Annotated in this window: 45 protein-coding genes and 1 pseudogene (2 of these 46 cut by a window edge); 11 read left to right on the forward strand and 35 right to left on the reverse strand. The window is 71.1% G+C overall.

Features of this window, described 5'->3' with window-relative positions:
* Positions 1-271 carry the 5' end (the start) of a condensation domain-containing protein gene (locus tag ACTWPT_RS45255; RefSeq protein WP_443183727.1) on the reverse strand. Its footprint begins 1,274 nt before the window's first position, so the window shows 271 of its 1,545 coding nt (coding positions 1-271); the start codon lies at positions 269-271; its stop codon lies beyond the left edge, outside the window.
* 331 nt (positions 272-602) lie between these two features.
* Between ACTWPT_RS45255 and ACTWPT_RS45260 the strand changes: the two genes are divergently transcribed.
* The 3 genes from ACTWPT_RS45260 to ACTWPT_RS45270 are packed head-to-tail and all read left to right on the forward strand — an operon-like array spanning position 603 to position 3,630.
* On the forward strand, positions 603-1,520 hold the full coding sequence (locus tag ACTWPT_RS45260) for a thiamine pyrophosphate-dependent dehydrogenase E1 component subunit alpha (RefSeq protein ID WP_443183728.1): 918 nt from the start codon (positions 603-605) through the stop codon (positions 1,518-1,520).
* A gap of 5 nt (positions 1,521-1,525) precedes the next feature.
* Entirely contained in the window at positions 1,526-2,527 is a 1,002-nt protein-coding gene (locus ACTWPT_RS45265) for an alpha-ketoacid dehydrogenase subunit beta (protein WP_443183729.1), read from the forward strand.
* On the forward strand, positions 2,524-3,630 hold the full coding sequence (locus ACTWPT_RS45270) for a 2-oxo acid dehydrogenase subunit E2 (protein WP_443183730.1): 1,107 nt from the start codon (positions 2,524-2,526) through the stop codon (positions 3,628-3,630). Before ACTWPT_RS45265 ends, ACTWPT_RS45270 begins: the two co-directional genes overlap by 4 nt.
* An 11-nt stretch (positions 3,631-3,641) precedes the next feature.
* Here the strand turns inward: ACTWPT_RS45270 and ACTWPT_RS45275 are convergent, their stop codons facing one another.
* The 13 genes from ACTWPT_RS45275 to ACTWPT_RS45335 all read right to left on the reverse strand — a co-directional run bounded on the left by ACTWPT_RS45275 (position 3,642) and on the right by ACTWPT_RS45335 (position 24,617).
* A complete protein-coding gene (locus ACTWPT_RS45275) occupies positions 3,642-6,659 on the reverse strand; it encodes a non-ribosomal peptide synthetase (protein WP_443183731.1) in 3,018 nt (1,005 codons plus the stop codon).
* The gene (locus tag ACTWPT_RS45280; RefSeq protein WP_443183732.1) at positions 6,656-8,533 is read right to left on the reverse strand and encodes a non-ribosomal peptide synthetase; all 1,878 of its coding nucleotides are present in this window, start codon (positions 8,531-8,533) and stop codon (positions 6,656-6,658) included. The genes ACTWPT_RS45275 and ACTWPT_RS45280 overlap by 4 nt, the downstream gene beginning before the upstream one ends.
* A gap of 63 nt (positions 8,534-8,596) precedes the next feature.
* A complete protein-coding gene (locus ACTWPT_RS45285) occupies positions 8,597-8,761 on the reverse strand; it encodes an MbtH family protein (protein ID WP_443183773.1) in 165 nt (54 codons plus the stop codon).
* 8 nt (positions 8,762-8,769) lie between these two features.
* Positions 8,770-10,089, reverse strand: coding sequence for a condensation domain-containing protein (locus ACTWPT_RS45290; protein WP_443183733.1), 1,320 nt, complete (start codon positions 10,087-10,089; stop codon positions 8,770-8,772).
* Positions 10,086-10,325 carry a phosphopantetheine-binding protein gene (locus ACTWPT_RS45295; protein WP_443183734.1) on the reverse strand — a complete coding sequence of 80 codons (240 nt, stop codon included), beginning with the start codon at positions 10,323-10,325 and terminating at the stop codon, positions 10,086-10,088. Before ACTWPT_RS45295 ends, ACTWPT_RS45290 begins: the two co-directional genes overlap by 4 nt.
* Positions 10,319-11,848 carry a condensation domain-containing protein gene (locus ACTWPT_RS45300; protein ID WP_443183735.1) on the reverse strand — a complete coding sequence of 510 codons (1,530 nt, stop codon included), beginning with the start codon at positions 11,846-11,848 and terminating at the stop codon, positions 10,319-10,321. Before ACTWPT_RS45300 ends, ACTWPT_RS45295 begins: the two co-directional genes overlap by 7 nt.
* Positions 11,845-13,383 carry an AMP-binding protein gene (locus ACTWPT_RS45305; protein ID WP_443183736.1) on the reverse strand — a complete coding sequence of 513 codons (1,539 nt, stop codon included), beginning with the start codon at positions 13,381-13,383 and terminating at the stop codon, positions 11,845-11,847. Before ACTWPT_RS45305 ends, ACTWPT_RS45300 begins: the two co-directional genes overlap by 4 nt.
* On the reverse strand, positions 13,380-18,722 hold the full coding sequence (locus ACTWPT_RS45310) for a non-ribosomal peptide synthetase/MFS transporter (RefSeq protein ID WP_443183737.1): 5,343 nt from the start codon (positions 18,720-18,722) through the stop codon (positions 13,380-13,382). Before ACTWPT_RS45310 ends, ACTWPT_RS45305 begins: the two co-directional genes overlap by 4 nt.
* Before the next feature lie 433 nt (positions 18,723-19,155).
* Positions 19,156-22,392 (reverse strand): BTAD domain-containing putative transcriptional regulator, encoded by a 3,237-nt coding sequence (locus tag ACTWPT_RS45315; RefSeq protein ID WP_443183738.1) that lies wholly within the window; start codon positions 22,390-22,392, stop codon positions 19,156-19,158.
* A gap of 206 nt (positions 22,393-22,598) precedes the next feature.
* On the reverse strand, positions 22,599-23,507 hold the full coding sequence (locus ACTWPT_RS45320; protein WP_443183739.1) for a C40 family peptidase: 909 nt from the start codon (positions 23,505-23,507) through the stop codon (positions 22,599-22,601).
* A gap of 495 nt (positions 23,508-24,002) precedes the next feature.
* Positions 24,003-24,137 (reverse strand): hypothetical protein, encoded by a 135-nt coding sequence (locus ACTWPT_RS45325; protein WP_443183740.1) that lies wholly within the window; start codon positions 24,135-24,137, stop codon positions 24,003-24,005.
* Positions 24,138-24,216: 79 nt separating this feature from the next.
* Positions 24,217-24,444 (reverse strand): hypothetical protein, encoded by a 228-nt coding sequence (locus tag ACTWPT_RS45330; RefSeq protein WP_443183741.1) that lies wholly within the window; start codon positions 24,442-24,444, stop codon positions 24,217-24,219.
* The gene (locus tag ACTWPT_RS45335) at positions 24,402-24,617 is read right to left on the reverse strand and encodes a hypothetical protein (protein WP_443183742.1); all 216 of its coding nucleotides are present in this window, start codon (positions 24,615-24,617) and stop codon (positions 24,402-24,404) included. Before ACTWPT_RS45335 ends, ACTWPT_RS45330 begins: the two co-directional genes overlap by 43 nt.
* 79 nt (positions 24,618-24,696) lie before the next feature.
* On the opposite strand from ACTWPT_RS45335, the gene ACTWPT_RS45340 reads away from it, so the two are divergent.
* From ACTWPT_RS45340 to ACTWPT_RS45350, 3 genes are all read left to right on the forward strand, one after another.
* Positions 24,697-25,491: an IclR family transcriptional regulator gene (locus ACTWPT_RS45340; RefSeq protein WP_443183743.1), complete on the forward strand. Its 795-nt coding sequence runs from the start codon at positions 24,697-24,699 to the stop codon at positions 25,489-25,491.
* Complete coding sequence (locus ACTWPT_RS45345; protein ID WP_443183744.1) at positions 25,488-25,640, forward strand: hypothetical protein; 153 nt, start codon at positions 25,488-25,490, stop codon at positions 25,638-25,640. The genes ACTWPT_RS45340 and ACTWPT_RS45345 overlap by 4 nt, the downstream gene beginning before the upstream one ends.
* Before the next feature lie 107 nt (positions 25,641-25,747).
* Positions 25,748-28,657, forward strand: a complete 2,910-nt coding sequence (locus tag ACTWPT_RS45350; protein WP_443183745.1) for a golvesin C-terminal-like domain-containing protein — start codon at positions 25,748-25,750, stop codon at positions 28,655-28,657.
* Positions 28,658-28,859: 202 nt separating this feature from the next.
* Here the strand turns inward: ACTWPT_RS45350 and ACTWPT_RS45355 are convergent, their stop codons facing one another.
* From ACTWPT_RS45355 to ACTWPT_RS45400, 10 genes are read right to left on the reverse strand one after another with little or no spacing between them, the layout of a single operon-like run.
* Complete coding sequence (locus ACTWPT_RS45355; RefSeq protein ID WP_443183746.1) at positions 28,860-30,422, reverse strand: arylsulfatase; 1,563 nt, start codon at positions 30,420-30,422, stop codon at positions 28,860-28,862.
* Positions 30,419-32,056, reverse strand: a complete 1,638-nt coding sequence (locus ACTWPT_RS45360; protein ID WP_443183747.1) for an alpha-amylase family glycosyl hydrolase — start codon at positions 32,054-32,056, stop codon at positions 30,419-30,421. Before ACTWPT_RS45360 ends, ACTWPT_RS45355 begins: the two co-directional genes overlap by 4 nt.
* Positions 32,049-32,957 (reverse strand): dihydrodipicolinate synthase family protein, encoded by a 909-nt coding sequence (locus ACTWPT_RS45365; protein WP_443183748.1) that lies wholly within the window; start codon positions 32,955-32,957, stop codon positions 32,049-32,051. Before ACTWPT_RS45365 ends, ACTWPT_RS45360 begins: the two co-directional genes overlap by 8 nt.
* Entirely contained in the window at positions 32,957-34,567 is a 1,611-nt protein-coding gene (locus ACTWPT_RS45370; RefSeq protein ID WP_443183749.1) for an FAD-dependent oxidoreductase, read from the reverse strand. Before ACTWPT_RS45370 ends, ACTWPT_RS45365 begins: the two co-directional genes overlap by 1 nt.
* A gap of 26 nt (positions 34,568-34,593) precedes the next feature.
* Positions 34,594-35,391: an ABC transporter ATP-binding protein gene (locus ACTWPT_RS45375; protein WP_443183750.1), complete on the reverse strand. Its 798-nt coding sequence runs from the start codon at positions 35,389-35,391 to the stop codon at positions 34,594-34,596.
* Positions 35,388-36,404, reverse strand: a complete 1,017-nt coding sequence (locus ACTWPT_RS45380; protein ID WP_443183751.1) for an ABC transporter ATP-binding protein — start codon at positions 36,402-36,404, stop codon at positions 35,388-35,390. Before ACTWPT_RS45380 ends, ACTWPT_RS45375 begins: the two co-directional genes overlap by 4 nt.
* Positions 36,401-37,921, reverse strand: a complete 1,521-nt coding sequence (locus tag ACTWPT_RS45385; protein ID WP_443183752.1) for an ABC transporter substrate-binding protein — start codon at positions 37,919-37,921, stop codon at positions 36,401-36,403. Before ACTWPT_RS45385 ends, ACTWPT_RS45380 begins: the two co-directional genes overlap by 4 nt.
* A 29-nt stretch (positions 37,922-37,950) precedes the next feature.
* Positions 37,951-38,817: an ABC transporter permease gene (locus tag ACTWPT_RS45390; RefSeq protein WP_443183753.1), complete on the reverse strand. Its 867-nt coding sequence runs from the start codon at positions 38,815-38,817 to the stop codon at positions 37,951-37,953.
* Entirely contained in the window at positions 38,814-39,740 is a 927-nt protein-coding gene (locus ACTWPT_RS45395) for an ABC transporter permease (RefSeq protein ID WP_443183754.1), read from the reverse strand. The genes ACTWPT_RS45390 and ACTWPT_RS45395 overlap by 4 nt, the downstream gene beginning before the upstream one ends.
* The gene (locus tag ACTWPT_RS45400) at positions 39,737-40,792 is read right to left on the reverse strand and encodes a LacI family DNA-binding transcriptional regulator (RefSeq protein WP_443183755.1); all 1,056 of its coding nucleotides are present in this window, start codon (positions 40,790-40,792) and stop codon (positions 39,737-39,739) included. The genes ACTWPT_RS45395 and ACTWPT_RS45400 overlap by 4 nt, the downstream gene beginning before the upstream one ends.
* 208 nt (positions 40,793-41,000) lie before the next feature.
* On the opposite strand from ACTWPT_RS45400, the gene ACTWPT_RS45405 reads away from it, so the two are divergent.
* Complete coding sequence (locus tag ACTWPT_RS45405) at positions 41,001-42,797, forward strand: glycosyl hydrolase family 28-related protein (protein ID WP_443183756.1); 1,797 nt, start codon at positions 41,001-41,003, stop codon at positions 42,795-42,797.
* Between the two features lie 22 nt (positions 42,798-42,819).
* The gene (locus tag ACTWPT_RS45410; RefSeq protein WP_443183757.1) at positions 42,820-43,833 is read left to right on the forward strand and encodes an SGNH/GDSL hydrolase family protein; all 1,014 of its coding nucleotides are present in this window, start codon (positions 42,820-42,822) and stop codon (positions 43,831-43,833) included.
* On the opposite strand, the pseudogene ACTWPT_RS45415 reads toward ACTWPT_RS45410, so the two are convergent.
* Positions 43,798-44,019 (reverse strand): annotated as a pseudogene (locus ACTWPT_RS45415) (LLM class flavin-dependent oxidoreductase); the annotation flags it as partial. The gene ACTWPT_RS45410 and the pseudogene ACTWPT_RS45415 sit on opposite strands and share 36 nt — an antisense overlap.
* A 103-nt stretch (positions 44,020-44,122) precedes the next feature.
* Between ACTWPT_RS45415 and pdxR the strand changes: the two are divergent.
* The gene (gene pdxR / locus ACTWPT_RS45420; protein ID WP_443183758.1) at positions 44,123-45,565 is read left to right on the forward strand and encodes a MocR-like pyridoxine biosynthesis transcription factor PdxR; all 1,443 of its coding nucleotides are present in this window, start codon (positions 44,123-44,125) and stop codon (positions 45,563-45,565) included.
* 27 nt (positions 45,566-45,592) lie between these two features.
* On the opposite strand, the gene ACTWPT_RS45425 is transcribed toward pdxR, so the two are convergent.
* Entirely contained in the window at positions 45,593-46,948 is a 1,356-nt protein-coding gene (locus ACTWPT_RS45425) for an FAD-binding oxidoreductase (protein ID WP_443183759.1), read from the reverse strand.
* 216 nt (positions 46,949-47,164) lie between these two features.
* Positions 47,165-47,356: a hypothetical protein gene (locus ACTWPT_RS45430; RefSeq protein ID WP_443183760.1), complete on the reverse strand. Its 192-nt coding sequence runs from the start codon at positions 47,354-47,356 to the stop codon at positions 47,165-47,167.
* Between the two features lie 108 nt (positions 47,357-47,464).
* On the opposite strand from ACTWPT_RS45430, the gene ACTWPT_RS45435 reads away from it, so the two are divergent.
* Positions 47,465-48,340 (forward strand): IS5 family transposase, encoded by an 876-nt coding sequence (locus ACTWPT_RS45435; protein ID WP_443183761.1) that lies wholly within the window; start codon positions 47,465-47,467, stop codon positions 48,338-48,340.
* Between the two features lie 72 nt (positions 48,341-48,412).
* Entirely contained in the window at positions 48,413-48,715 is a 303-nt protein-coding gene (locus tag ACTWPT_RS45440; protein WP_443183762.1) for a hypothetical protein, read from the forward strand.
* 65 nt (positions 48,716-48,780) lie between these two features.
* On the opposite strand, the gene ACTWPT_RS45445 is transcribed toward ACTWPT_RS45440, so the two are convergent.
* The 8 genes from ACTWPT_RS45445 to ACTWPT_RS45480 all read right to left on the reverse strand — a co-directional run.
* Positions 48,781-49,062: a helix-turn-helix domain-containing protein gene (locus ACTWPT_RS45445; protein ID WP_443183763.1), complete on the reverse strand. Its 282-nt coding sequence runs from the start codon at positions 49,060-49,062 to the stop codon at positions 48,781-48,783.
* A gap of 82 nt (positions 49,063-49,144) precedes the next feature.
* A complete protein-coding gene (locus tag ACTWPT_RS45450; RefSeq protein WP_443183764.1) occupies positions 49,145-52,000 on the reverse strand; it encodes an AAA family ATPase in 2,856 nt (951 codons plus the stop codon).
* Between the two features lie 309 nt (positions 52,001-52,309).
* The gene (locus ACTWPT_RS45455) at positions 52,310-54,973 is read right to left on the reverse strand and encodes a LuxR C-terminal-related transcriptional regulator (protein WP_443183765.1); all 2,664 of its coding nucleotides are present in this window, start codon (positions 54,971-54,973) and stop codon (positions 52,310-52,312) included.
* Positions 54,974-55,120: 147 nt separating this feature from the next.
* Entirely contained in the window at positions 55,121-55,324 is a 204-nt protein-coding gene (locus ACTWPT_RS45460; RefSeq protein WP_443183766.1) for a hypothetical protein, read from the reverse strand.
* A 91-nt stretch (positions 55,325-55,415) separates the two neighbouring features.
* Positions 55,416-56,480, reverse strand: coding sequence for a ferritin-like domain-containing protein (locus ACTWPT_RS45465; protein WP_443183767.1), 1,065 nt, complete (start codon positions 56,478-56,480; stop codon positions 55,416-55,418).
* A complete protein-coding gene (locus tag ACTWPT_RS45470) occupies positions 56,477-56,626 on the reverse strand; it encodes a cupin domain-containing protein (RefSeq protein WP_443183768.1) in 150 nt (49 codons plus the stop codon). The genes ACTWPT_RS45465 and ACTWPT_RS45470 overlap by 4 nt, the downstream gene beginning before the upstream one ends.
* 141 nt (positions 56,627-56,767) lie before the next feature.
* Positions 56,768-57,517 (reverse strand): SDR family oxidoreductase, encoded by a 750-nt coding sequence (locus ACTWPT_RS45475; RefSeq protein ID WP_443183769.1) that lies wholly within the window; start codon positions 57,515-57,517, stop codon positions 56,768-56,770.
* A 137-nt stretch (positions 57,518-57,654) separates the two neighbouring features.
* A protein-coding gene (locus ACTWPT_RS45480) for a WhiB family transcriptional regulator (RefSeq protein ID WP_443183770.1) crosses the window boundary here: on the reverse strand, positions 57,655-57,671 show its 3' end. 271 nt of this gene lie beyond the right edge of the window; 17 of the gene's 288 nt are visible here — the last part of the coding sequence; its start codon lies off the right edge, out of view; its stop codon occupies positions 57,655-57,657.

The following is a 57,671-nucleotide window of genomic DNA, read 5'->3' on the forward strand; positions in this document are numbered from 1 at the left end:
CGGCGAGAGCGGTCTCGTCGATGGGGCCGCGCAGCCGTACCGGCCAGGTGATGTGATAAGCGCAGTCGTCAGGGTCGAAGCGTTGCAGGAACCACAGCCGCTCCTGTCCGGTGGACAGCGGCCAGGTCCGCTTCTCCGGGCCGCCGAGCAGCGACCGGCGCAGCGCCGCACGGCGTTCGGGGGGAAGCGCGGCCAGGCGCCGCCGCAGTTCCTCGCGCTCGGACGTGCCCTGCTCTTGGTGGTCGGCGACCACCCTCGTCTCGGGGCTCACGAGCCCTCCTCGTTGATTGGCAGTGTCCCCGGCTCGCGCGTTCGCCGGCGCAACGTGTGGCGGGCGGCATACGTGGGAACGCTCCCAAGAGCGTAGGTTTCGCCTCTGAGCAGGTCAAGATCTTCCTCTTGCCGTTCGCCGCAGCCCAATGTGACCTGACAGGGCGGGTAGGCGATCCGTGCACGTGGCGGAGGCCATTCCGAAACGTCCATTCTCGGCGTTTGACAGCCTGGAAACTTCTTCGTCTGATGCTGACGAACATCCCAGTGATCGAATAGAATTCGTGGGAGCGCTCCCAATCCCTCTCGACACTCATCAAGGAGTGCCGATCGTGCAAGAAGAATTGCTGGAAGAGATCACGGAAGGCCTGTCCGATGACGACCTCGGGCTTCTCCTGCTGATCAGGCACTTCGAACGCAAGCTGCTCGACCTGTTCGGCCAAGGGCTGGTACAGGGCACCACCCACACCTGCCTGGGGCAGGAGTACGTGCCGGTCGCGCTGGCGCCGCTGCTGGGCGAGCGGGACTTCGTCTTCAGCAATCATCGCGGGCACGGCCACTACCTGGCCCGATTCCGGGATCCATACGGGTTGCTGGCGGAGATCCTGGGGCGGGAGGGCGCGGTCTGCGGGGGCGTGGGCGGCAGTCAGCACATTCTCTCCGGCCGCTACCTGTCCACCGGGATCCAGGGCGAGAGCCTGCCGGTCGCCGTGGGAGTGGCTCTGCAGCTGCGGGACGCCGAGCCGGGCGCGCTGGCGCTGGCGTACGTCGGCGACGGAACATGGGGACAGGGCGCCGTGTACGAGGCGATCAACATGGCCGCGCTCTGGCGGCTGCCGCTGGTCGTGGTGACCGAGAACAACGGGATCGCGCAGACCACGCCGACGTCGGCGCAGATGGCGGGCACGATCGGGGATCGGGCGCGGGCGTTCGGGTGCCGGTTCCTGCACGTCGGCTCGCGGGACATAGGCGAGATCCGGGACGGGCTGCGGCCGCTGTTCGAGCGGACCAGAGAGGGCGCGGGGCCGCTGGTGGTGGAGTTCGCCACGCATCGGCTCGGGCCGCACAGCAAGGGCGACGACACCCGCTCTGCAGAGGAGATCCGGCGCGCCCGCGACCACGACTGGTACCCGCGCGAGGGTGCTGCTGTGTCCCCCCGCTTCGCCCGCATGGACGCGGAGGCGTGCGCGTTCGTCGAGGTGGTGGCCGGCGAGGTGCTCGGGCGGCCGCTGTCGGAGCGGGAGGGCTGAGGGCGATGCGGGTGGCGGAGAGCCTCAACCGGGCGCTGCACGAGGTGCTCGCCGACGATTCGTCCGTGCGGGTGCTCGGCGAGGACGTGCTCGATCCGTACGGCGGGGCATTCAAGATCACGAAAGGGCTGTCCAGCCGTTTCCCCGGCCAGGTGCTGGCCACCCCGATCAGCGAGAACGGGATCGTCGGCGTGGCGGGCGGCCTGGCCCTCGCGGGTGGCAAGGCCATCGTCGAGATCATGTTCTCCGATTTCGTGACCCTGGCCTTCGATCAGATCGTGAATTTTGCCAGTAAATCGGTCTCCATGTACGGCAGGCCGCTGCGGCTACCACTGATCGTGCGATGCCCGTCCGGGGGCGGTCGCGGCTACGGCCCCACGCACAGCCAGAGCCTGCAGAAGCACTTCATCGGCGTACCCGGTCTCGCGGTGTACGAGGTGTCCCCCTTCGACGACCATCGCGAGCTGTTCGGCGAGATGCTCGCCCGCGGCGAGCCGTGCCTGCTGTTCGAGGACAAGATCCTCTACACCCGGCAGATCTTCGGCGGCGGGGTCGCGGACGAGCTGTTCCAATACGACGTGCTGCCGCAGGCCGGCCAGGTGACCAGGGTGTACCTGGACGATCCCGGGCAGGCGGACTGTGTGATCATCGCGCCGGGCGGGATGGCGCACCGGGCCCTGGCCGCGATGCGCACGCTGCTGCTGGAGTGGGAGATCACCTGTCTGCTGCTCGTGCCGCGGCGCCTGTACCCCTTCGACGTGGCCCCGCTGTCGCCGCTGCTGGAGCGGGCCGGCGCCGTGGTCGTCGCCGAGGAGAGCACCGCCGGCGGCACCTGGGGGGCCGAGGTGGCGCAGCAGGTGCACAGCCGGCTCTGGGGGCGCCTGCGGCGTCCCGTGTCCCTCGTCCACTCGGCGGCCAGTGTGATCCCGGCGGCCGTTCATCTTGAGCGTGACGTGCTGGTGCAGGACACCGCGATCGTCCGCGCCGTACGGGAGCTCCTGCCTTGACCGAGTTGCGCGTGCCCAAACTCAACAACAACGACACCGAGTACCTGCTGGTCGAGTGGCTGGCCGAGGACGGCGCCGGGGTGCTCAAGGGCGATCCGGTGGTGGTCCTGGAGACCTCCAAGGCAGCCGAGGAACTGGTGGCCGAGGTCGATGGCGTACTGCGGCGGGCGGTGGAGACCGGCGCGACCTGCGTGCCCGGCGACGTGATCGCGTACATTTCCGACGACTCGGCGCCTCCACCGACGGCCGTCGATGTGCGTGCGGCGTCCACCGACGGGCCCATCATCACCGCGCCCGCCCAGGCGCTGATCGACGAGCACGGCGTGGATCCGGCGCGGATCCACGCGCTGGGGAAGAAGGTGATCAGGCGCGCCGACGTGGAGTCCCTGCTGGAAACCGGCGGCGACAGCGCGTCGTCATCGTCGCAGACGCGCCCGCTACCGGCCGTTCAGCGGGCCGTGGCCGCTGCGGTCACCCGTTCCCATCACACGATCCCGGCCGCCTTCACCGCCGTGAAACTGGACGCCGGCCCCGCGATCGCCCGGGCCCGGGTCCTCAGCAAAGAGGCCAGGGCTCTGATCGGGCTGGCTGAGCTGCTGGTTTCCGCGGTCGCGTCGCTGCACGGGCGGTTCCCGATGTGCTTCGCCGAGCCGGTGGTGGCGGACGGGCCGGGCGGCGAACTGGCCGTACGCCCCTCGCCGGCACCGAACGTCGGTGTCACCGTGGACGTCGGCCACGGCCTGTACGTCCCGGTGCTGCGCGGTGCCGACCGCCTGTCACTCAAGGAGATCGCGCAGCAGCTCACGGCGTACCGGACGAAGGCGTTGCGTGGAGCTTTCCGTGAGGAGGACCTGGCGGGCGGGAACATCGTCGTCACCTTGCACACCGACACCGCCGTGCTCCTCGCCGTGCCGATCGTGTTCCCGGGGCAGACCTGCGCGCTGTCGCTGTGCGCGCCGCAGCACGAGTTCGCCCTCGACTCGGCTGGAAACATCGTGAAACGCACCACGGTCACGCTCGGACTCGCGTTCGACCACCGCGTCGTCAACGGCCGCGAGGCGGCGATGTTCCTGAACGCCATACGCAAGATCATCGCCGCCTGAGGAGGGGCGCGTCACCCGGTCAGGGCGTGCCGCGCCTCCTCCTCACTCATCGCGTCGATCTCCTCGATCAGCAGGTGCTCGACGGCCTCGGCGAGCTCGGCCACGGTGCCGCAGCCGAACACGGTCCGGATCGGCACCTCCACCTCCAGCATCGCCCGCAGCCGCGCCGCGACCCGGGTGGTCATCAGCGAATGCCCGCCCAGCTCCAGCAGATCGTCCAGCACGCCGACCCGTTCGAGGCCGAGCACCTCGGCCCAGATCTCGGCGACCAGCGCCTCGCTGTCGGTGCGCGGCGCCGTGTAGTCCGCCCCGGTGACCCGGTCCGGCTCGGGCAGCGCGGCCCTGTCGACCTTGCCTCGGGAGGTGAGCGGCAGCTCCGCCAGCCGTGACCACCGGGTCGGCACGAAGCCCCTCGGCAGCCTGCCCGCGGCGTGCGCGCGCAGCTCGGCCGGGTCGGCGGGGCCGGTGAAGTACGCGACCAGGTCCTCACCGCGGGCGGCCACGGCCACCTGCCCGGCGCCGGGGTGCTCGCGCAGGGCGGCCTCCACGTCGCCGGGCTCGATGCGCACGCCGCGTACCTTGACCTGGTCATCCAGGCGGCCCAGGAACTCCAGCTGCCCGTCCGAGCGCCACCGCGCCCGGTCACCGGTACGCAGGCGCCGGGCGCCGGAATCGCCGTACGGGTCGGGCTCGAAGGCGGCGGCGGTGCGGCCGGGCAGCCCGGCATACCCACGGGCGACCCCGGCCCCGCCGATCGCCAACTCGCCCGCAGCGCCCGGCGGCACCGGCTCGCCCCGGGCGTCCAGCACCCGCACCGACGTGGCGGACAGCGGCCGGCCGATCGGCGGGCGCCCGCCGGAGTCGGTCCCGTCCAGCTCGGCCCAGGTGGCGATGACCGTGGCCTCGGTCGGCCCATAGGTGTTGACCAGCCGGACCCCGGGCCCCTCGCGATGCCAGCGCGCCACGGCCGCTCCGTCGGCCTGCTCACCGCCGAGGATCACCAGCCGCAGCGCGGGCGGCCACGCCACCTCCGCCGGCGACTCGACGAGCCGATGCCAGTACGCGGTCGGCAGATCCAGCACGGTGATCCGCCGCCCGTCCGGCCCTGCCAGCAGATCGGGCAGGCTCGCGGGGCCGTCCGGCAGCGGCACCACCGCCGCCCCGGACGCGAGCGCCGGGAAGATCTCCTCGACGTGGGTGTCGAAGCTCAGCGACGCGAACTGGACCACATGATCCCCCGGCCCCAGGCCGTACTCCCGCCGCATCCACCCGACCCTGGCCGCCACCGAACCATGCTCGACGAGAACCGCCTTGGGCAGCCCGGCAGACCCCGAGGTGGTCATCACATAGGCGATCCCCTTGGCCGGGCTCCCCTCGCCCACAGCACGCACCCCGTCCTCGCCGATCAGCCAGGCGGCACCCGCGGCGGCCATGGAGTCGGCGTGCCGGGCCGGCGGGTCGGCGGGATCCAGGGGCAGGTACGCGGCGCCCGCCCGCCACACGCCCAGCAGTGCGGCGACCACCTCGGCGGAGGGGGCCAGCCGTACGGCCACCACGTCGCCCTCCCGGACGCCGCTCTCCCGCAGGGTGCCGGCGAGCGTGCCGGCCCGGTCCCAGAGAGCCGCGTACGAGACCACCTGATCGCCGCAGCGCACGGCGATGGCGTCCGGCGTCCGGCGCACCACGCCCGCCACCAGCTCCAGCACCCCGTCCGCAACCGGCTCGGCGGGCCGGGCGGCCAGCTCGGCCATCGTCTTCTCGTCCCGTCCGGTCCACGCGGGCAGCCGCGAGATCGGCGTGTCCGGCCTCGTCACGGCCCCGGCCAGCAGCGTCAAGTAGCGCTCGGCGATCGTCGTGACCTCGCCGGCGTCGAACACCGCGCCGTCGTACTCGAAGCAGATCGCCAGCTCGTCCCCCGCCGGCCAGACCTCCACGAGCAGATCCACCACGATCTGGTCGCGGTGTTCCCCGAAGTTCGACACGCGGACTCCGCCGTACACGCGGTCCTGCCCGGCGGCGTAGTCCTGCATGATGAACACGGTCGGCAGCAGCGTCTCGACGCCGCGCGCCAACCGCTCCAGCAGCGGCGCGGGCCGGCCCATCGCGTCCAGCACCACCCCTTTGACCCGCCCGAGCAGCTCGGCGAACGTCGGATCGCCCGTCAGGTCGCCGCGCAGCGGCAGGGTCTGGGTGAGGTACCCGACCATCCGCTCCAGCTCGACCCGTTCCCGCCCGGCGACCACGGTGCCGACCAGCATGTCGTGCTGCCCGCTGTGCCGGAACAGCAGCGCCTGGTACGCCGCCATGAGCACCATGAACGGGGTCGCCCGATGGGCCAGGGCCAGCCGCTCCACCTCGGCGAGGTGCCGCGCGCCCAGCCGTACCCAGTGGTATCCGCCCTCCCGGACGGCCGCGCGCGCCCCTGGACGGGCGAAGGGCAGCTCGGTGACCGGCGGCGCGGCCAGCGCCTCTGTCCAGTACGGCATGGCCTTGTCCGCCCTGCGCCGCTGCCAGCGGGCGTAGTCGCTGGGCAGGATGCGCAGGTCGGGCAGGCGGGCGGGGCGGCGTTTCACGGCGGCGGCGTAGTACTCGCCCAGGTCGTCGAGCATGATCTCCAGGGAGTGCCCGTCGGCCAGGATGTGGTGCAGCGTCAGGCACAGCACGTGATCGTCCGGGGCGATCTCGATGACGGCGACCCGCAGCGGAACGCCCGTGGCCAGGTCGAAGGCGGCGTTGGTGCGTTCGGTGACCAGCGCGCCCACCTGCTCCTCGGCCGCTGCCAGCCACTCGATCGGCGGCGCCCAGCCGACCGGCCCGGCCACCGCCCAGGGCGTGCCGTCCTCCTCGGCGAAGGCGGTCCGCAGGCTCTCGTGCCTGGCCACGAGCGCCCCGAGCGCGCCGGTGAACGCGTCGCGGTCGAGCGGGCCGCGCAGGCGTCGTACCAGGTACATCGTGTACGAGGCGTCGCCGGGCACCAGCCGCTGGAGCATCCAGAGGCGTTCCTGCGCGGGCGACAGCGGTGCCCTCATGACCCGGCCGCCAGGTCGTCGAACAGCCCCTGGAGCTCCTCGGCGCTGAGGCCGTCCAGCTGGTCGCGCAGCGAGGCGACGTCGGCCAGGCTGAGATCGGCGTCGTCCATGTCGTCGAGCCGGGCGGCGAATCCGGCGATCGTCGGATGCTCGAACAGGACGACGATCGGCACCTCCAGGCCGTACCTGGCCTGGACCCTGGCGATGATCTGCGTCGCGGCGAGTGAGTGGCCGCCGAGCTCGAAGAAGTCGTCGTCGGCGCCGATGGGCTCGGTGGCGCCGAGCACCCCTGCCCAGAGCTCGGCGAGATCGGACTCGACCGCGGTGGCCGGGGCGCGGAAGGCGGCGGTGCCGGGGCGCGTCCACGACGGGGTGGGCAGGGCGGCGCGGTCGAGCTTGCCGTTGGGGGTGAGCGGCAGGGACGTCAGCGTCGTGTGCCGGACCGGGATCATGTAGTCGGGGAGCGATGCGCGCAGTCGTTCGCGCAGCGCGGCCCAGTCCACGGCGTGCGCCCGCGGGACCAGGTAGGCCACCAGACGCCCGTCGCGGACGGCGACCGCGGCGTCCTTGACCTCGGCGGTCGCGCGCAGGGTGGCCTCGATCTCGCCCAGTTCGATGCGGAATCCGTGGACCTTGACCTGCTGGTCGGCGCGGCCGAGGTACTCCAGCCGGCCGGCGGGCGTGATTCTGGCCAGGTCGCCCGTGGCGTACATGCGGGCGCCGGGGATGTCGGCGTACGGGTCGGGCAGGAAACGCGCCGCCGTCTGACCAGGCAGCCCGTAGTACCCCCGGGCGACCCCTGCGCCGCCGATGTGCAACTCGCCGGTCTCTCCGTCGGCGACCGGTGTCCCGTTCTCGTTCAGCAGGTGAACCGAGGTCTGCCGGATGGGCGACCCGAGATCCACGGCCTCGGGTCCCGGCCGCACCCTGCCGGCCGTGGACCACACCGTGGTCTCCGTGGGGCCGTACACGTTCCACAGTTCGGCGCCGTCCGCCAGCAGCGCGTCCGCGAGATCGCGGGGCAGCGCCTCACCACCGCACAACCGGGTCCTGATCGTCGCGGGGATTCCGCCGGACTCCAGCAGGATCCGCCAGCCCGCCGGTGTCGCCTGCATGATCGTGACCCCCTCGGCGGCGGCCCGTTCGCGCAGCGCCCACCCGTCGGAGACCTCCGCGGCGGCCGCGATCACCACCCGGCCTCCCGTGTACAGGGGCAGCAGCAACTCCAGAACCGAGATGTCGAACGACAGCGTGGTGACGGCCAGCCACCGATCCTCCGGCCCGATCGGCAGCAGTTCGGCGAACGCGTCCAGCAGGTTCGCCACGGCCTGATGCGGCACCGCCACCCCCTTCGGACGACCGGTGGACCCCGAGGTGAACATCAGGTATGCCAGCCGATCCACGTCGGCGACGACCGCCGTCGGGGCCGCGTCAGCGGCAAGCCGGGATGCCAGGGGCACGGCCGGGGCCAGCGCGGACGAGATCGGAGCACCGTTCAGCGGGCGGCCCTCGGGTGAGAGCGTGAGAACGGTGGGAACGCCGTCCAGCAGTGCGGGGTCGACGCCCGCCTGGGTCAGCACCAGGCCGATGCCCGCGTCCTGGCGCATCATCCGCAGCCGTTCGGCCGGAAACGCCGGATCCAGCGGTACATAGGCCCCGCCGGCCGTCCACACGGCGAGCATCGCCACGAGCATCCCGGTGGTCCGCTCCACGCACAGCCCCACGGGCACCTCGGGGCCGACGCCATGTCCGCGAAGCACGGCGGCGAGGTCCTCGACGCGGCGGTACAGCTCCCGGTAGGTCACCTGGCCGTCGGAGCCGGTCACGGCCACCGCGTCGGGCGCCTTGTCCAGCCACCGCCATATCCTGCCCACTTCGCCGTTCGCAGCCCTTCGCGAGGGCGGCGTCGTGTCGTCGTTCAACGTCGATATCGCCTTTCAGTCTCGCAGGCTGAGCGGCCGCATGTCCGTCCAGACAGTCTCGATGTGGGCGAGGCACTCCTCCCGGGTGCCCGCGAACCCGGCGTCGGACCAGCCTGGCGGCGGTTCGCGATCGGCGGCCCAGATGGAGTACTGCTCCTCGTGGTTGACGACCACCCGCATCTCGGCACTCACGTGTTCTCCTCGCTGACCAGTAGCGTCTCGACCTCGCGCAGCATCGCCTCGATCGCCTCCCGGGGCAGGAGGGCGGTGTCGGCGAGCAGGTCCAGCCGGCAGGTGTGGGTGGCGGGTCCGACGGAGAGGAACACGTCGGCGTCCACCTCCGGCCAGGCCCCCACGGGGAAGGTCCGGCCGGGGCTCACGGGCGGGTCCGGTGGCAGGTTGGGCCAGCCCCCGGCGACCCGGACGTCGTTGAAGTAGGCGGTGGGCGGTGGCCCGGTCTCCTCGATCAGCGCCCGCTGGGCGGCCGGATCGTAGCGAGCATGCCGGTACGACGCCAGCACCCCCCGGTGCGCGGCCCCCACCACCTCGGCGAGCGACGAACCATGTGCCACGTCCAGGACGAAGATCCCATCCTGGACGAGGGTGGCCACCATGGGCGCCAGCCGGGGATCGTGCCGATTGCCCACGATGAGCTGCATCGCGACCGTGCCGCGGCCGGTCAGCCGGGACAGCAGCACCGCGTACGCCCCGAGCAGCACGCTGCCGGTGCTCACCCCCCAGCGCCCTGCCAGCCTGGTGACCGCTGCGCCGAGCGCCGCCGACTCCATGCCCAGCTTGACGAACCTGGGCTCCTCGGGCGCGCCCCGCGGCGCGGCGAACAGCGGGCGCGGCATCCGATCCAGCGCCGCCCGCCAGTATCTGAGCGCCCGCTCGCCTCGTGCCGCGCCCTCGGCCGATTCTTCCTCGGCGGCCAGGTCGAGCGGCTGCGGCACGGCCTGCGGCAGCGGCTCCCCGGACAGCAGCCGCGGCCACTCACCAGCGATGACGTCGAGCGCCCGCCCGTCAACCGCCATGTGCGTGAACGCGAACGCCACCGCGCGCGGCCTGCCTCCGTCCATGACGACGACGCAACGTACCGGGAGCTCGTTCGCGTAGTCGAAGCCCTTGCCCGCGAGCTCGGCGGCGATCTCCCCGGCCAGCGCCCTGGGCCGGGCCCCGGCGGCATCGACCAACCCGACCGTCAGCCACCCATGTTCGGCGACCCGCTGTACCATGCCGCACTGCTCCGCGCCCTGGTGGCCGATGACATCCGACCCGGCGATCCAGTTCGTACGCAGGCTCTCGTGCCGTCCGAGCAGCCGCGCGAGGGCGGCGAGTACGGTCGGCAGGTCGGGCTTGCCGTGGGCCGGCAGGGCCCACGGCATGTTGAAGTAGGGGTCGCCAGGGGGCAGCCACTCGGTGAGCCGCCAGAACGCCCGCTGGCCCCAGGTGAGCGGTCCTTGGCCGGACCTGGCGCCGGTGAACTCGACCGTCACGGGGCCGGTCATGACGGGCGGCCCGCCATCCGGGACAGGTGGTCGACCAGCCCGTCGAGCGTGTCGAGGCTGCCGTCGAGCTCGATGTCGAAGCCGAACTCTTCCTCGATCGTGTCGATCAGCCGGATGTAGCCCAGCGAGGTGAGGCCGAGCGCCGTCAGCGAGCAGTCGGCCGCGAGCACCTCCGCCGTGGTGAGCTCGCCGTCGCTGGCCTGGGCCACCAGCGCGGCCACGCGCTCCCTCAGCATGCCTGCTCCCGCAGTCGGGCGACCTCCGCCGCGATGCCCATCGCGGTGGCGTCGTCGATGAACAGCTCGAAGGAGAGCTCCACGCCGAACCGCTCCTGGGTCCTGGCCATGATCTGGGTGATCGTGAGGGAGTGGCCGCCGAGATCGAACAGGTCCTCGTCGGGTTCCACGTCGTCCAGTTCGAGCTCCTTGGCGAAGATCGCCTGAATCTCCCGTACGAGCTCGGCGTCCACCGGACCGTCCTTGACAGCGACGGAAGCGGCGGTGGCCGCGGTGACGGCTGTCACGGACGCCGCAGGAACGGGACCGGGCAGCGGCAGCCGGTCCAGCGGCGCCTCCGGATCCGCGGCTACCGCCGTCAGCAGCGCGGCGAGGTCCTCCCGGATCCGCTCGGCCCCCGTCCGGCCGAGGAGCGCGGGGTTGTACTGCAGCCGCGCCGCCGTACCCGCCTCGTCATCGACGATCTGCAGGTGGAGCGTGTTGCGCACCCAGCCGTTGAACATCATCCACTCCACCGACGCACCCAGCCCGGCGAACAGCGGGCTCGTCTCCGGCCGCTGGCGGTAGCTGAGCGACACGGGGGTGAGCGCCGCGCGGGGGCCGATCCCGTCCACGGCCCTGGCCAGCGGAACCTCGCGATGCCGGTACAACCGCCGCAGATCGCCCCGCAGGCTCCGGGCAAACTCGCCGAACGTGCCCCCCTCGGGCGCCCCGATCACGGGTAACTCGTTGACGAAGGCGCCCACGTGGTCCCGGCTCCACTCGGTCCGCGTGGACAGATCGACGCCGACCGCGGGCCGCGCGTTGCCGTACGCGTGCAGCAGCGCGACGAACGCGGCCAGCACCGCCTCGAAACGGGTGACCTCCAGCCGCCCGGCAATCCCGCCGAGGTCCTCGACGACGAAGTCGAGGGCGGAGCCGGGCGCCGCGGCCACGGACACGCCGGTCAGGCCGGGCAGGCGCAACTCCCGCTGGCCCTCCCACCGGCCCGCCCAGTACTGCCGCGCGTACGGCAGCGCGTTCGCGAGCCTGACCTGCTGCTGGACCGACACCTCCGGGTACGTCGGCCCCAGCGGCGGCGGCGCCGCGCCCCCGTACCAGGCGGCCAGATCCCGCAGCAGAATGTCCTTGGACTCCCCGTCGAACACCGCGTGATGGGCCTGGAACAGCAGCACATGCCGCTTGGCGTCCTCCCGGATCAACGTGAACCGCGCCGTGGGCCCTACGACCGGATCGACCGGATCGACCGGCCTGGCCAGCTCCTCCTGAAGATCGCCGCCTTCGCGCATCGGCGGCACCGCATGGGGGACCAACCGCAGCTCACCACCGTCCTCGGCGAGCACGCCGCCCAGCACGGGATGCCTGCGCGCCACCTCCTCACATGCCTTCCCCAAGGCCACCACGTCGAGCGGCCCGTCCAGCCACACGGCCAGCGGCATGTGAAAGGCCCGCCCGGCGACCCCGGCCCGCTCGGTGAGCCACATCCCCTGCTGCGCAGGGGAGGCCGGCCACGATCCAGTCATCTCCCGCCTTCTTTCTCCACAGTGCCCGTCTTTTCCGTGGGACCCGCCTTGTCCGGGCCCGCTTCCACAACAAGGTCCGCCTGCTTCAGAAGATCGCGCAGGTCGGACTTGACGACCTTGCCCGACTGGTTTCTGGGCAGGCGGTCCACGAAGATCACTCGTGCCGGCAGTTCGTGCGGGGCCAGCCGTGTCATGAGGAAGGCCCGCAGCTCCGTCACGCGCGGCGCCCGCGAACGGGGCACGACGGCGGCGGCCAGTACGGTGCCCATCACGGGATGCGGCACGCCGGTGACCGCCGCCTCGGCCACGTCCGGGTGTTCGTGCAGCGCGGCCTCCACCTGCACGGTCGACACCTTGTACGCCCCGGACTTGACGACGTCGCTCTCCCGGTCGACGAGATAGAGGTAGCCGTCCGCGTCGAGGTAGCCCAGATCGCCCATCCGCACCCACCCGTCGCGGAAGGTGTGCCCGCTGGCCTGCTCGTCCCGGTAGTACGAGCGCGTGGCGGCGGGGGTCCGCAGCCAGATCTCCCCCGTCTCTCCGGCCGCCAGTGGCCCGCCGCCGGGGCCGGTGATCCGCAGCCCGCTACCGAGCGCCGGCCGGCCCAGGGCCGCGGGCCGCGACGGGTCGTAGATCATGACCGTCTGGGCGGGCGCCGCCTCGGTCGAGGTGTAGTAGTTCGTCACAGTCGCCTTGGGGAACGCCGCCGCCAGCCGCGCGCACAACGCCGCCGGCAGCGCCGACGCCGCGGACCCGAGCAGGACCACGCCGGAGAAGTCGTACCGTTCGTGCAACCCGGCGTTGAGCAGCTCAAGGGCCATCGCGGGCACCAGGAACACCGTCCCCACCCGCCGCGACTCGATCAGCCTGGCGAACCTTCCCGGGGTGAACCGCGCCAGGGTCAGCACCGCCGGCCGCGCGTCCAGCGCGTTGATCAACATGGCCTGGCCGGCGTTGGTGCCGATCGGAAACGCGTGCAGCAGGAGCTGCGAATGCCCGAACCTTCGGCGATTGGCCCGGGTGGCGCTGCCGTAGGTGAGGTTGGCGTGGGTGGCCGCCACCGCCTTGGGGCGGCCTGTGGTGCCGGAGGTGTAGAGGATCTGCGCCAGATCCCCCGGCCCCGGCGGTTCGGGTTCCCGTGAACCGGGATCCAGCTCGGCCGGCACGGCGCTCCAGTACCCGCCGTCAGGGGGCGCGTCCGTCCCCTTGCCTGCGTGCAGCAGGCCGATCGCCGAGCAGTGCTCCAGCATGTACGCCACCTCGGCAGTAGCGAGCCGATCGGAGATCGGCACCGCCACTGCGCCGGCGAGTTGCGTGGCGCAGTAGGCCACGGCGAAGTCGGTCCAGTTCTCGGCCCCGAACAGCAGCCCCACCCGATCGCCCCGCCGCACCCCGCGCCGGACCAGCCCGCGCGCCAGCGAGTCCGTCCGCGCGTGCCATTCCGCGAAGGTCAGCGTGCCGCCCCCGGCGACCTCCAGCGCGACCCGCTCGGGCTCCTCCGCGGCCCGCCTGGCGAGCAACTCCGGAATGATCATGACTCCCCCTCGGCGCGCCGCCGCAGCTCCTGGATGCCGACGAGATCATCGGGCAGCGCGTCGGGCACCTCGCCGTCGAAGCGGGCCAGCACCCGTACCCGCATCGCGCACACCGCGATCAGCGCGATGGCCAGCCCGAAGGCCACGTACATCAACCCGATCCCGCGACCGTCCCCCGTCCCGAGCAACGCCCCCGCCGTCGCGGCCAGCGGCCCGTCCGGCGCCATCAGCGGCTCGAACACCGCCGCCCCGTACGGCGCCACCAGCCCGAACCCGATCGGCAGCGTGGACCAGGCGACGAGTGTGTTGAGCGCGATGACCCGCCCGTGGAACCGCTGCGGCACCTTGACCTGAATGATCGTCGCGTACACCCCGTTGAGCAGCGTCAGGCACAGCGACATCCCGAACGCCCCCGCGGTGATCGCCACCAGATCCGCCCGCACACCGACGACCACGCAGAACACCGCCAGCGCGAGCGTGAACAGCAGCACCCCGCGCAGCCGTCGCCGGCGCGGCCCGCCCCACACGGCCATCAGCAGCCCGCCGGCCAGCACGCCGATGCCGCCCGCCAGCGACACCTGCGCGACGTCCTGCAGCGTCGCGAACGACAACACCAGCGGCGAGATCATCAGGAACAGCGGCGACAGGAACACGTTCAGCACGGCGAAGAACACCAACATCCCACGGAAGCCCCGATTTCCCCAGGTCAGCCGCCAGCCGCCGGCGATCTCCGCCATGACCGTCTCGCGCCGCCGCCACGCCATGCTGCGGGGGAACCGGACCGCCAGCAGGACCGCGACCGCGAACCCGTACGACAGCACGTCGATGATCAGGATCCCCTGCAGCCCGATGACCGCCATCAGCCCGACCGCCACCAGCGGCACCGCCACCTGGGCCGTACCGGTGACGAGCTGCACCACCCCGTTGGCGTGGCCGAGGAACCGCTTGGGGACGAGTTGCGGGATCGCCGAGGCGTACGCGAACCGCTGGAAGGTCAGCGCGACCGACAGCAGCGCGAGCAGCGGGTAGACGTGCCAGATCTCCAGGTTGCCGGTCCACAGCAACACTCCCAGGATCAACTGCACGCCGCCCGCGGTGACGTCCCCGGCGAGCATCACCACGCGCCGGTCGTACCGGTCCACGATGGCCCCGGCCAGCGGCGCGACCAGCATGCCCGGCAGCAGCCCGAGCACCGCGAACAGCGCGAAGTTCGCCAGCGAGCCGGTGGTCGTGTAGATCCACAGCGGCACGGCGAACTCGGTGAGCGCCGATCCCAGGATCGACACCAGTTGCCCGGCCGCGACCAGCGCGAACCGCCCCATGCCCGGCCGCACCTGACGAGCCCTGGAGGTGTCGGGGGCCGGGGAATCTCGCGAGGACACGCCCTCCAGCCACCACGTCGATCGCGGTGTACGGGCCAGCCGCTCGGCCCGCCCCTCGGCGATGGCGCGGTGCGTGCCGGTCACGATGGCCGCCAGTTCCTCGGCCCGATATTTCAGGAAGAAGTGCCCCGCCTCGTCCAGCACGACCAGGGCCGTCAGCTCCGACAGCACGTGCCATTCGCGGTACCGCTCCTGGTAGAACTCCATCGCCGGGTCGCGCTCGCCGGCCAGCGCGATCACCGGCGCCCGCAGCGGGGCCGCGGACTCCTCGAACATGCGGGTGAAGTAACGCTCCGCCTGCCGGGTGCCGCGCCGCCGGTTGCGGACCATGAGGTCGAGCTGGTCGCGGCCGACTTCCTCCACGTCCAGGCCGGCGGCCCGCAGATCGTTGATCCAGGCCTGGTCGCCGCGGATGCGCTCCATGAGGTCGGTCAGGCCCGCGAGGCGGCTGCGGGGGCGGGCGAAGGGGAAGACGCCGCCGAGGTACACCGCCTCGACCTCGCGGCCGGCTTCCTCCAGCCTGCGGGCGATCTCCGCGGCCAGCATCACGCCGAGGCCGCAATGGCCGTACAGGGTGACGGGGCCCTCGATGTCGTCGAGGATCTCCTGTACGCACCCGTCGGCGACCTCGTCCAGGGGCCGGGCCTCCTCGCCCAGTTCGTGCCCGGGCACGGCGATCGAGTACAACGCCCAGTCGGCCGGCAGCGCGTCCGCCAGCGGCTGGTAGATCACCGCGCTGCCGCCCCCGTACGGTGCGCAGATCAGCGTGGAAGCGGTCGTCCTGGCGGGCGTGAGCCGGTGCAGCAGGCGGTGCGGGCCCTCGTCGGCCGACTCCAGCAGCGCGGCCAGCTCCCGCACGGTGCGGTGCTTGAACAGGTCGAGCACGGTGACGGTGCGCTCCGGCGCCACCTGCCTGAGCCGGGCCACCACCCGCATGGCCAGCAGGGAGTGCCCGCCGAGCTCGAAGAAGTCGTCCGTGGCGCCGACCTCGGGGACGCTGAGCAGCTCGGCCCACACGGCGGCGACGGTCTGTTCGGCGACGCTCCGCGGCGACTCGAAGCGGCCGGTCGTCTCCGGTGCCGGGTCGGGCAGGGCGCCCCGGTCCACCTTGCCGTGCGACTTCAGCGGCGGCGGTTCCTCCAGCCACACGTACCTGGCGGGGATCATGTAGTCGGGCAGCTGCTCGGCCAGCCACGCCCGCACCTCGGCGGCCTCCGGCCGGGCCTCGGCGGGCACATCGACGGAGGACTCACCGACGAGGTAGGCCACGAGCAGACCGCCGCGCATGTCGGCGATCGCCGACGTCACGCCGGGATGCCGGCCGAGCACCGACTCGACCTCGGCCAGCTCCACCCGGTAGCCACGGATCTTCACCTGCAGGTCGCGGCGGCCGAGGAACTCCAGGTTTCCGTCGGGAAGGTGACGGGCCAGGTCACCGGTACGGTACATGCGCGCGCCGGCCGGACCGTACGGATCGGGCAGGAACCGTTCCGCGGTCAGGGCCGGACGGTCGAGATACCCCCTGGCCAGCCGATCCCCGCCGAGGTACAGCTCCCCGGCGACGCCGATCGGCACCGGCTCCAGATGCTCGTCCAGCACGTACGCCCGAGCACCCGGCAGTGGCCTGCCGATGGGCAGCGTGGTGGTCGTGCCGCCTGCGCCCTCGACCGCGTATGTGGTGACGCCCACCGTCGCCTCGGTCGGCCCGTAGTGGTTGACGACCCGGCAGCGCCCGGCCGCGGCCAGTTCCTCGGCCCAGTCGCGCGGCGCCGCCTCACCGCCGAGGATCAGCAGCTCGCGCGGCAGCACGTCGGCCTGCAACGCGGCCAGATGAGACGGAGTGATCTTGAGGTAGTCGATGCCCGCGTCCCGGACGTACTCGGCCAGCTCATGCCCCGCCGTGCGCGGCGCGATGATGTGCAGCGTCCCGCCGGTCATCAGGCACGCGTAGAAAACCGTCACCCCGAAGTCGAAGGCCAGCGACTGCAGCAGCGCATACGAACCGCCGGGTTCGATCTCCAGCCGCTCCCGCAGGCCCGCGAGATAGACGAGCGCCTGCCGATGCTGGATCGCGACGCCCTTGGGCCTCCCGGTGGTGCCGGACGTGTAAATGACATAGGCCAGGTCGTCGGGGGTCACGTCACGAGTGACCGGGACCTGGTGGCCGTTGAGCTCCCCATCGGGCTCGTCGAGGCCGACCGTGACCAGCCCATCAGGCAACCGCCCCCTGGAGGACGAATCGGTCACCGCGATCCGTACGCCGGCGTCCCGCACCACATACGCCAGCCGCTCGCCCGGATGCTCCGGATCCAGCGGCAGATACGCGGCCCCCGCCTTGAGCACGCCGAGCACCGCCACGGCCAGTCCGGCCGACTGCTCCAGGCACACCGCCACCCGTTCCCCGGGCCCGGCGCCGAGGGCCCGCAGCCGCCGGGCCAGCTGATCGGCGCGGATGCCGAGCTCGCCGTACGTGAGCGAGACGTCCCCCGCGACCACCGCGACCGCTCCCGGATCCTGCCCGGCGACGACCTCGTGCAGCAGCCGGACCCCGGCGGGCGGCGCCGGCTCGGCGACCCCGAGGGCCAGCACGCGCCGCCGCTCGTCCGGGCCGAGCAGCGGCAACCGGGAGATCGGCAGCTCAGGGTCGGCGACCGCCGCCCGCAGGAGCGTCTCCAGGCATCCCACCAGCCGCCGCGCCGTGTCCTCCCGGAACAGCGCGGTGCTGTACGCGAGCTGGCCGTGCAGCCCGCCGCCACCCTCGAAGAGATAGAGCGCCAGGTCGAACCGGCTGGCCACGGTGGGGATCGGATACGGCTCCGCGCCCAGCCCGGCGGTGTCCAGGGTCCGGCCGCGATAGTTCTGCAGCGCGAACATGGTCTGGTACACCGGCGTACGGCTGACGTCCCGCTCTACGGCCAGCTCGGTGACGAGCCTGTCGAACGGCAGCGCCTGATGCGCGAAGGCGTCCAGGGCGGCGTCGCGGACCCGGCCGAGCAGTTCGCGGAAGGTCGGGTCGCCGCGCAGGTCGGCCCGCATGGCCAAGGTGTTGATGAACGGACCGACGACCCCCTCCAGCTCGGGCAGCTCCCGCCCGGACACCGGCGACCCCACCGCGAAGTCGTCCTGCCCGGCGAACCGGCCGAGCAGCACCTGGAAGGCGGTGAGCAGCGTCATGTACGGCGTGGCCCGGTACGCCGTGCTCAGCTCCGCGATCGACGCGGTGAGGGCGGGGTCCACGATGACGTCCACGCCGGCGCCGGTCCAGCGCTGCTCGGCGGGCCGGGGCAGGTCGGTCGGCAGCTCCAGGGCGGGCACCCCGTCCAGCCGGGACACCCAGTAGCGCACGTCGTCGTCGAAGGTCCGGCCGCGCTGCCAATGCGCGTAGTCGCCGAACTGCAGCTGCACCGGCGGCAGCTCCCGGCCCGCGTGCAGCGCCAGCAGTTCCTGGAACAGGATGTCGCACGACCAGCCGTCGGTGATCGAGTGGTGCATGGTGAGCAGCAGCACGTGCTCGCCGGGGGCCGACCGCACCAGCAGGGCGCGCAGCAGCGGCGGGCGGGCCAGGTCGAACGGCCTGGCCAGCTCCCCATCGATCTCGCCGGGGTCGCCGGTGACGCGGAACTCCACGACCGGCTCCTCGGCGATCACCACCTCCGGGCGACCGTCCGGTGTGGTGACCAGGCTGGTACGCAGGCTCTCATGCCGCCGTGTGAGCTCCGTCAGTGCCCCGGCCAGCGCGTTCTCGTCGAGTTCGCCGGTCAGCCGGACCGCGAACGGCACGGTGTAGGCGGCCGTGCCGGGGGCGTACTGCTCAAGGAACCACAATCGCTCCTGCATGGCCGACGGCGGCGGCGCGGTGCCGGGGTCACGGCGGGGAACGCTGACCTTGGTGGCGCGCGCTCGGAGGCGACGTTCCAGCAGAGCCTGCTTGGCCGGTGAAAGGGAGCTCCTGGTCACGCGTCTTACTCCTCGGAACACGCGGTTGTACACGTACAGGTGCACGTACGAAGTCCGCGGCGATGACGCCCCAGACCGGGATGTGCTGCAGTGCGATGCGGTGTAGCCGGAACGGCGATGGCCGTGCAAGCCGTGGGAACGCTCCCACGAGGGAGGCTAGGTATAGCCCCCACCGAGGTCAAGGTCTAGATCGACATTTCCGACTGCACATCGTGATCCAACAAGTACGCTTCGCGATATGTGCACGTCGCAACGCTGTTTTCGGTGGCTCTGTTTTTCGAACGCTTTACAGTTCGGAAACCTCTTCGTCATTGATTTGGGAGCGCTCCCATCACTTTGGCCACTCAAGGCACCTCAGTCACGAGCCGCAGCGACTTGGTTGTCCACCGCAAGGGCGGGGTCAACAGTCCGCGCCACCCGCCGACTGGTTCTGTTATCGTCTCGACGCGTGCAGCGCGGCCAATGCCTGCCTTTCGAGCAGGCGGAAACCGCAGGATCCGGCGATCGCCACGGCCTGCTCGGCGGTGTAGCTCGCCGAGGCCGGGTCACCGGCGGAGAGCCGGGCGGTGGCGAGGCCGACCAGTGCCCGTGCCTCCACGAACGGGTAGGTGTTGTGCGCGATCGTCACGGAGTGCTCGAACCACTGGGCGGCGGCCGTCGCGTCGCCGAGCGCGAGGTATGCCTCTGCCGCAGTGGCGGCGGTCTGTGCCGTGGCCTTCCTGTCGTGGACCGCGATCGCCATGTCGTGCGCTCGCCTCGCCACCTCCAGCGCGGTGGCGGCGTTTCCGCGCTGTCTGTGCAGCCGGCTCAACTCGTCCAAGGTGGACAGCTCGCCGCGCAGGTTCGACCCCTTTCGGTACGCTGCGAGCACTTCGGTGAGCAGTTCGGAGGCGCGCGCCTCCGCACCGAGCTGACGTAACGCGCTCGCCAGGTTGCCCCGATTGGCCAGCGCCGACGTCTCCCGGCCGGTCGCCTCGCTGATCTCCAGCGCCGCGTTGAGCAGTTCGGCGGCGTCCCGCAGCTCGCCCTGGCACAGCCGCATCACCCCGAGTCCGTTGAGCGCGACCGCCCGCACGTGGCCGAGCTGGTCGTCCTCGGTCAACTCAAGCGCGCGGTGCAGCCACTCCTCCGCGTCGGCGAGCTTGCCCTGCTCCAGATAGAGCCATCCGATGTGATGGGACAGATACGCTGCGGCCGTCGTCCAGCCGGTGGTGACCGCGAGCTGTTCGCCCGCGAGGCAGTCGGACAGCGCCTCCTCGTCCCGGCCGACCGACCACAGCGCCTGGCCACGGCTGATCAACATCGCGGTCCGCGCGACGTCATCGCCGGCTCTGGCGGCCGCGTCCAAACCTGCCTCCGCCGCGGGCAGCCAGCCGTCGATGTGCCGGCGGATCAGGAAGTAGCCGCGGAGCTGGTCGGTGATCCGCCAGGACAGCGCGCGGTCGGCGGACCCAGCCGCGTGCCTGACGACGGCGACCAATGCGGGCAGCTCGGCGTCCAGCCAGGCGAGCGCGTCGGCTTCGGTGGCGAAGAACGTCTCCCGCTCCGCATGCGTGTCGAGCCGCACGAGCTGCGGGTACACCCACTCCATCGCGGCCGTCACCGCGTCGGCGTACCAGGTGTACAGCCGGGAGCGCGCGGTTTCGCCCTCGGTATCATCGGCGAGCAGCCGCCGGGCGTACAGGCCCAGCAGGTCATGGAACCGATAGCGGTCCGTCGCGTACTGCATCAGCATGTTCGCCTCGAGCAGGTCCTCCAGCACGCGCTCCGCCTCGGTCGCCGGCATCGCCAGCAGGACACCGGTGCTGTCGGCGCCGAAGTCGTCACCGGGGTGCAGGCTGCACAGCCGGAACGCGCGCTGGGCCGCTGCGCTCAGGTCGGCGTAGCTGAGCTGGAAACTGGTGAGCACGCTCGACTCACCGGTGGACAGCTCGGTGAGTCTGCGGTTGTCGTCGTGCAGCCGGCGAGTCAGGTCGCCGATGGTCCACGCCTGCCGGGTGGCCAGTCGCGCGCTCGCGATGCGCAGCGCGAGCGGCAGCCGTGCGCACGCCACGGCGAGCGCACCGGCCGCGTCGGGATCGGCGTCGATCCGATGCGATCCCGCGGTCGCGGCGATCAGGGTGATCGACTCCTCCGGGTTGAGCGGTTCGAGGTGGACGACGCTCGCACCGGCGAGGCCAGGCATCCTGCGCCGGCTGGTCACGATCACGTCACTGCCGCCCACACCTGGCAGCAGCGGCCGGACCTGGTCGGCGTCATGTGCGTTGTCCAGCAGCACCAGCATCCGCCGGTCGGCGAGCTCGCTGCGGAACAACGCGGCCGCCTCGGTCTCATCGGTCCCGATCCGCCTGCTCGGCACGCCGAGCGCGCGCAGGAACCGGCCGAGCACCTGCATCGGTTCCGGTGCGGGTGCGGTGGTGCCGCGCAGGTCGGCGTAGAGCTGACCGTCGGGATACTTCGCGCGCAACCGGTGCGCGGCGGCGAGCGCGAGAGCGGTCTTACCGACGCCGGCAATGCCGTCGATCAGCACGATTCGGGACGAGGTCGGTCCGGACTCCTGGCTCGCCCTGGCGAGCGTAGCCTCGATCCTGGCCATCTCGTGCGCCCTGCCGACGAAGTCCGACGGCGCGGCGGGCGCCTGCTGGATCGTGGTCCGCCCCATTGTCCGCCGGGCGTGCCGCTCCTGCTGCCGGAGCACCGCGAGCTGGGCGGACCGCAGCCGCTCGCCAGGATCGATGCCGAGCTGGTCGGCGAGTGCGGACCGGATCCGGTCGTACGCCGCGAGTGCCTCTGCCTGCCGGCCGCTCGCGGCCAGGGTCAGGATCAGCTCGGCGTGCAGCGGCTCGTCCAGCTCGCGCCGATTCACAAGCTCCCGCACCGGTTTCAGCGCCCGTTCCGGCTTGCCGAGATCGCGCGCCAGAGTGGCGAACGTCTGGACGGTGGTGGCGTACTCGGTGGCTATCGCGGTGTAGAGCGGGCTCGACGCCACCCGCTCCGCGTCGATCTCACCGCGCCACAGTGCGACGGCTTCGGCGAGCCGGGTCAACGCCTCCTCCGGCGCGTCGTACGCCGCCCGCGTGGTGAGATCGCGGAACGTCAGCAGGTCCAGGTGATCGGCGGTGACGGCGAGCCGGTACCCGGTCTGACCGCCGAGGAGCACGCTGTCGGTTCGCCCGTCGGAGTCCAGTAACCGCCGCAACCTGGCGACGTGCGTGTGCAGCAGGCTCACCGGATTCTGGATTTCGCCGTGCTGCCACAGAAGTTCGATCAGTTCGTCCTGGCCGACCGTCGCACCGGCGCCGAGCGCGAGCCGCGCGAGCAGCGTGCGTTGCAGGTCGGAGCCGAGGGATGCCTGGACATCGCCGTGCCAGACTTCGACCGGACCGAGCACACGGATGCGCAGCGGGCCGCCACGGACCGGACCGGCTTCGGCGCGCAGGGGACGATGGGCCTCGGCGGCGGCGTGAAGTTGCTCGACGTCGGGCCCGCTCAACCCGAGTGCGGTGGCGATGGCCTGGACCGAGTCCCGCTTCGGGCTTCTCGTCCTGCCCTGTTCCAGATCGCGGATCGCGCCCGCGCTCACGCCCGCCCGGTCGGCGAGTTGCCGTTGCGTCAGTCCGGTGCGGCGGCGATGGGCTCGAAGCAGCCCGCCGAAGCTTGTCTCCGTCACTCGTACCTACGCCGAGTGACCAGACTCTTGATCTGCGACCTTCGGGGCACCCGACGATCCTAGGCCAGGAGACGCCACGGGCCCCAGCATGCTGGCTAAAGCACGCTGGGGCCTGTGTTATGTGGATCTGGCGCTGGACCAGTAGTCGTCGTGAGGCGGCGGTGTCCTGGGTGTCCCGGTTGCGGCCTGGACACCCAGGAGCGACGTCATGGGTTGACGACGGTCGCCACGGTGTCGACACCGAGGATGCGGAAGACCGCGACGCGGTTGTCGTAGAGGCCGCCTTCGGCGTGGTAGTCGACGTTGGTGCCCGGTTGGAGCGCGTCGAAGATCCGGCCGTCCCCCTCCCAGAAGGCGACGTGGCCGACGGCTTCTGCGGTCGTCTTGTAGAAGATCAGGTCACCGACCTTCAGGTCGTCCGACCATGTGTCGATCTTCTTGGCGTAGAACTTCCCCGGGTTCTGGTTGTTGTTGGCCCAGTTCCACATTTCGACGGCGCGGCGGACCGGCCAGCCGGGGAAGTTGGCGATCGGGTTGTAGGAGGCGTAGACCAGGCCGGAGCAGTCGTAGCCCGGGTACTGGGGGGTTCCTATACCCTGCCCTATGTAGGGTTCGCCGCGCTTGGCCACGGCGTTCTTGTGGGCGATCATGCTCCAGTTGAAGATGTCCCTCTCCTGGTAGCAGAACACCCCCTGCTCGGTCGTCCCGTTCTGGACCTTCACCCTGAGGTGATTGATGTTGGGGATGTTGTCGGGGTTCCAGTCGGACTTGAGGCCGACCTCGTGGTGGCCGTTGCCGCCTCTGAGGATGAAGTAGGTCTCGCCGCTGGGGAAGATGAAGGGTGCCTCGCCGCCCTCGGCGCCGCGGGCCTGGATCCGCAGCACCGGAGACTTGTTGGCCTCCGTGCCGGTGTCGTCGATACGCCAGCGAACGGTCACCTGGTCCGCTCTTTTCCAGTCGACCTGAATGAAGGCCTCGGCACCCCCGCAGGAGACGGTGAGCGTGCCACTCGGATTGCTCAAACCATCGGCGGACGCCGAAGGCGCGGCCACGAAGACGGCACTGGAGACCGCGACGACGAAGGCCACGATCAACGTCATGATTCTGGGTTTCACATGTTTCCTTTCATGAAGGGTTGTCTTTCGTCGTGGGATCGGCGAGGCTCGCGCCCCCCGGCGTCTTGTCGCTTCGAAATGGTTGGAATAGGAAGTCACGCGTTGCCGCACGTCCACGGCTGCCGACCGCGGGCCTGGTGCAGGTCATTGGCGGCTTGGTAAGAACGTTAGGGATTGTCGCTGGCACGGCGCTGTCCGTACTCCGCCCGTACCGCTGTGTACGCCGCCCGTACCGGACCCGCGTCCAGCCGGGGCGCCGGCGGGTCGTGGGCCGGTTTGGTGCCGGGCGAGCGGACGCGTGTGCAGAACCTCGCGGTCGAGGTGCGAAATGGCGTCGCCGTTCTCTCCGGCCGGGTCGATCCGGCCGGAGCTGATGTTCGTCGCCGGCGGCCTGGCGTGGCAGGCACGTGGCATCGTCGAGGTCTGCCCGCGAAGGTGCCTGGGCCGCGCCGCGGCTGGTGGTTGGGATGCGTGCCGACGGACGTCAGCCCGTCGTCACCATGACCCGCCGCCTCCGTCACCGCCCACGCCGCGGCTGCCGCCTTCGCCGCTGTAGCCGCCGCCGGAACCGGTGGAGCCGCCGGAGGCGTGAGAGCTGGCGCCGGCCGCAGCGAGAACCGGTTTGCTCATGCGTCCTTCCGCTGCGCTTGCGCACCGTCGCGGTCCACCGCTGCTTGCTTCAGCCAGCGACGCGCCTCAGCCCTGCCGGTCAAAAAGCACGATGCGCGCGCAGGTCGGGCCGCAGGTAGGCGGCGGGCGAGGCCGGGAAGGCCCACAGCGCGATGTCGACGGCCGCGAGCGCGTCGGCCTGGTGCCCGGTCAGGTGACCGCGCTCGCGCATCAGGCCGGTCAGCCGATCCCACAGCGGCCTGACCCGGGTCGGGTCCTGGCCGATCAGCGCCGGGGCGAGCAGCCTGTCGACGATGGAGGCCGGCACTTCGGGGCGACCGGGGCCAGCGCCTCGCCCCAGCCCGTGGTGCCGTCGTCGCACGTGACCGAGACGAGTGGCGTCTCGAACCGGGCCGAGTAGAGACTGCGCCACGGCGGGCGCACGAAGTAGCCCTCCTGGCGCGGGCCGCTCAAGTAGGCGGCCTCATGCCGGATCTTCACCGGAAACAGTGCACTTGACGGATTTGCGACATGTGCGCGACGATCCCACATAATGCAAGGCTATTGCATTGGAGAGACCATGGCTTCCGACCAGGGCAACAATCAGAGCGTAGAACGGGCGGTCTCCGTGCTGCGGGCGTTCCTGACCGGCCGCCCCGAACTACGCGTGTCGGACGTCGCGAAGGCCACCGGGCTGGGCATCTCCACCGCGTCCCGGCTGCTCGCCACGCTGGAGACGCTGGAGTTCGTGGAGCGCGACGAGGTGAGCGGCCTGTACCGGCTCGGCACCGCGCCGATCACGCTCGGCGGAGTGGCGTTGAACCAGCACCCGGTCCACCGCGAGGCGCGGCAGATCGCGCAGGACCTGGCCGCGGCCCTCGGCCTGGGCGTGAACGTGGCGATCAGGCAGGACGACTCGATGTTCTACCTGGCCAACTTCGAGGGCAGGCTGGCCCCGCGATCCTACGTGCTGACCGGCCAGCGCAAGCCGCTGTACGCCACCGGCATCGGCAAGTGCCTGCTGCTCGGCCTGTCCGCCGCGGAACGCCGCTCGCTGCTGCCCGCGATGCCACCCTTCACGCCGAGCACGATCATCGGCCACGACCGCCTGGACGGGGAGCTGGCCACCGTGCTCGGCCGCGGCTACGCGACCGAGGTCGAGGAGCTGGCCTTCGGCCGCGCGTGCGTGGCCGCGCCGATCCGCGACCGGTCCGGCGCGGTCGTGGCGGCGATCTCCATCTCCGGGCCGCTTTCGGCGATCGGCCTGCCGACCCGCGAGGCCGAGCTCGCCAGGACGATCATCGAGACCGCCGACTCCATCAGCATCGGCCTGGGCTATGTCGGCCCGGCGCACCTGGTGGGCAGTCCGACATGAAGACCACGACCGCGAACCCCTTCTGGCGGTACGCCGGCTACGCCCAGATCGAGACCGCCATCGCCGAGCAGGTGCAGGCCGTGCTCATCGGCGACTCCCCCGCGAAGGAGGCCCTGGCCAAGGCCGCCGAGAAGGGCCTGCAGAAGTAGGACGACCGCCCGGCAGCGGGCGTGTTCCGCGGAACGGCATTTCTGCGGTCCCGCTCCATCCCGCACCAACCGCGCACGTGCCCGAACCGACTCCCCGAGGACGACTCATGCGTCGCTTCCCCTCGCTCATCCCCCTCGTCCTGCTCGCCTTGCTCGCCGCCGTAGCGCCGGCCATACCGGCGCGGGCCGCCTCCGCCCCGATCGCCGACACCGGCGACGCCATCGTCATCACCGGCGACACCTACCGCATGACCGTCCAGAAGGCCGGCTTCCGGTACTCCTTTGCCCGGCACGACGGCACCGTGATCGCGCCCGCCCACGCCGAGTCCGGCGTCCGCGTCGGCGACGCGGACGCCACCACCACCGAACTCGCCGGCAAGGCGGCGGGCACGGCCGTACTCGACGTCACCCTGGAGACTGGCGCCAAGGTGCGGGTGAAGGTGCACCCGGCCGCTCGTCATGTGAAGATCACCGCCGACCGGGGCGCGGACTTCCGCACCGGCCCGGTGGCGCCCGCGTACGGGCTCGGCGACTACGGCGCGCACGCCGACGGGCAGCCCGACCAGGGCACCCCGTGCAGCGGCCAGGTCGAGGCGCGCCGGACGACGGAGCTGACCGGCATAGTCCTGGACAACCTCACCAACGAGGGCAGTTGCAAGCGGTTCATCTCCACCTTCGTGGTCTTCCCCCAGCAGAGGTTCGCCGAGGTGCTCTTCGACGAGGGCCAAAAGCGGGTCGGCCTCACCACCTCGGAGAACCGGCTGGGCAGCACCGGGCCCGCGCAGGGCCTGTACTACTTCGCCGCCACCGACCTGAAGCGGATCTACGCCGACTACCGCGACGCCAGGCACCGGCACGGCTACGCCGACGCCCGGCCGCGGCCGGAGATGTTCGGGCTGGGATGGGAGGCGTACGGCGCGCTGGCCTGGAACACCTATCAGTCGTCGGTGACCGATACGGTCAAGGCGTTCAAGGACCACGGCTACCCGCTCCGGTGGGGCGTGGTGGGCTCCGGGTTCTGGCCGGGCCCGCGCGGCGACAAGTCCGAGGGGACGACGAACAGCTTCGGCATGTGGGACTCGGTGCACGAGCCGGGCCGCGACGACGGCCTGCCCAACCCGCGCTACCCCGACCCGGACGCGCTGAAGAGGCTGTTCTCGGACAGCGGCATGGCCCTGCTGCTCGGCGCGCGCAACAACTTCAAGGTGGAGCCCACGGCCAACGACGGCCCGTTCACCGCCGAGGCCCTGGCCAAGGGCTACTTCCTCCCGGTCAAGGTCACCAAGTCGCAGTTCCCGCAGGGCGAGACGTACGTGCTGGACGCCGCGAACCCGGAGGCCGTGCAGTGGTTTGTGGCGCAGACCCGCAAGTGGGGCGTGGACGGCGTGAAGGAGGACACCATGCTGTACGCGCCCAACCTGCACCGCGACGGCAACTGGAACGCCTTGCAGAAGGCGCTGCACGACGCCGGTGACCTCGTCGTCGTCCGCAACGCCGCCTACTCGGTGCCCGGCGACTGGGTGCGCATCAACGACACGATCTACGGCCGCGGCGAGGTCTTCCACGAGGACCCCGACCGGATGCCGGTGAATCTGCTCAACATCGCCGCCAGCGGCCCCGGCAACGTGTCCCCCGACATCGTGGGCGGCACCCCCCGGGCCTCGCTGACCGACCCGTCCTACCGGCGCTACTTCTGGCGCAACGCGCAGTTCGCCGCGCTGACGCCGGTGATGGCCTTTGGCAAGGGGCCCTGGGAACTGGAGGACCCCGAGCTGGCCGCATCGGTGAAGCGGATGGCGCTCTGGCACGACTCGCTCCACCCCTACATCTACGACGCGGTGCTCGACGGCCACGAGTCCGGCTTTCCGTACGCGATGACGCCGCTGTCCATCGCCTATCCCGACGCCGACCCCGGTTCCGCCGGCCACGAGTGGATGCTCGGCGAGTCGCTGCTGGCCGCGCCGCTGTTCGGGCGGGACTTCGATACCGCGCAGACGCGGGACGTGCACCTGCCCGCGGGTAAGTGGATCGACTACGAGACCGGCGCGGTGTACCAGGGGCCACGGACCCTGACGGACCACCCGATCGGGATGGACAGGCTGCCGGTGTTCGTGGGCGGCAAGGGCGTGCTGATCACGCGTTCCGGTGCGGAGGTGTACCCGATCGCGTGGGGCTCGGTCTTCGACGCCCGGGGCACCCGGATCGTCAACGCGAACACCGGTTGGGACCCCGCCAAGCTGGTCGTCACCGACGCCAGGACCGGCCGCCGGGTGGCCTTCACCGTGGACTCCAAGACCGGCGCGATCCGCTTCCCCGTGGCCCGGGGACACCAGTACGTGCTGTCGGGCGGCGGCACGGCGGCGCACCCGTTCCCGGTCGAGACCGAAGTCCCGGCCGCGCCCTCCGGGCTGTCGCACCAGGGCGCCACGCTGTCGTGGACGCCGGTCGAGGGCGCCCGCGGATACGTCGTGACCGGGACCGGCTGCTCCTCGGGCGTGGCCGGAAGCACGACCGGAGCGACCAGCCTCACCGTAGCCCCCGGCGTCTACCGGGTCGCGGCGATGAACGCGGCCGGCACCGGTCCCCTCTCCGAGCCCCACACGGTGCCCTCCACCTCCTCCGGCCCGGTCGTCGTGACCAACGAGGGCGGCCCGCCGACCTGCTCGGACACGCCGCCGTACCAGGAGACCGGTACCTGGTCCTCGAGCAGCCTGAAGGGCTTCGACGGCTCCGGCACCCGGTTCAGCTCGACCACGGGCTCGACCGCCACCTGGACGGCGCGTCTGCACGCCGGGTCGTACGAGGTGGCCGTCTGGTACCCCGCGCACACGGCCAGCACCAAGCAGGCGACCTACCGGGCCGGCGGCCAGGACGTCGTCGTCGACCAGACTTCCGCCGGTGGCCAGTGGCGGTCCCTCGGCACCTGGCCCTTCGACGGCCTAGCCTCGGTGACCCTCTCCGTCACCGGCGTCGGCAACCACCGTGCCGACGCGGTGCGCTTCACCCCCACACCGTGATGACCGGCGAGAGGACCCCACGCGCCACACCGCGATCATGTTGCTGCATCTCCCGCTCCTACTCCCCGCGCGGCCGGTCGCCGCCGAGGCGGCCCCGCCGTACACGGTAGAGCTGCGCGCCGACCACGCCGTCGTGGTCACCCACTCCTCGGGCGCCGGCGCGGTCTTCCGACCGACGCTGGAGGTGAAATGTCAGCCCGGCTCACAGCTGACGCACCCCTTCGCGGGATATGACGCCGACCCGCTGCGCCCAACACTGGTACGCGGTGGCCAACTCCGCGACGAGGTCGGGGCGGCGCTCGGCGAGATCGGTCAACTCCGAGCGGTCGGTGTCCATGTCGTAGAGCTCCCATGGCCCCGCGTGCTCGCGGACCAGCTTCCACCGCCCCCGGCGTACGGCGGCGTTGCCGAGGTGCTCCCAGAACAGGGGCGTGTCCGGGACCGAGGCGCCGCGCAGGGCCGGCAACATGGTGCGCCCCTCAAGTTGTGGCACCGCCCGCCCTCGGTACTCGCGCGAGTAGTCGACGCCGGCGGCACCGAGCAGGGTGGGCAGCACGTCGGTGAGCTGAAAGGGCGTTCGGACGATCCGCCCTGCGGTGAGCCCGCCCGCGGGCCAGTGCACGATGAACGGGGTCGCGATGCCTCCCTCGTGGACCCACCGTTTGTAGAGGCGGAACGGGGTGTTGGACAGGTTGGCCCACGCGGGACCGTAACTCGCATAGGTGTCCTCCGGGCCAGGGTCGATGCCCGGGATGTTGCCGACGCGCAACTCGGCGCCTTCCCGGGTGGCCGCCGGAATGATGTGCCGCTTGGCCCGGAACTCCTCGGGGTCACCGAGCGGCAGCGTCTCGGCGCAGCCGCCGTTGTCCGACAGGAACACCACCAGGGTGTCGTCGGAGACCCCGGATGCCTCCAGCCGGTCGAGGATACGGCCGATGCCCCGGTCCATCCGCTCCACCTGGGCCGCGTACACCTGCATGCGGCGTGCCTCCCACGCCTGATCCGGTGCCGAAGCCCACCGTGGTTGCGCCGGGTCGGGCGCGGACAGTGCCGACTCCGCGCCGAGCAGGCCTTCGGAGCGCAGGCGGTCGAGCCGGCGAGCGCGCAGGTCGTCCCAGCCCGCGGCGTAGACGCCGTCGTACCCGGCGATGTCCTCCTGGGGCGCGTGCAGCGGCCAGTGCGGCGCGGTGTAGGCGACATAGGCGAAGAACGGCCGGCCGGCGGCAGCCTCCCGGCCGATGAACTCCACCGCGTGATCGGTGATCGCGTCGGTGTAGAAGAACTGCGGATCTCGGGCCTCGGCGCTCGCGTCCACCTCGCCGCGGTACAGGGTCGCCGGGTCGTAGTAGCTCCCGCATCCGCTGAGCGTCCCGAAGAAGTCGGCGAATCCTCGCCGGGTGGGCCACGAATCGGCCGGCTCCCACAACGGCCCGCTCAGGTGCCATTTGCCCGACATGCCGGTGGCGTACCCGGCGTCTCGGAGCACCTCGGCGACGGTCACGCAGCGGTCGTTGAGGCTGCCCGGGTACCCTCCGGGTGCGCCGTTGCCGGCCAGAACGCCGATACCGGTCTGGTGCGGGTGCAGCCCGGTCAGCAGGGACGCCCGCGACGGGCTGCATCGTGCCGTGTTGTAGAACTGCGACAGCCGCACCCCGGACCGTCCGATCCGGTCGAGATTCGGCGTGCGGATCTCACCGCCGTAACAGCCGATGTCCGAGTACCCCAGGTCGTCGGCGAGGATCAGCACGATGTTGGGCTGTCTCATGTTCTGCTCCCGCCCTGCAGACGCAGCCAGGCGGCCGTGTCCGGCCCGAGCGGATCGCGTGCCGCGTCGAGGGTGTCGCTGCGCAGGAGGGTGACCGTGTTCGTGGGCATCGGCACCTCCGTGGCGCCGAGATTGACGACACACGCGAAGTCCGGTCCGCGCCGGAAGTGCAGGACGGAGCCGGCTCGGCCCACCCAGTCGAGCTCCTGCGGGACATCCAGCTTCCGCCGGATCCGCAGCGCCCGCGCCACGAGGTGATAAGTGGAGGCCGGGTCGTCCACCTGGTTCGCCACCGAGAGCCGTCCCCACCCAGGGGGCTGCGGAAGCCACGGGTCCGCGGACCCGAACCCGGCGCCGTCCGGTGCCGGCGTCCAGGGCAGCGGCACTCGGCAGCCGTCGCGTCCTCGGCGCCGCCCGCCGGAACGGGTCCAGATCGGATCCTGGAGGCGATCGTCGGGGATGTCCATGTAGTCGGGCAGCCCGAGTTCCTCACCCTGATAGAGGTAGGCGACGCCGGGCAGCGCCAGCATCAACAGCAGCGCGGCCCTGGCGCGACGGCGGCCCAGGTCCTCGTCGACCGGGCCCAGCTCGTGGCCGGACCTTCCCTGATGCTTGCGGGTGTCGGCACGGCCGTAACGGGTCACCGTCCGTTCGACGTCGTGATTGGACAGCACCCAGGTCGGCGGCGCATCGGAGAGTGACATCGTGCGGAGCGTGGAGTCGATCACCGTGAACAGATCGCCGGCGTCCCACGCGGACTGCAGAAAGGGGAAGTTGAAGGCGGTGTGGAGTTGGGCCGGCGCCACGTACCGGGCCAGCCGCTCGGGATCCGCCACCCATGCCTCGGCCACGAAGACCCTTGGCGGGTCGTACGCGTCGGCCACCGCGCGCCAGCCCCGGTAGATGGCGTGCACCTCGTCGCGGTCCCGGTGCGGATGGTCCGGCACGTCAGTCAGGACGAGCAGGTCTTCCTCCCGGTAGCCCAGATCGGGATAGCCGGGGTGCTTGATCAGGCCGGTGGCGACATCGATCCGGAACCCGTCGACCCCGCGGTCGAACCAGAAGCGCAGCAGGTCCAGGAACTCCGCGCGGACCTCGGGGTTGGACCAGTTCAGGTCGGCCTGGCTGGGATCGAACAGGTGCAGGTACCACTGCCCGTCGGGCACCCGCGTCCAGGCCGGGCCGCCGAACGTGCTGCGCCAGTCGTTGGGCACGACCTCCCCGGTGGGTCCTCGACCGTCCAGAAAGTGGTACCTGGCGCGTTCCGCGGAGCCCGGCGGGGCGGCGAGCGCGGCCTGGAACCAGGGGTGTTCGGTGGACGTGTGGTTCGGCACGACGTCCAGGATGACCCTCAGGCCATGCCGGTGCGCCTCCGCGACGAGTTGCTCGGCCTCGCGTACGTCGCCGTATTCGCGGGCGATGGCGCGATAGTCGGATACGTCGTAGCCCCCGTCATTGTTCGGCGACTCGTACCACGGCGTGATCCAGATGGCGTCGACACCGAGGCCGGCCAGATAGCCCAGGCGGCTGCGGATCCCGGCGATGTCGCCGATCCCGTCGCCGTCGCCGTCCGCGAACGACCGGATGTAGACCTGGTAGATCACCGCGGTACGCCACCACTCGACGTCACCCATCGGCGGCTCCGATCAGTTCCGGCTCGAGTCCGGTCAGGAACTCACGCAGCGCCGCCAGCTCGCCGTCGTCGAGGGTCCGCAGCGGTGGGGCGACCGCTGCCCGGCACAGACCCCGCATGGCCAGGGTCGCCTTGACGACCGGGACTCCGGCCCTGATCCGGTGCACCCCGAGCAACCGGATGACCCGTTTCTGGGCCAGTGCGGCACGCTCCTGATCGCCGGCGCCATACGCGGCGACCAGCTCCAGCGCGACGCGCGGGGCGATGTTGGCGATCCCGGGGGTGATCCCGTCCGCGCCCGCGGCCAGCGCGCCCAGCATCTTGCCTTCGGCTCCCTGGTTCACCCCGAAGTCCGGCCGGTCGGTTTTGACCTCGAGCCACTGACGCAGGATGTCCGTCTCACCCGAGCTGTCCTTGACGCCGATGACGTGCTCCATGTCGGCGACGGCCGCGATCGAGCCCTCCGAGAACGGCGGCGCGTACCGAGGGATGTTGTACGCGATCACCGGCACCGCGGCGGTACTGATCGCTCTGTAGTGTTCGATGATGTCGCGCTCGTCATGGTGGAAATAGCAGGGCGGGCTGAGGGCGACCGCGTCACACCCGGCCTCGGCGGCGATCTCGGCCCGCCTGAGCGATTCACGGGTGCCGGCGGCGGAGACGTTGACGATTACGGCGCCATCCGGCACCAGCCGCCGCCAGTGGTCGACGGCGTCGCCCAGGAACGCGCCGATCTCCGCCGTCTGGTGCAGCGGCCCCTCGCCGTTCGTGCCGAGGAGCATGATCTTCGTGATGCCCGCGGCGGCGAGCGCGCCGAAGTATCGCAGGCCGGCCGCGAGGTCCGGTCGTCCGCTCTCGCCGATCGGGGTCACGGCGGGGACGATCACGCCTGACACAGACATCAGTACCCCCGGATCTCTGGCCAGGCCAGCTCGACGCCGTCGACCTTCAGCGCGCTCTGGAACGCCCGCAGGTGTCCCTCCTTGCGCCGGACGTCATGCGGCTCCACCGTCTCCCCCAGACAGTAGGCCACCAGCGAGGCGGCGGCCTCGCCGATGTTCCACTCCACCGGGTGGAGCCGGTAGCAGCCGTTGGTGATGTGCGTGCTGCCGATGTTCTTGCCGGCCGGCAGCAGGTTCCTCATGCGCACGGGCAGCAGGGCGCCGAGCGGGATCTGGAACGGGCAACTGGCGACGTCGATGTAGTTGTCGCCGCCCGTTGAGGGGTGCAGGTCGATCCGGTACATGCCGACCCCGACCGTGTCGTCGTACTGCGTCGCGCCCGCCGCACCCCGCACGGCGAGAGACACGTCCTGTTCGACGACCGTGTACTCGGCCCTGATCCGCCGGGACTCGCGGATGTACGGCGCGGCGGCGAAGCCGTCGGGGGTGTCCATGACATCCGGCCGCAGCCGCAGTCCCGGCCAGCCCCGGCCGCCGTCCGGCCGCGGCGCCTCGGTCTGCAGCCAGTAGAGCATGCTCGCGGAGAGCTCACGCGCGCCGGCGAGATGGCGAGCCTTCTCCTCCTCGCTCACCCCGATGATGGGCCCCGCCACGTAGTCGATCATCGGCCAGTTCACCAGGGTGACGTCGCTGGTCACGAAGCCGGGCTCGTACAGCTCGCGGGCGACGGCCCGGCGGAACTCCCACAGTTCGCGGTCCCCGGGGTCCTCGCTCTGGTCGGCGAGCACGGGCCCGGACTGGATGTTCGGGGTGAACGTCCGCGTCAGCGGCTCCCGCGTCCGCGGGTCCGGGGCGGTCAGCCCGACCTGCGGTCCCGGCCAGTAATCGGGACGGTACGCGCGCCAGTGGTCGTACGCTGCCGGCCGGGCGATCACGTGGTCCTCGCCCTCCCGGTGATCGACGGCGAACACCCAGGAGAACGCCTGCATGTTGCCGGGCTGCGCCACCTCGGGCGCACTCGGCTCACCGGTCTCGTGCCGGGACTCGAACCCGGTGACATGCTCCGCACCGGCGAGCGGCAGTACGTCGCCGAGCTCGGTGGCGTCCAGATAGTACGGGGTCGTGATGTGCACCAGGCCGACGTCCGCGCAGTCCACCGTCACGCTGCGGACCCGGTCGCCGTCGGTCTCCGCCGCCACCGGCCGCGCACCGAGCAGGATGCGCAGCCGGCCGCTGCTCAAGTAGGGGTCGACCAGCGCGCGCAGCACGGCACCGCTGACCCGCGGCTCATGGCACAACGCACCGACCCGGCCCAGACCGGGATTCAGGTGTGGCTCGTTCCTGGCCGCCGCGGTGAGGGGATACCACGTCCGGTAGTAGTCGCGAACCGCGGTCCGGTAGCGGCGGTAGGAGGCGGTGCAGCCGAACTGCTCGATCCACCTGTGCTCATCCGGGGGCACGCCCTGGCTGGTGAACTGCCCGCCGATGCGGTCGCCTTCCTCGGTCAGCACCACCCGCAGCCCGTGTCGCAGAGCTGCGAGCGCGGCGGCGACTCCGCCGACACCGCCGCCGATGATGGCGAGATCCGCATCAGTGATCCGCGATTCCAACGTGTTCCCCCTGTTTGCATGTGGATTCAGGCGCCCTCTAGGTCGAGGGCGGCGTCGAGGAGCTTCCTGGTGTACGGATGGCCGGGCTGTTCGAACAGATCGTCGGCGGTGGCGGTCTCGACCAGGCGGCCCTGGTGCATGACCGCCACCCGGTCCGCGATCTGCCGGACCACCCCGAGGTCGTGGGTGATGAAGAGGATGGCGAGCCCACGGGCGGCGCGCAGGCCGGCCAGCAGTCGCAGGATCTGGGACTGCACCGAGACGTCGAGTGCCGAGACGGCCTCGTCGCAGACGAGCAGCCGGGGCCGCAGGGCGAGCGCGCGGGCGATGCTGACCCGCTGGCACTGCCCGCCGGACAGGGCCGTGGCACGCCGGGTGGCGACGCCGGCGTCCAGGCCGACGTCCGCGAGAAGTTCGTCGATCGCGGCATCCCAGGATCGGCCGTCCGGGGCGGCTGAGGGGTGGGTCCGCCAGGTCTCGGCGATGATCGACCGGACGGTCATCCGGGGGTTGAGCGAGGCTGCGGGGTCCTGGAAGACCATCTGGATCGCCCGCCGGGTCGCCGGTGGCCGCTTCGTCACCGGGCCGACCGGAGCCCCGTCGAACAGGACCGCCCCTTTCTGGTGTGCTTGGAGTCCGACGACGCAGCGGGCGACCGTGGTCTTTCCCGAGCCGGACTCCCCGACGATCGCCAGGGTCTCGTCAGGGCGGAGGACGAAAGAGACGCCGTCGACGGCATTCGGTTTGGTGCCGCGCCTGCGCTCTCTCCAGGTGAGGAAGTTGACGACGAGGTCGCTGACCTCGACCAAGGCCGATGCGCTCACGTTTCCTCCGGGAAGTGGCAGGCGACCTGCCGGCCGGCGGCGACCCGGCGCATCTGCGGCACCTCGCTTCGGCACCGGTCCTGCGCCTTGGCGCACCGTGGGTGGAAGGGGCATCCGCTCGGGCGTTCGGCCGGGCTCGCCGGGCTGCCCGGCAGCGGTTCCGCGATGGCCGTCTTGCTGCGTACGGCCGGCACGCTCACCACGAGCGCCCGCGTGTACGGATGCGCCGGGCTTTTGAGCACCTCGCGGCCGCTGCCGACTTCGCAGATCCGGCCGGCGTACATGACGACGACCTCGTCCGCCACATGTGCCATCACCCGCAGGTCGTGGCTGACCAGCAGCATGGCCATGCCCTCCTCGTCGCGGACGCGCCTCAGCAGCGCGAGGATGCGGGCCTGCACGGTGACGTCGAGCGCCGTCGTCGGTTCATCGGCGAGGATGAGCTGCGGCGATCCGGCCAGTGCCGTCGCCACCATGGCCCGCTGTCGCAGGCCGCCCGAGTACTGGTGCGGATATTGAGCGTGCCGGGTCTCCGGGTCCGGGACGCCTACTCGGTCGAGCAGGTCGATCACGGTCCGGCGGACCTCCTTCGCGGGCATTCCGCCGCGCCGCAGAATCTCGCCGACCTGCCGGCCGATCGTCTGCGTCGGGTCCAGCGCGGCCTGAGGATCCTGAAAGATCATCGCTATGCCGTGCCCACGCAGCCGGCGCCGGTCCTGCTCCGCCATGGTGACCAGGTCCACGCCGTGCCACCACATCCGGCCGGAGACCGCCGCGCCGGCCGGCAGCAGGCCGACGATCGCTGTCGCCGTCATCGTCTTGCCGCTGCCCGATTCACCGATCAGGCCGGTGGTCCGGCCCTCCGCGATGGTGAACGAGACATCGTCCACCACGCGGACCTGGCCGGCCGGGCCTGGCAGGTCGATCGACAGGTGCTCGACCCGGAGCAGCGGAGCGGGCTCCAGGGCGAGCACCGCCGACGACGGATCGGTGACGTTCGAAGACCGGTTCACGATCCACCGGTGCCAATCCGGACGGTGGAGAAGTCCGGCGTGAGGCCCGGGGTGATGGCGAGGCCCTGCACGGACTTGTTCCGGACGTACAGGTTCCGCACGAACATGGGGTACATACCGACCGCGTCATCCCAGATGATCTTGTTGGCCTGCGCGTACAGGTCCTGCCGCTTGGCGGTGTCGCTGGTCGAGCCCGCCTGGGCCAGCAGGTCGTCGAGGTCCGGGTTGCAGTAGCCCGTGCGCTTGGCCGCGCAGGTGTACAACCGGCCGAGGTTGGTCGCCGCGTCGAAGCCGGCGGTGCCGAGTTGCTGGATGTTCAGATCCCACTTGAGCGCCAGCAGATCCTGCAGGAAGACCGCCGCCTCCTTCTGGGTCGGCTCGACCTTGACCCCGATCTTCGCGAGGTCGCTCGCCACCGCGTCGGCGAACTGCTGGAACTGCGGCTGGGAGAACTGGGCCTGGATCGTCTGGTCGTAGTCCCAGCCGGCGTCGTCCAGCGCCTTCTTGGCCGCGACCGGGTCGTATCGCACCGGGGTCTGCGGCGCGTAGCCGAGCACGTTGGGGCTCACCACCGAGTCCGCCACCGAACCGGTCTCCGGGAACAGCGACTTGATGATGGTGGCGAAGTCGACCGCCTGCCACAGCGCGCGCCGGACAGCGGCTTCTTTGAGCCCCTTGCGGGAGCTGTTCATCCACATGGTGATGACGCCGCTGCCCGAGTCCTTCTCCACGACGAGGTTGGGATTCCCCTTCAGGCCCGGCAACTGGTCGTCCGGGACCGCCCACGTCATGTCCACCTCGCCGGTCTTCAGTGCGGTCATCTTCGCCGCCATCTCCCCGATGCTGCGCAGTTCCAGGCGGTTCAGCGCCGGCTTGCCGCCCCAGTAGCCGGGGTTGGGGGCGAGCACCAGGCTCTGGCCCGGCGTGAACCGCTCGACGACGAACGGGCCGGAGCCGATCGGCTTGGTCCAGCCGTCGTTCTGGTGCGCGGCGGGGGTGACATAGAAGGTGATGAGCTTGCCGAGCAACGCGGGATCGGGGCCCTTGGCCGTGATGACGACCGTGTTCGTACCGCTCGCCTTGGCCTCATGGCCGGTGAAGTTGGCGGCCATGGCGCCCTTGAGCTCGAGAAGCCGGTTGAAGGAGGCGACGACGTCAGCGCTGGTGACCGGGGTGCCGTCGGAGAACTTGACGTTGTTCCGCAGCGTGAAGGTCCACTCCGTGGCGTCTTCGTTGGGCTGCCACGACTCGGCGAGCACGCCCTCGAACTTGCCCTCCCCGACCGTACGGACCAGCGGGCTGAAGATCGCCTTGGCGGCGACCTGGGTGCCGTTGTCCATCGAGGAGGCACCGTGCGGGTCGAGGTTCTCGATCGGGGTCCACACGGCGACGGCCAGCTCCTGCGGCACGTCACCACCGGCCGACGAGCCGCCGGTGGTGCTGCAAGCGACCAGCCCGGCGATGGAAACCGTCGCGGCGGACAGGGCCACCGCGCGACGAAGCCGATTGAGCCTCATGGAATTCCCTCCTGACATTGGCTGAGCAGTCAGCGGCTGGTGCCGAGACGCTGCGTGAGGTGGTCGCCGAGCAGGCCCGTGCTCACCACGAGGCCGGTCAGCGCCAGCCCCGGTAGCGCCGAAATCCACCAGGCGGTGTCCAGATAGTCCTTGCCGTTCGCGATGACCTGGCCCCAGGAGACCGTGGCCGAGGGCAGGCCGAGGCCCAGGAAGCTGAGGCCGGCCTCGGACAGCACCGCGCCGGCGAACTCTGTGGTCGCCAACGCGGTCACCGGACCGATCACGAACGGGATGATGTGCCGGATGATCATGACCGGGGTAGGAACCCCGATCAGCCGCGCGGCGTCGACCCACGGCCGTTCGCGCAGCGAGAGGGTGAGCCCGCGGGCAAGCCTGGCGAAGCCGACCCAGCCGGCCACCGACAGCGCCAGGACCACGACCAGCATGCTGCGCTCGAGGAGGCCGGCGATCACGATCGCGAGCAGGATGCCGGGGAAGGCCATCAGGATGTCGATCAGCCGGGAGATCGCGACGTCGGTCCAGCCGGCGAGGTAACCGGCGAGCGTCCCGAAGGCCAGCCCCACCACCAGGCAGGCGGCCACCACGGAGATCCCGATGATGATCGACGTCCGGGCGCCGTAGACGAGCTGGCCGAGCATGTCCCGGCCGGCGCCGTCGGTTCCGAGCACGGCGACCGTGCCGTCCGCCCTGACCGCCCCGATCGGCAGCAGCCGGTCCGCCACGCTGGTCGCCACCGGGTCGTACGCGATCAGTAGCGGCCCGATCAGGCCGACGAGCAGGTAGCCGACGAGGACGATGGCGGCGATCGTGGCGACGGCCGGTGTGGACCGCAGGCGGACGGGCCACAACCGGGGCCGTACGGTAATCGCGCTCATGCGCCCGCCCCCAGCCGGACCCGCGGGTCGAGCCGGGCGGCGATCAGATCCGCCGCGACGTTGCAGCAGACCACGATGACCGCGATGAGGAGTACGGCGGCCTGCACGATCGAGTAGTCCCGGTTGGCGACCGCGGTCACCAGCAACGAGCCGAGGCCGGGCCAGGTGAAGACGCTCTCCACGATCACCGCGCCGCCCAGCAGCGTGCTCACGTGCAGCGCGCCGACGGTCACCACCGGTGTCGCCGCGTTGCGTACCACATGTCCGGTCACCACCTCGCGCGTGCTGAGCCCCTTGGCGTACGCCCGCTGTACGTAGGGCTCCGCCATGGTGTCGGCGACGCTGCTCCGGGTGATCCGGGTGAGGAGCGCGGTGAAGGGGGCGGCGAGCGTGAGCGCCGGAAGCACGATGTGGGCCGGGGTACCGGTGCCGGCGCTGGGGAGCAGCCGGAGCTGCAACGCCATCAAAAGGATCAACATGATCCCGATCCAGAACGGCGGCATCGAGTAGAGGGTCAGGGCGAAACCGGAGATCCCACGGTCGATCCACCGGCCGCGGTAGGCGCCGGCCAGGGCGCCGAGCACGACGCCCGACATCGCTATGACGGTCGCCACCAGGGTGAGCTCCACCGAGGCCGGCAGCCGGGACAACACCAGCTCGAACGCCGGCTGTCCGAAGCGGTAGGACTCCCCGAAGTCGAGCGTCGCCAGCTGGGTCAGATAGTGCCAGTACTGGACCGGCAGCGGCTGGTCCAGGCCGAGCCGGGTCCGGGCGGCCGCCACCTCGGCGCCTGTGGCGTCCGGTCCGAGCAGCACCAGCGCCTGGTCTCCGGGGGCGAGCCGCATGATGAAGAACACCAGTGTCGCGGCCCCGAAGATGATCAGGACGCCGGTCGCCGCCGTGCGCAGCGCGTACCTGGTCATCCCCGGACCACCCGGCTGATCGAGTTGCCGCGTACGTCCGTGCACGGCACGACCAGCTGAAGAGGCGGCTGGTCCGCGCCCTCGAGCAGGTTGACCAGCAACTGCACCGCGGCCCGGCCCATCTCCACCCGTGGTATCTCGAACGACGTCCAGATCCTGGTCGTGGTCGGCGCCGGGGCGGAGCCCAGGAACGCGACCGACAGGTCGTCCGGGATGCGCACGCCGGCCGCCTCTGCGACCTCGGCCAGGGCGACACCGGTGGCGTTGTCCTCGGAGGGCTCAACCAGGACCGCCGTGATCCCCGCCCGGACCCATCCGGTGACCCGGTCCGCGCCGATGTCCTCGGCACCGGAAGAAAACTCGACCACGAGGTCGTCCGGGCTCAGGCCCGCGGCCTGAGCACCTTGTCGCAGGCCGAGCTCGCGATCCTCGCCCGGCTCGGCGCCGTCGGTCTGCCGCAGCAGCAGGATCCGCTGATGCCCGAGCGCGACCAGCTCCTCCACGAGGGCCGCGGTCGGAGCGACGTAATCCGGGGCGACGTAGGACAGCTCGGTTCCCTCGATGTCGCGCCGTCCGATGAAGACGAACGGGAAGCCCTCCTTGACCAGGTTCGCCAGGTCGTCACGCGAGATGTGCCGGCCCAGCAGGACACAGCCGTCGGCTTTCAGCAGCGCGTTGCGCCCCCTGGCGTAGACCCCGCCTTGGGCGGTGTTGGCCGAGGTGAACAGCAGCAGGTCGTAGCCGAGCCGCGCCGCCTCCTCCTCCACTCCGACCAGGAACGGGTGGTAGAAGTCTCGCTGGTCGACCGGGAACACCGACTCGAACGTGTAGAGCCCGATGGTCTTGACGGTCATCCCGCGCAGCGCACGGGCGGCAGGGTTGACGGCATACCCCAGGTCTTCGATCGCCTGTTGAACCCGCCGGCGGGTCTCCTCGGCCACCTGCACGCCCGGGCGCTCACTGAGCACGAGGGAGACGGTGGCCTGGGACACTCCGGCCCGCTGGGCGATCTCGACTTGGGTGGGGCGTCGCGGCCCGGCTCGTTTTCGCATGGCGATCCAGTTGACTAATACGTAACGACTCCGAGGCACTCTAGGGACCCGGCGGCGGTCTCCACAAGGGGTAAGTTTCCCGAACATTGCCATCAGATGTCGCAAACCAGCCCCAAGTGGAGCATTTGTTGCCTCTTGTGAGGCGGATATGACGTCTGTACGATCCTCGATCTATACGTATCAGGTCGCTTAATGAGAGGTAGAGGCCATGTCCGAGGGGACCGATCGTCGAGCGCTGTTACGGATCGGCGGTGCGGCACTGGGCGCGGCCGCGGCAGCCGCGTCATGGGGACCGACACCCGCGGCGGCCGCCGCCGTGGACCCGCAGGATGTCGTCACACCACAGCAGTTCGGCGCGGTGGCCGACGGGCAGCACGACGACACCGACGCCATCCAGCAGGCCATCAACGCCCAGCAGACCCGGCTGAACCGGATCGTCGTCTTCCCGCCGGGCACCTACCGGATCACCCGCACCATCGTCATCCCCGACCTGCCCGGGGAGCCCTTCAACCGCATCCAGCTGCGCGGTTACAGCACCATGACGAACCGCGCCTCGATCATCCAGGTGACACACGACGGGGTGGGCATCGACGTCCGGTGCTCCCTCGCCGCGATCTACGGCCTGGCCTTCGTCGCCCCTGCCAAGACCGCCAATAATGTAGCGCTGCGCTTCGCCGGTGAGGCCAACACCGACGACACCGACGCCGCCATCCTGGAGTGCACGTTCGTGTCGTTCAAGCTCGCCGTCGAGCATGTCGGCCGCGGGCTGTACTTCTCGCACAACCTCGTCGCCCTCTGCACCACCGGCGTCAGCCTCGCCTGGCCGACCGGCGGCGTGGAAGGAGGCTCCGTCCATGTCCCGCCGTACGGGTTGCGGAAGTGGCTCATCGCCAACAATCACTTCCACAGTCCGTTCCAGGCCATCGTCACGCAGGGCGCCGAGGACAGCGACTTCCGCGGCGCGATCATCCAGGGCAACCTGCTCGACATCGGCCGGCGGCTGCTGATCGGCAGCCTGACCAACTCCACCATCAGCGGCAATGTGGTGGAGAATGCGGACAACGGGCCGATCATCGAGATCACCAGCGGGGGCCACAACCTGACCATCGGCGACAACGTCCTCGGCGGGTTCGAGCCGCCGCAGAACAACGGCCCGTGCGCCATCCAGTTCTCCAGCGGTGTCACCGCGCACAACGTCACCATCAGCGGGAACACGTTCAACTGGCTCAACCACTCGCCGATCCGATTCGAGAACGACGCGAGCAAGATCACCATCGCGAACAACTCGTTCGACAACTGGAACCTCGACGCGAAGACCGATGCCGCGGCGATCAGGGTGGCCGGGAAGGCGCAGGCGTTCAGCATCATCGGCAACGTCATCTCGGCCGATCCGGCCGACCGGCCGCCGATTCTGACCACCGGCGGGCTGCACGACTCACACGTCATCGGCAACGCCTCTGAGCATGTGCCGCTGGTCGCGGGCACGGTGGGGGCGGATTCGTTCGTACAGGCCGATCCGGGCCGGTTCAACCGGATCGAGGTGGCCCAGCCGCTGGGAGCGGCAGCCAAGGTGGTCAGCACCTGGACCGGGTCGATCAAGGTGGGCGAGGACCGCTACGGCTCGTTCGTCGTGGAGGGCAGCAACGCCAACCCGGGCGTCAAAGGCGGGCTGCGGGTGGTCCCGGTCAACGCCTCGGGATCGGCCGCCACCGAGTTGCTGTGCTCGACCACGTCCACCAATGAGCTGGTCTCCATGATCTCCAACGCCACCGGGCTGGTTCCGCCCGTCGACAACGTACGAGATCTGGGCAGCGCGGATCGACGGATGCGAGCCGTGTACACCCACCAGGTGGTCCTGGCCGAGCACGCGCCGGACACACTGCCGAACGCGGCCGACCACGCCGGAGGCCTCATCCTGATCCACGACCCCAAGACCGGCACGCGCGGCCTCGCTCTCTCCGACGGTGGATCCTGGCGGAACGTCGTGCTCGGCGCAGAGGTCTGATCAAGGAGGTGATCCGGTTCGCATGGCGCTGATCCAGCTCGCTCCTGACGCGCGGCCGGCCGTCTGGCGGGGCAGCCTGGCCTGGACGGAGGAGGGCGGCTCATGGCAGCCGTGGCGGTTGCCACCGGACCGGATCGCCACCGCCCACGCTCCGGTCCTGGTCACGCGTGCGCGAATGCCGGCCGGCGTCCGCGCGGTCGTCCGTACCGACGCGACCGCGCTGGAGCTGCGTACCTACGCCGTGGACGATGATGTGACGTCGCTGGACGTCGTCGTGGACGGCGCGCTGTGGCGGCGGACGGCACTGACGGCCGGGACGGCGACGAGCCACGTCACGTTGCCGCCCGGCGCCAAGGTCGTCGAGGTTTGGTTGCCCCAGTTCGGCGAGATCCGGATAGGACCCCTCGTCCTGCACGGCGCCACGTACGCCACCGCCGCCACGGATGAGGGATTCCGCTGGGTCACGTACGGAAGCTCGATCACCCAGTGTCGCTCGGCTTCCGGCCCGAGCGAGACGTGGCCCGCTCTTGTCGCTCGACGCCTCGGCTGGGATCTCACCTGTCTCGGATTCGCCGGGGAGTGCCACCTTGATCCCATCGTCGCCAGAGCCATCACGCGTACGCCCGCGAACCTGATCTCGCTGTGCCTCGGGGGCAACATCTACGGCACTGCGAGCCTCGGCGCACGGACGCTCACCGGCCAGGTGTCGGGTTTCATCCAGACGATTCGCGATGCCCATCCGCACGTGCCGATCGCCGTGATCTCGCCGATCGTCTCACCGCGCCGTGAGCGGTTGCCCAACCGCGCGATGATGACCCTCGACGATGTCCGCGGCGCCGTGACGGACGCCGTGACCACACTGCGTCGATGCGGCGAGGCACGGCTCCACCTCGTCAGCGGCCCGAGCATCTTCGGGCTCGAGGATGCTCACCTCCTGCTGCCTGACTCCCTGCATCCAAACGCCGACGGCTATCGCCTCATGGCCGGGCGACTCGCCCCCCGCCTGGCAGCCATCGCGCCCGCCCGGAGCCGGTAAGAGCATGCCGCGATGGCACACCGGCTCGCCGGACCAGGCGGCGGCCAGGATCGCCAAGGACTCGTCGAGCATCCGCCCGCGCCGCCGGTCGTCGAGCTGCTCGCCGGTCTTGGACAGCTCGCCGCCGAACCGGTCGCTTCCGAGGCCGACGCCGAGGGTGAAGCGGCCGTCGCTGAGCCGATCCAGCGTCGCGGTCTCCCGCGCGACCTTGACGACGACTGGCGCCCCATCCCACCAACGAAATCACAGGAATCGGTACACGCCGATAAGGTCCCATCCTATGGGCCGATTGAGGACCAATTCAGGGCCGGCCGAGGATCTGCTCATCGAGCTGAACCGCGACGCCGGGGTGCCACTGCACCGGCAGATCGAGGCGTCTATCCGCGCAAGCATCCGGGCCGGCCGGCTGCCGGCGGGCGCGTCGCTGCCACCCACCCGCACCCTCGCGGCCGGCCTCGGGGTTTCCCGCGGGGTGGTCGTGGAGGCCTACCAGCAGCTCGTGGCCGAGGGCTACCTCGCCAGCCGATCGGGTGGTTACACCCAGGTCGCCGCGTCGATGCCGCCGGTCGCCGCCGGCGCGGGCTCCGCGGCTTCGATGGCGCAGCCGGCCGCGCGCAGTGCCGGCGTCAGGGCCGGCTTCAGGGTCGACTTCGGGTACGGGCGCACCGACGTGTCGCAGTTCCCGCGGGCCGCCTGGCTGCGCTCGGTTCGTACCGTGCTCACCACCACGCCCAACGACCGGTTCGCCTACCTCGACGGGCGTGGCGTGCCGGAACTGCACGAGGCCCTGTGCGACTACCTCAACCGGGTGCGCGGCACATCGTCCGTCCCGGGCAACGTGGTGATCTGCAACGGCTATGGGCAGGGCATCTCGCTGCTGATCCAGGTGCTCGTCCGGCACGGCGCCAGGCGGATCGCCCTGGAAGACCCGTCGTCCGACGACGACGCCCGGGTGATGGCCGGCGCCGCGGGTCTGGACGTGGTCGGCATCCCGGTGGGTCCGGACGGCGTTCAGGTCGATGCGCTCCATCGGGCCGACGCCGATGCGGTCGTGCTCACGCCGTCGCACCAGTGGCCCACCGGCGGGGTGCTGTCGGCGGCGGCGAGGGCCGAGGTGATCCGCTGGGCGAAGCGCCGCGGCGCGATCGTGGTCGAGGACGACTACGACGCGGAATACCGCTACGACCGCTCGCCGGTGGGCGCCATGCAGGGCCTGGCGCCCGATCATGTCGTCTACTGCGGTACGGCCAGCAAGACGCTCGCGCCGGGGTTGCGGCTCGGCTGGCTGGTAGTGCCTCCCCAGCTGGTCGCCGACGTCGCCGCGGCAAAAGTGCTCGCCGACCGCGGTTCGCCGGTCATCGACCAGTTGACGTTCGCCGACTTCCTCGCGCGCGGCGAGTTCGACCGCCACCTGCGCCGGATGCGTCCGGTGTACCGCCGCCGCCGCGACGCGCTGCTGGACGCCCTGCGCACTCACCTGCCCGATCTGGAACCGGCCGGAATCGCGGCCGGGCAGCATGTGGTCGCCTGGCTCCCGCCCGACCTCGACGAGGCGGCGGTGGTGGCGGCCGCCGCCCGGCACGGGCTCGGCATCCACGGCGTCGGCCCGTACCGGATCGCCGGCACTGGACCGGGTGGCCTCATCTTCGGCTACGCCATCCTCGGCGAGAGCACCATCGCCGAGGGGGTCGCGCTGCTGGCGACGGCCATCCGGGAGGTACGGGGACCCTGATCCCGCGGCACATCCAGGACATGCGCATCAGTGTGCCGGGCGGATGTTCTGGTTCAGGTGGAACACGTTGGCCGGGTCGTACGCGGTCTTCACCGCGGTCAGCCGGGCCAGCTTCGCGGCCGAGTACGCCCGCCGTACGCCGCGCTGCCCATCGGCCAGCTCGTCGGCCGTCAACGAGTTGACATACACCCCACTCGCGTACGGCTCGAGCGACGCACCAGCGGCGCGGGCGGCACCCATCCTGGCGTCGTCCTCGGCCGGGTCGATCCAGCGGGAGCCGGCACCGAACTCGAACATCGTGCCGCGGTGGCTGAACGCCGCGTCTGCTTCCGGGACATCGGCGATCGCGCCGCCGTGCGCCTGCAGGCCGACGCCCGGCAGGTACGGGCTCGCGCTCAGGTCGGTGCCGCCGCGCAGCAGGAACGCCTCGATCGCCGCGGTGGGGAATCGCCGCAGGTAGTGCCCCTTGGAATAGCGGCGGTAGGCGTGGCCGCCGATGGAGTCGTCACGTTGCTGAAGTTCGAGGTACGACGGTGTGGTGACGCGCGACGCGACGGGACGCCCGAGCGCCCGCATCGCGGGGAGCAGCCGGCGGCCCTCGGCCGGGTCGCCGACCCACACGAACCCCAGCGTGGCGATCGGGCCGGCGGGACCGCTGCCGACACTGGCGGTGAACGTCGCCTGCCGGGGCGCGACGGCATTCAGGTCGCGCCAGCCCTCAATGACCGGGACGGCGTCCTCGGCGCGGAAGTCGAACTCGGCGACCAGCGTCCGCGTGCCGATGCGATGCAACTGGAACTCGAACTCGGTGACGATGCCGAAGTTGCCACCACCACCGCGCAGGCCCCAGAAGAGGTCGGGGTTCTCGGTGCGGCTCGCGGTCACCACGTTCCCCTCGGCGGTGACCATCGTGTAGGAGACGACGTTGTCGCAGGCCAGGCCATACTGGCGGGCCAGCCAGCCCATGCCGCCGCCGAGCGTGAGCCCGCCGACGCCGGTGTGCGAGACGTTGCCGGCGGTGGTGGCGAGGCCGTACGCCTGGGACGCCCGGTCCAGCGCGCCGAGCAGCGCGCCGCCCTGCACCCGGGCCCGGCGACGGGCCGGGTCGATCCGCACGCCCCCCATGGGCGTCAGGTCGATCATGAGACCACCGTCGGGCACGGCGAAGCCGGCGACGTTGTGGCCGCCGCAGCGCACGCCGATCTCCAGGTCCAGTTCCCGGGCCATCCGCACGGCGGCGACCACGTCGGCGACGCCCGCCGCGCGGACGATCATGCTTGGACGCCGGTCGACCATGGCGTTCCAGACGGTACGGGCGGTGTCGTAGCCGGTGTCGCCAGGCATGAGGAGCCGGCCGTCGAAGCGGGTCGCTGTCGTTGTCATGCCACTCAGCCTGGCAGGAATCGGTACACGCGATAAGGTCCGATCCTGTAGGCCAATTGAGGACCAATTCAGGACCTTCTGGAGTCCTTCAACGACCACATCCCGGTCGGCGCCCACACCTGGGCCGCGCGTGCTGCGGTCGAGACCCTGCAGGAACAGACCGACGCCCTGCACGCCCACCTCGCTCCCGCCGAGCCCTCACACCGACTGCTCGCCTTACGCGGTCGGGGCGGCCGGTACCTGGGCGCAGGCGGCGAGGGCCAGGCAGATGGCGATCACCCCCAGGATGAGCCGCCACGGCACCACGAGGGGCACGTCCGCGCGCATGGCCGTGGCGAGAGCGCGTCGCATGCCCAGCAGCGCGGGCAACGCCACCACGAGCCCCAGCCCGGTGCCGAGCAGCACCACGAGCGCTGATCGCCGCCGTGGCCGAGCACGAACCCGACATCGTCGAGCAGACCTAGGACCTGTTTTCATATTGATCTTTGCGTGATCTGAGGTCTTCATGATCGTCGGGTGCGTGGTGATCTGAGCGATGAGCAGTGGGTGGTGCTGGAGCCGCTGCTACCGGTCGCGGCCGGGCGGGGACGTCCGGCCGTGGTGTCGCGACGGCTGCTGATCGACGGCATCCGGTGGCGGGTGCGGACCGGAGCGCCGTGGCGGGACCTGCCGGAGCGGTACGGGCCCTGGCAGACGGTGTACGGGTTCTTCCGGCGCTGGCAACGCGCTGGGATATGGGCCGACATCCTCATGAAGCTGCAGGCCAGAGCGGATGCGATGGGTGACGTGGTGTGGGAGGTGAACGTCGATTCGACGGTGTGCCGGGCGCATCAGCATGCTGCCGGTGCCCGCCGGGAGCCGGACCGGCAGCAGGAGTCGCCGGACGGTCCGAGCCTGGCCGAGCCGGCCGATCATGGGCTGGGCCGCTCCCGGGGCGGCTTGACCACGAAGCTTCATCTCGCCTGCGAGCAGGGGCAAAAGCCGCTGTCGTTCCTCCTCACCGCCGGGCAGCGAGGGGACGCGCCGCAGTTCGTGCCCGTCTTGGAAGCCATCAGGGTGCCGCGCCTGGGTCCGGGACGGCCGCGTACCCGCCCCGTCCGGGTGCGCGGTGACAAGGCCTACTCCTCTCGCGCCAACCGCGCCTACCTGCTCCGCCGTGGGATCAAGGCCACCATCGCCGAGCCCGCCGACCAGGCGCGTAACCGCAAACGGCGGGGCCGGGCGGGAGGCCGGCCGCCAGCCTTCGACGTCGCTGATTACCGCGCCCGGCACGCCGTGGAGTGCGGCATCAACCGGCTCAAGCGCCACCGCGCGGTGGCGACTCGCTATGACAAGCTCGCCGTCCGCTACCACGCGACCCTGCACGTCGCGATCATCGGCGAATGGCTCTGACCAGCCTCTGCGCCGCCGCGGCATGCCATCCTGGAGCATCGCTGATCACCACCACAACCCGAGGAGAGCGAGATGGCCGCCGACTTCTTCATCGCCGACACCGAAAACGGCCGCTTCGTCGACGACCCCGCCCAAGACGCCCTCCTCCTGCTGATTGCCGGCCTCAACCACGACGACAACACCTTCGTCACCATCAACCCCGCCGACGAGAGCGCCGCCTGGTATGCCTCGGTGTCTCTGCTCCCCGACGGCGGCTACGAAGTCGAACTCGCCGATCCTGACCGGCAGGAGCACCAGCACGCCATCCACACCGACCACGACAAGATCGCCCAGCATGTCAGCGATTGGCTCGCCACTCACCAACACGCCAGATGATCAGCCCGCTTCTCCTCGCGCCATTAGAAAACAGGCCCTAGTCAGGTGACCCGCGCCTGGGCGGCTCAGCGTCGGTCAATGCCGACCCGCACCCCATCCGCGCCCAATGGCCGGGCCGGTAGCGGTTCGATCAGGTCCTCCATGGTGCAGTCCAGGATGTCCAGCAGCGCCATCAACGTACGGAGGCTGAGCCGCTCCGGCTTCTCCGCCACTAGCCGGTACACCTGGCTCGGCGACAGATCGATGCCGCGCTCGGCCAGCAGCGGACGCAAGTCGGTGGTGGAGAACATGCCGCGACCGGCCATGACCTCCCGTAGTCGCCACCGGTAGTCCAGCTTGCAGGTCATCTCGTGAGCCTTCCCCGCTGCACTGAGAGGTCGTCGATCGGCGGAACGCCCGCCTGGGTCGGATGCGGGTGCGCATCACCGGTCACGCGATGCCTTGGAGCTGGCCACGAGAGGTGATGCCCAGCTTGGCGAAGACCTTGCCAAGGTGGTATTCGACGGTGCGGGGGCTGACGTACATCTGACCGGCGATCTCCTTGTTCGTCAGGCCCTGGCGGGCCAGCCTCACAATCTGCCTTTCCTGCGGCGTGAGCTGATCGGCGGTTTCGACCGTACGCCTGCGGGCCGTCTCTCCGGTCGCCAGCAGCTCGCGCTCCGCCCGGCCGGCGAACCCTTCCATGCCCATGGCCACGAACAGCTCGTAGGCGGTGCGCAACTGCTCGCGCGCGTCGTCCCGGCGCCGCCGCTCGCGGCGCAGCCATTCGCCGTAGACCAGGTGGGAGCGGGCGAGGTCGACGCGCATGCGTGTCCGCCGAAGCCGGTCGATCGCCTCGCGGTAGTGGCCGTCGGCCTCCTCGCCTTGGCTGAGCAGCGCCCGCGACCGGGCCTCGACCCCGAGAGCCCAGTCGGTTCCGCTCGCCTGAGTGGACGGGATGAGTTGCTCGAGCGCTCGGGTGGCGAGCTCGCGCTCGCCGCTGGCGACCGCCGCCTCGACGAGCTCGGCCGGTGCCCAATGTGCCGCGGCACCCGGCGAGGGGTGGTACGCGCAGGCGCGTTCGGCGGCCGCCCGGGCTTCCTCGTACTGGCCGAGGCCGTTGTGGAGAACGGCTCTCAGCCACTGGCTGACCGCCACGGTGGCTCCTTCCCCCCGGGATACCGCCCCGCTCATCAGGGCATTGGCCAGTTGTTCCGTCTCGGCCTGCCGTCCCCGCCATGCTGCCAGAGCGAGGGCGCCGCCCACCGGCCCCTGGAATCCGAAGCTGGTCCGGACACCGGTGGCGGCGACGAGGGTCTGTATCTCCTCGTTCACCGACGCCGCCTCGTCCAGTTCGCCCTCGAAGGTGAGCAGTATGAGACGCGTGCTCCACTCCAGGGGCAGCAGGGCGAGCGCGCCGGTGTCACGGACGAGACGGACGTGGCGATCCGCCAGTTCGCGACTCGACCTGTCGTCCCACAGGGCCACGGCCATGGTGTGGGCGGCCCATAGCCAGCGGGACTCCTCCGCGGCGGAGATGTCCTCGCTCAAGAAGAAAGCCAGGGCCCGCCGCATGACCGGTGCCGCGCTCCGCGCGTCCTCCGTGAAGTGCCGGGCCAGGGCGTCGAGGAGGAGGTCGGCGACCCGGGGTGTGGCGGGCGCAGGTGGCGCCGCACGGGTGGCCGCCGCGACCTCCACGAGGCCGCGGCCCTTCTCCGGGAGGACGCCGATCGCGGCGGACAACGCTTGCAGATACGTGTCGCGGGCCAGTCCGGTGTCCAGGGGCTCGAATCGTCTGGCGGCTTTGAGCAGCATCGGCGCGGCGGATCCGCCGTGATTCGAGGTGCTCGCGATCTCGGCGCGCAGGAGTTCCGCGTGGGCGAGTCTCAGCTCGTCCAGCGGCCCGGCCTGGGCCGAGGCCAGCAGTGCCAGAGCAGGCTCGGGTGCACCGGCCAGGTGCTTGGCCCGTGCGGCGGCAAGCGCGCGCTCTGCCCGGCGTCGGGGGTCGGGCGTGAGCGCGGCCGCCCGCTCCAAGAACGCGCCGACGGCCGCCAGGCCACCGCGCGCCTGCGCACGTCCGGCCGAACGTTCGAGCTCCGCGGCAACCTCCTCGTCCGGCTGCGCGGTGCCGTGCGCACGGTGCCAGGCGCGCCGATCCGGATCGGCATCGACATCGGTCGCCTCCGCCAGCGCCAGGTGCACCCTCCGGCGTTCCTCCGGCAAGGCCGCCCGGTACACCGCCGATCGCATCAGCGGATGCCGGAAACGCACCCGGACGCCGAGGACGATCATGTCGTTCACTGCGCCGACCACCGCCATGCCGAGCCCGAGCCGCGCGGCCGCACGCCACAGCAGCGCCGCGTCGCCCAGCGGGTCGGCGGCCGCCAGCAGCAACAGTCGCCGGGTGTGCGCGGGCATGCGTCCCAGCTGTCGCCGGAAGCCGTCCTCGATGCGGCCAGAAAGCGTCGGCGTGGCCGGCAGCCCGAACCCGCCCGCCAGTTCGGGCCGGGTGAACTCACGCGCCAGTTCCAGCAACGCCAGCGGGTTGCCACGGGCCTCGGCGACCAGCCGATCCCGTACCTGCTCGTCCAGCGGGCCGCGGCCCACCGAGCGCAGCAGCGCCCGGGCATCGCCGGCGGACAGGCCCGCAACGTCCATCACCGGCAGCCCGGACAGCTCGTCCATCTCGCGGGCGCCGCGTACCGCGAACACGCAAGCCACCGACTCCGCGACCAGCCGGCGCGCGACGAAGGCGAGCACCTGCGCCGAGGCGTGGTCCAGCCACTGGGCATCGTCGATCACGCAGACCAGTGGACGCTCGTCGGCCGCCGCCGCGAGCAGGCTGAGGACGGCCAGGCCGAGAAGCAAGCGGTCCGGCGCCGGTCCGGCGCGTAGCCCGAACGCGGTGCCGAGCGCGTCGCGCTGCGGTCCTGGCAGGCCGTCCAGCAGGTCCAGCATCGGCGCGCAGAGCGAGTACAGCGCCGCGAACGCGACCTCCATCTCCGCCTGCACACCCGCGGCGCACACCACACGGCAACCAGAAGCCCTCTCGGTCAGGTGATCCAGCAGCGCCGACTTGCCCACCCCCGCCTCACCGCGCAGCACCAGCGCCCGGCTCTGTCCGACGCGGACCGCGGCGAGCAGCCGGTCGAGCGCCTCGCACTCGGCTTGCCGGCCTGGCAGGCCGGCCTTTGTGCCGTGGCGGTGAAACCTGCCGGGCAGACCGCTGACGCTGCCCAACATCGAGGGTCCCCCGCCGTGTCCGCCCACGTCCCCGAGCAGCTCGAGACTCGACTTGCCAAGCACCGCGGCATCACCTCCCACCACATCTCTCGAACCCTGACTTAGTTCAAGACCGTACGAGTGGTTGAGTGGGGTCTGCGTACGTAGGAGTACGTAAAGGTACGAGAGCGTGCCCGGATGCCGTTCTGGCACCGACCCCGGAGCCTGGTGGCAGGCTGCCCTGCGCGGCGCCGACGTCGTCGCGGTGCACGCGTCGCCCATCAGGCCTCCCCCGGCCACCCGCCCGCCGCCCGGTGACGGCGGGCCCGCGCCGGGTATGGAACGGCGGCTGGCCGCGGCCGTCGCCGGCTGGGTCGCGGCTGCTCGGCTTGGTCAGATCGGCCGTTCGGCCATCATGGCGGCGAGTTCGCTGCGCGACTTGACCCCGACCTTCGGGTAGATCCGATAGAGGTGGGTGGTGACCGTGCGCGGAGACAAGAACAGCCGTTCGGCGATCTCCCGGTTGCTCAGCCCGTCGGCCGCCAGCCGCGCGATCTGCTGCTCCTGCGGGGTCAGCGCGTCGATGGCGTCGATCGGCTTGCGCCGGGATTCGCCCGTGGCCCGCAGCTCGGCCCGTGCCCGTTCCGCCCACGGCGCCGCCCCGAGCGCGTCGAACGTGGTGGCCGCGGCGCGCAGCAGCGGCCGCGACTCCGCCGCCTGGCGCTGCCTGCGCAGCCATCCGCCGTACGTGAGCTGCAGGCGGGCCCGCTCGAACGGCCAGTCACGCAGGTCCGCGGCGATCGCGGCCTCGTACGCCGCCGCGTCGTCGGCCAGCACGGCTTCGGCGTAACCGAGCCCCCTGATGAGGACGGGCGAGCGGCTCTGCGCGGCGATCGGGGTCAGCTCGGCCACCACGGCGCGAACCTCGTCGAGCGCGCCGCAGTGCGCCGCCGCCTCGGTCAGGTGCCCGACGAGGGTGAAGCGCAGGTACGGGTGGTACGCGACGTCGCTCGGGTCGAACACCCGATACAGATGCCCGAACGCCTCCTCGAACCGGCCGGAGGCGAGCGCGTTGATGCCGCGGATGCGTTGCGTCAGCGACAACATCGCATGCATGCCGGCCGTGAACATCGTCTTCTCGCTGACATCCGCGATCTCGGCGGCGATCTCCTCGTTGCCGCGCAGCGCCTCGGCCATGCCCAGCTGGAGCCGGGCCTGCAGCTCCCAGACCGACGCCCGGGTCTCGGTGGCCAGCGCCGCGCACTCCGTCGCGGCCGACACGGCGGCCCTCGCGTCGCCGGCGGCGGCCGCGTTGTAGGCCAGGCTCGTCAGAGCCTGTGTCAGCATGCCGATCCGGCCCTGCGTCCGCAGCGCGTCCGCGCTCGCCGTCAGGAACGTGTTCGACAGGGTGTACGCACCCAGCGCCGACGCCGCGAAGCCGAGGTCGTAGCACTCCCGCGGGGTCAGGTCCAGCCGGTACTGCAACGCCGTCAGCCCTTCGAGGCAGGCCGCGCCGCGCTCAACGGGCGCGACCTGGGCCAGCGCGCAGAGCACCCGGGTGTCGTCGGCCACCCCCTCGATCAGCTCCGCGACGTCCACGAACCGGAGCCTGGTGCGATCGTCGGGGTTGGACCAGTAGAACCTCAGGCAGATGCTGGTCAGCGCCTCGAGGGCGAGCTCGGTCTCGCCGGCGCGCCGGATGGTGTCGATGAGCTCGATGTAGACGCCCAGCCGCGCGCTGCCGGTCCAGCCGGTGCCGAGATACGCCTCGCGGTACCAGGACAGCCGCGCCACGTCCCCCGGGCGCAGCCGGGTCTCGTCCACCAGCTCGAGCAGGCGGCGTACCGTATCGGCGTCGCCTTGCTCATCTGCCGTCGTCGCGGCCCACAACAGCCGGCTCCCACGCTCCTGCGGGTCCTCGCTCAGCTGCGCCGCTCGCTCCATCGCGGCCAGCGCGATCGCCGCGGCCTGCGCGTAGCGGGCCCGGATGGCCACGGCGGCCAGATCCGCGGCGAGGGCCTCGTCGGGGTCGGCCGCCGCGGCCGCGCGGTGCCACACCCGCCGATCGTCGCCGGCCACGGCCGCCGCGAGGCAGGCGTGCGCCCGCCGCCGCCGCGCCGCGCTCGCTGACTGCCGCAGGGCCGAGCGCAGCAGCGGGTGCCGGAATCGCAGCCTGTATTGCTCGTCCACGCTGACCAGCCGGCTGACCACGGCCGGCTCCATGTCGTCGGCCGTGACCGGCCGCTCTTCGAGCCGGGAGGCCGCCGCGAGCACCTCGTCGAGATCGTCGCCATCGTCCAGCGCCGCCACGAGCAGCAGCGCGCGCGTCGCCGCAGGCAGTTCGCCGACCAGCCCGGCGAACGTCCGCTCCACCCGGGTGCTCAGCGGAAGGCGCGACGGCAGCAGCGCGGCGCCGCCGGAGCGGGCGGCCAGTCCGCCGAGCTCGACCAGTCCGAGAGGGTTGCCCGCCGACACGGTGAGCACGCGTTCGCGCAGGGCGGGCGAGAGCCCGGGCGCGACCCGGTCGAGCAAGGCCCCGGCATGGGCCCCTTCCAGCGGCTCCAGCCGCAGCTCCGGCAGCGCGGCGGCGGCGAGGAGCCGGTCGACGTCCCCGCCGTCGCGTGCCGTCAGCACGAGCGCGACCGGGTCGGACTCCAGCCGCCGGGCGACGAAGGCCAGCACCTCCCAGCTCGCCCGGTCCAGCCAGTGGGCGTCCTCCACGGCCAGCAGGACCGGCGCGTCCAAACCGCCGAGCAGGTCGAGCACCTCGACGCCGACCCGGAACGGCGACTCGCCCTCGACCGCGCCGAACTCCGGGCGCAGCCGGCGGAACAGGTGCCCGACGCCGGCGTACGGCAGCTGCACCTCGGCCTGCACGCCCACGGTGGTCAGCACCCGCATCCCGCGGACCTCGGCCAGCGCGCAGGCTTCGCCCCACAGCGCGGACTTGCCGATCCCGGCCTCTCCCCGCACCACGAGGGCGCCACCACGCTGCTGCGTGGCCTCATCCAGCATGGCGGTCAGCGCCTGGACCTGCGCCGCCCGCCCGACGATCACCTGGGGCCCCCGCCCGGCACGCGCCGGACCGATCCCGGCGGCCGTTCCACCCCGTTGGCCACGCGCCCCCCTTCCATCTGACGCGAGAATCATTCATCAGATGCAAGGAGGGGTGCAACACGAGTCCACTATGCGGCTGGTTGTGGCCTATTTCGCGGTGATGCTGCTGCTCGGGCTCGGGGCTGGGTTCTCGGTCACCGAGCGGGGCGGGTGAAGCGTCCGGCCGCTGAAATCGAGGCTGTCGGAGACCCTCCGGCGCGCGGCAAGCCCGACCAGTAGCACCACCGCGAAATAGGCGACAACCAGCGCATAGTCGACGACGCCGGCGCCGATGTTCAAGGGGCTGTCCACGGGGACTCTCCCTTTCCGGTCAGGCGATGCGCGTGTCCCGACGCCTGAGCCATGGCGGCACTGGACGCCGCGGTCGCGCGGACGCCGACGCTCACCGGCGCGACTCGGGGGGCACGTATTCGAAGGTGGGCCCGGCCGTGGTGCCGTCTTCGTCGGGCATCCGCATCAGGGCCTGGGCTTGGGCCTTGAGCGCGTACATGGTGCCGGTGGCGACCGAGAGCTGCTTCGGGCTGCCGTTGAAGGCATCTTCGAGCTGGTTCAGGAGGCCGCAGTAGGTGTGGTTGAACTCTTCCTGCGCCGTGCGGATGGCGCTGCCCGGAGCGTGGTCGGACAGCCGCGGGTTGGGCCGCGTCGGGGGTACGGCGGCCAGGTTCACCAGGAGCTCCTCGCCGGTGGGCCCGGACTGCGGGGTGTCGCCCCGCCGGTAGCGTCGGCCGGCCTTGAGTTCCTGGAAGCGGTAGTAGTGCGCGACCTCGTCCCGATCGGGGTGGAAGATGTCCTGGTCACCGTCCCAGACCTCGCCGCGGGAGGTGCCTTCGCCCTGCTCGACGATCTCCCCCAGCGCCCCCAGAGCGGACTCCAGATCCTCGACCGCGAACAGTGCCCCGGCCGTGTGCCGGAAATGGGCGCCGCTCACCTGGCGAGCGGGATCGCCGCCGAAGACCTCCCGCTCGCCGAGCCGGTCGCACAGATGGCGCAGGCCCTGCTCGATCGCGGCGTAGAACTGCCCGATCGTCTCGTAGCCGTCGCCCTCGGCCGGAGCGCCAGGCGGCGCCGGCCGCTCCAGACGCAGGAACATCTCCAGCGCTTCCGCGCCGAACGGCAGCAGCGACAGCTCCAGCTCACCGTGGGGCAGCCGCCGGGGATACGGCGGCAGCATCTCCGGCGTGTCCAGCCGCGGCCGGCCGCCGACGGCGTTGAGCAGGTTGGCGACCAGCGCCAGGTGCAGCATCTCTTCGACGAAGACTGTGCTCACCACTTCGACGGCGTCCGGGTTCCGTTCCGGGTCGAGCGAGTACAGCGCGCACAGGTACGGAGGCAAGGTCGCGTGTTCCAGCTCGATCGCCCACTGAAGGTGCTCACGAAGGCCGTCGAGGGTGTCGATCCGTGCCGGTCCGGGAACAGCGACAGGTCGCTGTGGTTTTAGGTATGTCATAAGTATTCTGCCTCGGTTGTCGGGCCCGGTGGCTCCCCCAGGTGCTCTACGGTGTCGGCGGGGCCGCCCTCCAGGACGTAGCCGAAGGCGGTGCCGGGGTGGCGGTGCGGCGGCGCTCTGGGGTCGCCGGGCGGGTAATCAGTCATCGCATCCGCCCCTCTGGGATGAAGGGCGGCACCGCCTCCTGCAGCACGGCGAGCGCGGTCTGCCATGCGGTTGATCTGAGCTTGGCTCCGGTAGTGGCTGAACCGTTCTTGGAACAGCGTTTCGTGATCTGAGGCGTGCTGCTACTGAGCGGCGGTCTTGAGCCAGTCGCGGTATCGGATCTGGCCGAAGGTGGCGCCTTCACCGGGCACCAGCGTGCGCTCGCCCGGCACGCTGCCGAAGTAGCGCGCCTGCGGGTCGGTGACCACCTCGCGCGGGTCGCCCCAGGCAGCCAGGGCCTCGCGGAAGAACTCATCCATCCGGAACTGCTCGGGCCCGGCCACCTCCACCCTGCCGTTCAGCGGCGAGCCCACCGCGGTCCGGCCGAGCGCCTGGGCCACGTCGTCACCCGCGATGGGCTGGAAGCGCACGGGCGCCATGTGCACCTTGCCATCGACCGTGCCCTCATCCGCGATGGCGCGGGCGAACTCGAAGAACTGCGTCACGTGCACGAGCGAGAACGGGATCGACGACTTCTCGATCAGCTGCTCCTGAGCGATCTTCGCCGCGAAGTAGCCGTTCTCCGGCATCCGCTCGGTGCCGACGATCGACAACGCGACGTGGTGACCCACGCCCGCCGCCGCCTCGGCCGCAAGCAGATTACGGGTGGAGGTCTCGAAGAACTCCAGCACCGCGGCCCTCTCGAACGACGGGGAGTTCGACACGTCGACCACCACCTGCGCGCCCGTAAGCACCTCGGCCAGCCCTTCGCCGGTGAGGGTGTTCACGCCGGTGTTCGGCGCTGCCGCCACCGCCTCGTGACCGTGCTCCGTCAGCTTCGTCACGAGCTTCGACCCGATCAGACCAGTCCCACCGATAACCACGATCTTCATGAGCAAGCCTTCCTGTCCGCCGGGGCACTTGTTGCCAACCGGTCGCCAGCTAAGACCGGACAGCCTCCAGAGTCGTGACAGCTGCCGCGAAATTTCTCCGACTTGGAGAGGCGGGGTTGGACACCGCAGGCGGATGGTCAGGCCGTGGCCTGCC

The sequence above is a fragment of the Nonomuraea sp. 3N208 genome (assembly GCF_052245935.1).
GTDB lineage: Bacteria > Actinomycetota > Actinomycetes > Streptosporangiales > Streptosporangiaceae > Nonomuraea.

Excerpts from the sequence above, each read along its gene's own strand:
- ACTWPT_RS45355 (WP_443183746.1), bottom strand. The coding sequence starts at position 30,422 with ATGAGACAGCCCAACATCGTGCTGATCCTCGCCGACGACCTGGGGTAC.
- ACTWPT_RS45300 (WP_443183735.1), bottom strand. The coding sequence starts at position 11,848 with ATGACTGGATCGTGGCCGGCCTCCCCTGCGCAGCAGGGGATGTGGCTC.
- ACTWPT_RS45305 (WP_443183736.1), bottom strand. The coding sequence starts at position 13,383 with ATGATCATTCCGGAGTTGCTCGCCAGGCGGGCCGCGGAGGAGCCCGAG.
- ACTWPT_RS45475 (WP_443183769.1), bottom strand. The coding sequence starts at position 57,517 with ATGAAGATCGTGGTTATCGGTGGGACTGGTCTGATCGGGTCGAAGCTC.
- ACTWPT_RS45365 (WP_443183748.1), bottom strand. The coding sequence starts at position 32,957 with ATGTCTGTGTCAGGCGTGATCGTCCCCGCCGTGACCCCGATCGGCGAG.
- ACTWPT_RS45325 (WP_443183740.1), bottom strand. The coding sequence starts at position 24,137 with ATGAGCAAACCGGTTCTCGCTGCGGCCGGCGCCAGCTCTCACGCCTCC.
- ACTWPT_RS45385 (WP_443183752.1), bottom strand. The coding sequence starts at position 37,921 with ATGAGGCTCAATCGGCTTCGTCGCGCGGTGGCCCTGTCCGCCGCGACG.
- ACTWPT_RS45295 (WP_443183734.1), bottom strand. The coding sequence starts at position 10,325 with ATGCTGAGGGAGCGCGTGGCCGCGCTGGTGGCCCAGGCCAGCGACGGC.
- ACTWPT_RS45360 (WP_443183747.1), bottom strand. The coding sequence starts at position 32,056 with ATGGGTGACGTCGAGTGGTGGCGTACCGCGGTGATCTACCAGGTCTAC.
- ACTWPT_RS45275 (WP_443183731.1), bottom strand. The coding sequence starts at position 6,659 with ATGAGGGCACCGCTGTCGCCCGCGCAGGAACGCCTCTGGATGCTCCAG.
- ACTWPT_RS45405 (WP_443183756.1), top strand. The coding sequence starts at position 41,001 with ATGTCCGAGGGGACCGATCGTCGAGCGCTGTTACGGATCGGCGGTGCG.
- ACTWPT_RS45410 (WP_443183757.1), top strand. The coding sequence starts at position 42,820 with ATGGCGCTGATCCAGCTCGCTCCTGACGCGCGGCCGGCCGTCTGGCGG.
- ACTWPT_RS45350 (WP_443183745.1), top strand. The coding sequence starts at position 25,748 with ATGCGTCGCTTCCCCTCGCTCATCCCCCTCGTCCTGCTCGCCTTGCTC.
- ACTWPT_RS45345 (WP_443183744.1), top strand. The coding sequence starts at position 25,488 with ATGAAGACCACGACCGCGAACCCCTTCTGGCGGTACGCCGGCTACGCC.
- ACTWPT_RS45470 (WP_443183768.1), bottom strand. The coding sequence starts at position 56,626 with ATGACTGATTACCCGCCCGGCGACCCCAGAGCGCCGCCGCACCGCCAC.
- ACTWPT_RS45395 (WP_443183754.1), bottom strand. The coding sequence starts at position 39,740 with ATGACCAGGTACGCGCTGCGCACGGCGGCGACCGGCGTCCTGATCATC.
- ACTWPT_RS45465 (WP_443183767.1), bottom strand. The coding sequence starts at position 56,480 with ATGACATACCTAAAACCACAGCGACCTGTCGCTGTTCCCGGACCGGCA.
- ACTWPT_RS45290 (WP_443183733.1), bottom strand. The coding sequence starts at position 10,089 with ATGACCGGCCCCGTGACGGTCGAGTTCACCGGCGCCAGGTCCGGCCAA.
- ACTWPT_RS45390 (WP_443183753.1), bottom strand. The coding sequence starts at position 38,817 with ATGAGCGCGATTACCGTACGGCCCCGGTTGTGGCCCGTCCGCCTGCGG.
- ACTWPT_RS45440 (WP_443183762.1), top strand. The coding sequence starts at position 48,413 with ATGGCCGCCGACTTCTTCATCGCCGACACCGAAAACGGCCGCTTCGTC.
- ACTWPT_RS45265 (WP_443183729.1), top strand. The coding sequence starts at position 1,526 with ATGCGGGTGGCGGAGAGCCTCAACCGGGCGCTGCACGAGGTGCTCGCC.
- ACTWPT_RS45445 (WP_443183763.1), bottom strand. The coding sequence starts at position 49,062 with ATGACCTGCAAGCTGGACTACCGGTGGCGACTACGGGAGGTCATGGCC.
- ACTWPT_RS45425 (WP_443183759.1), bottom strand. The coding sequence starts at position 46,948 with ATGACAACGACAGCGACCCGCTTCGACGGCCGGCTCCTCATGCCTGGC.
- ACTWPT_RS45340 (WP_443183743.1), top strand. The coding sequence starts at position 24,697 with ATGGCTTCCGACCAGGGCAACAATCAGAGCGTAGAACGGGCGGTCTCC.
- ACTWPT_RS45400 (WP_443183755.1), bottom strand. The coding sequence starts at position 40,792 with ATGCGAAAACGAGCCGGGCCGCGACGCCCCACCCAAGTCGAGATCGCC.
- ACTWPT_RS45285 (WP_443183773.1), bottom strand. The coding sequence starts at position 8,761 with ATGCGGGTGGTCGTCAACCACGAGGAGCAGTACTCCATCTGGGCCGCC.